This is a genomic window from Helicobacter jaachi (assembly GCF_000763135.2).
Taxonomy (GTDB): domain Bacteria; phylum Campylobacterota; class Campylobacteria; order Campylobacterales; family Helicobacteraceae; genus Helicobacter_C; species Helicobacter_C jaachi.
Genome location: NZ_JRPR02000002.1, coordinates 171,929 through 229,599 on the forward strand (window position 1 = coordinate 171,929; position 57,671 = coordinate 229,599).

Annotated in this window: 54 protein-coding genes (1 of these 54 cut by a window edge); 31 read left to right on the forward strand and 23 right to left on the reverse strand. The window is 41.8% G+C overall.

Annotated features, from left to right (window positions below):
• The 4 genes in view from fliF to dxs are tightly spaced (at most 26 nt apart) and all read left to right on the forward strand, a layout consistent with a single transcriptional unit that may run on beyond the window.
• Positions 1-1,518: the 3' portion of a flagellar basal-body MS-ring/collar protein FliF gene (fliF, locus tag LS71_RS04570; RefSeq protein WP_034352271.1), read on the forward strand. 195 nt of this gene lie to the left of the window's left edge; only the last 1,518 of its 1,713 coding nucleotides appear in the window; the start codon falls outside the window, past its left edge; the stop codon is at positions 1,516-1,518.
• Positions 1,519-1,535: 17 nt separating this feature from the next.
• Positions 1,536-2,567 carry a flagellar motor switch protein FliG gene (fliG, locus tag LS71_RS04575; protein WP_034352268.1) on the forward strand — a complete coding sequence of 344 codons (1,032 nt, stop codon included), beginning with the start codon at positions 1,536-1,538 and terminating at the stop codon, positions 2,565-2,567.
• On the forward strand, positions 2,554-3,384 hold the full coding sequence (gene fliH / locus LS71_RS04580) for a flagellar assembly protein FliH (RefSeq protein WP_034352267.1): 831 nt from the start codon (positions 2,554-2,556) through the stop codon (positions 3,382-3,384). The genes fliG and fliH overlap by 14 nt, the downstream gene beginning before the upstream one ends.
• 26 nt (positions 3,385-3,410) lie before the next feature.
• Positions 3,411-5,288, forward strand: a complete 1,878-nt coding sequence (dxs, locus tag LS71_RS04585; RefSeq protein ID WP_081946212.1) for a 1-deoxy-D-xylulose-5-phosphate synthase — start codon at positions 3,411-3,413, stop codon at positions 5,286-5,288.
• Here dxs and LS71_RS04590 read toward each other — a convergent pair.
• From LS71_RS04590 to LS71_RS04625, 8 genes are all read right to left on the reverse strand, one after another.
• The gene (locus tag LS71_RS04590; protein WP_034352265.1) at positions 5,285-6,178 is read right to left on the reverse strand and encodes an ATP-binding cassette domain-containing protein; all 894 of its coding nucleotides are present in this window, start codon (positions 6,176-6,178) and stop codon (positions 5,285-5,287) included. The genes dxs and LS71_RS04590 overlap by 4 nt on opposite strands.
• 17 nt (positions 6,179-6,195) lie before the next feature.
• Positions 6,196-6,873 (reverse strand): molybdate ABC transporter permease subunit, encoded by a 678-nt coding sequence (gene modB, locus LS71_RS04595; RefSeq protein ID WP_034352264.1) that lies wholly within the window; start codon positions 6,871-6,873, stop codon positions 6,196-6,198.
• Entirely contained in the window at positions 6,873-7,325 is a 453-nt protein-coding gene (locus LS71_RS04600; protein ID WP_034352261.1) for a hypothetical protein, read from the reverse strand. The genes modB and LS71_RS04600 overlap by 1 nt, the downstream gene beginning before the upstream one ends.
• A gap of 3 nt (positions 7,326-7,328) precedes the next feature.
• Positions 7,329-8,096, reverse strand: a complete 768-nt coding sequence (gene modA / locus LS71_RS04605; protein WP_034352259.1) for a molybdate ABC transporter substrate-binding protein — start codon at positions 8,094-8,096, stop codon at positions 7,329-7,331.
• Between the two features lie 200 nt (positions 8,097-8,296).
• Entirely contained in the window at positions 8,297-8,686 is a 390-nt protein-coding gene (locus LS71_RS04610) for a winged helix-turn-helix domain-containing protein (protein ID WP_034352257.1), read from the reverse strand.
• 24 nt (positions 8,687-8,710) lie between these two features.
• Positions 8,711-9,391 (reverse strand): LutC/YkgG family protein, encoded by a 681-nt coding sequence (locus tag LS71_RS04615; protein ID WP_034352255.1) that lies wholly within the window; start codon positions 9,389-9,391, stop codon positions 8,711-8,713.
• Entirely contained in the window at positions 9,384-10,817 is a 1,434-nt protein-coding gene (locus tag LS71_RS04620; protein WP_034352252.1) for a LutB/LldF family L-lactate oxidation iron-sulfur protein, read from the reverse strand. Before LS71_RS04620 ends, LS71_RS04615 begins: the two co-directional genes overlap by 8 nt.
• 1 nt (position 10,818) lies before the next feature.
• On the reverse strand, positions 10,819-11,550 hold the full coding sequence (locus LS71_RS04625) for a (Fe-S)-binding protein (protein WP_034352251.1): 732 nt from the start codon (positions 11,548-11,550) through the stop codon (positions 10,819-10,821).
• A 258-nt stretch (positions 11,551-11,808) separates the two neighbouring features.
• Between LS71_RS04625 and LS71_RS04630 the strand changes: the two genes are divergently transcribed.
• Positions 11,809-13,578 carry an L-lactate permease gene (locus LS71_RS04630; protein WP_420810251.1) on the forward strand — a complete coding sequence of 590 codons (1,770 nt, stop codon included), beginning with the start codon at positions 11,809-11,811 and terminating at the stop codon, positions 13,576-13,578.
• Between the two features lie 239 nt (positions 13,579-13,817).
• Here LS71_RS04630 and LS71_RS04635 read toward each other — a convergent pair whose 3' ends face one another.
• The 6 genes from LS71_RS04635 to LS71_RS04660 all read right to left on the reverse strand — a co-directional run bounded on the left by LS71_RS04635 (position 13,818) and on the right by LS71_RS04660 (position 17,934).
• Positions 13,818-14,864 (reverse strand): glycosyl transferase family 90, encoded by a 1,047-nt coding sequence (locus LS71_RS04635; protein ID WP_034356255.1) that lies wholly within the window; start codon positions 14,862-14,864, stop codon positions 13,818-13,820.
• Positions 14,861-15,799 carry a UDP-glucuronic acid decarboxylase family protein gene (locus LS71_RS04640; RefSeq protein ID WP_034356251.1) on the reverse strand — a complete coding sequence of 313 codons (939 nt, stop codon included), beginning with the start codon at positions 15,797-15,799 and terminating at the stop codon, positions 14,861-14,863. The genes LS71_RS04635 and LS71_RS04640 overlap by 4 nt, the downstream gene beginning before the upstream one ends.
• An 89-nt stretch (positions 15,800-15,888) precedes the next feature.
• The gene (locus LS71_RS04645) at positions 15,889-16,116 is read right to left on the reverse strand and encodes a class I SAM-dependent methyltransferase (RefSeq protein ID WP_034356247.1); all 228 of its coding nucleotides are present in this window, start codon (positions 16,114-16,116) and stop codon (positions 15,889-15,891) included.
• 20 nt (positions 16,117-16,136) lie between these two features.
• Positions 16,137-16,679 (reverse strand): class I SAM-dependent methyltransferase, encoded by a 543-nt coding sequence (locus LS71_RS04650; protein WP_069723520.1) that lies wholly within the window; start codon positions 16,677-16,679, stop codon positions 16,137-16,139.
• Between the two features lie 189 nt (positions 16,680-16,868).
• Positions 16,869-17,582: an alpha-1,2-fucosyltransferase gene (locus LS71_RS04655; protein WP_194145663.1), complete on the reverse strand. Its 714-nt coding sequence runs from the start codon at positions 17,580-17,582 to the stop codon at positions 16,869-16,871.
• 148 nt (positions 17,583-17,730) lie between these two features.
• Complete coding sequence (locus tag LS71_RS04660; protein ID WP_034356241.1) at positions 17,731-17,934, reverse strand: hypothetical protein; 204 nt, start codon at positions 17,932-17,934, stop codon at positions 17,731-17,733.
• Positions 17,935-18,047: 113 nt separating this feature from the next.
• Between LS71_RS04660 and LS71_RS04665 the strand changes: the two genes are divergently transcribed.
• The 3 genes from LS71_RS04665 to LS71_RS04675 are packed head-to-tail and all read left to right on the forward strand — an operon-like array spanning position 18,048 to position 20,907.
• On the forward strand, positions 18,048-19,673 hold the full coding sequence (locus LS71_RS04665; RefSeq protein ID WP_034356238.1) for an ABC-F family ATP-binding cassette domain-containing protein: 1,626 nt from the start codon (positions 18,048-18,050) through the stop codon (positions 19,671-19,673).
• An 11-nt stretch (positions 19,674-19,684) separates the two neighbouring features.
• On the forward strand, positions 19,685-19,885 hold the full coding sequence (locus LS71_RS04670; protein WP_034356237.1) for a hypothetical protein: 201 nt from the start codon (positions 19,685-19,687) through the stop codon (positions 19,883-19,885).
• A gap of 59 nt (positions 19,886-19,944) precedes the next feature.
• Positions 19,945-20,907: a glycosyltransferase gene (locus LS71_RS04675; RefSeq protein ID WP_238700331.1), complete on the forward strand. Its 963-nt coding sequence runs from the start codon at positions 19,945-19,947 to the stop codon at positions 20,905-20,907.
• On the opposite strand, the gene LS71_RS04680 is transcribed toward LS71_RS04675, so the two are convergent.
• Genes LS71_RS04680 through selA form a run of 7 tightly spaced genes read right to left on the reverse strand, consistent with a single transcriptional unit; the run spans position 20,888 to position 30,280 of the window.
• Positions 20,888-22,474: a glycosyltransferase family 2 protein gene (locus tag LS71_RS04680; protein ID WP_034356235.1), complete on the reverse strand. Its 1,587-nt coding sequence runs from the start codon at positions 22,472-22,474 to the stop codon at positions 20,888-20,890. The two genes, LS71_RS04675 and LS71_RS04680, sit on opposite strands and share 20 nt — an antisense overlap.
• A 9-nt stretch (positions 22,475-22,483) precedes the next feature.
• The gene (gene traF, locus LS71_RS04685) at positions 22,484-24,115 is read right to left on the reverse strand and encodes a conjugal transfer protein TraF (RefSeq protein ID WP_034356232.1); all 1,632 of its coding nucleotides are present in this window, start codon (positions 24,113-24,115) and stop codon (positions 22,484-22,486) included.
• Between the two features lie 33 nt (positions 24,116-24,148).
• Entirely contained in the window at positions 24,149-24,565 is a 417-nt protein-coding gene (locus tag LS71_RS04690) for a universal stress protein (RefSeq protein ID WP_034356229.1), read from the reverse strand.
• Positions 24,566-24,595: 30 nt separating this feature from the next.
• Positions 24,596-25,828, reverse strand: coding sequence for a molybdopterin molybdotransferase MoeA (locus tag LS71_RS04695; protein ID WP_034356226.1), 1,233 nt, complete (start codon positions 25,826-25,828; stop codon positions 24,596-24,598).
• Between the two features lie 9 nt (positions 25,829-25,837).
• Entirely contained in the window at positions 25,838-26,986 is a 1,149-nt protein-coding gene (locus LS71_RS04700; RefSeq protein WP_034356224.1) for a cysteine desulfurase, read from the reverse strand.
• Positions 26,987-26,997: 11 nt separating this feature from the next.
• On the reverse strand, positions 26,998-28,902 hold the full coding sequence (gene selB / locus LS71_RS04705; RefSeq protein WP_052058137.1) for a selenocysteine-specific translation elongation factor: 1,905 nt from the start codon (positions 28,900-28,902) through the stop codon (positions 26,998-27,000).
• On the reverse strand, positions 28,892-30,280 hold the full coding sequence (selA, locus tag LS71_RS04710) for an L-seryl-tRNA(Sec) selenium transferase (RefSeq protein ID WP_081946293.1): 1,389 nt from the start codon (positions 30,278-30,280) through the stop codon (positions 28,892-28,894). Before selA ends, selB begins: the two co-directional genes overlap by 11 nt.
• Positions 30,281-30,362: 82 nt before the next feature.
• Here selA and msrA point away from each other — a divergent pair, with 82 nt between their 5' ends.
• Positions 30,363-30,860 (forward strand): peptide-methionine (S)-S-oxide reductase MsrA, encoded by a 498-nt coding sequence (gene msrA / locus LS71_RS04715; RefSeq protein WP_034356219.1) that lies wholly within the window; start codon positions 30,363-30,365, stop codon positions 30,858-30,860.
• 422 nt (positions 30,861-31,282) lie between these two features.
• Here the strand turns inward: msrA and LS71_RS04720 are convergent, their stop codons facing one another.
• Positions 31,283-33,421 (reverse strand): heavy metal translocating P-type ATPase, encoded by a 2,139-nt coding sequence (locus tag LS71_RS04720; RefSeq protein ID WP_052058047.1) that lies wholly within the window; start codon positions 33,419-33,421, stop codon positions 31,283-31,285.
• A gap of 254 nt (positions 33,422-33,675) precedes the next feature.
• Between LS71_RS04720 and LS71_RS04725 the strand changes: the two genes are divergently transcribed.
• The 17 genes from LS71_RS04725 to LS71_RS04805 all read left to right on the forward strand — a co-directional run bounded on the left by LS71_RS04725 (position 33,676) and on the right by LS71_RS04805 (position 50,954).
• Positions 33,676-34,542 carry a phosphatidate cytidylyltransferase gene (locus tag LS71_RS04725; RefSeq protein ID WP_052058050.1) on the forward strand — a complete coding sequence of 289 codons (867 nt, stop codon included), beginning with the start codon at positions 33,676-33,678 and terminating at the stop codon, positions 34,540-34,542.
• Positions 34,543-34,557: 15 nt separating this feature from the next.
• A complete protein-coding gene (gene dxr, locus LS71_RS04730; protein WP_034355075.1) occupies positions 34,558-35,670 on the forward strand; it encodes a 1-deoxy-D-xylulose-5-phosphate reductoisomerase in 1,113 nt (370 codons plus the stop codon).
• Positions 35,657-36,859: a M20 metallopeptidase family protein gene (locus LS71_RS04735; protein WP_034355078.1), complete on the forward strand. Its 1,203-nt coding sequence runs from the start codon at positions 35,657-35,659 to the stop codon at positions 36,857-36,859. The genes dxr and LS71_RS04735 overlap by 14 nt, the downstream gene beginning before the upstream one ends.
• Positions 36,860-36,904: 45 nt before the next feature.
• Positions 36,905-38,425 carry a threonine synthase gene (gene thrC / locus LS71_RS04740; protein ID WP_034355081.1) on the forward strand — a complete coding sequence of 507 codons (1,521 nt, stop codon included), beginning with the start codon at positions 36,905-36,907 and terminating at the stop codon, positions 38,423-38,425.
• A 56-nt stretch (positions 38,426-38,481) separates the two neighbouring features.
• The gene (purE, locus tag LS71_RS04745; RefSeq protein WP_034355084.1) at positions 38,482-38,976 is read left to right on the forward strand and encodes a 5-(carboxyamino)imidazole ribonucleotide mutase; all 495 of its coding nucleotides are present in this window, start codon (positions 38,482-38,484) and stop codon (positions 38,974-38,976) included.
• Positions 38,977-38,985: 9 nt separating this feature from the next.
• Entirely contained in the window at positions 38,986-39,471 is a 486-nt protein-coding gene (locus LS71_RS04750) for a DUF3972 domain-containing protein (protein WP_034355087.1), read from the forward strand.
• Complete coding sequence (locus tag LS71_RS04755) at positions 39,468-40,433, forward strand: damage-control phosphatase ARMT1 family protein (protein WP_034355090.1); 966 nt, start codon at positions 39,468-39,470, stop codon at positions 40,431-40,433. The genes LS71_RS04750 and LS71_RS04755 overlap by 4 nt, the downstream gene beginning before the upstream one ends.
• A 143-nt stretch (positions 40,434-40,576) precedes the next feature.
• Positions 40,577-41,461, forward strand: coding sequence for a glycine--tRNA ligase subunit alpha (gene glyQ, locus LS71_RS04760; RefSeq protein WP_034355093.1), 885 nt, complete (start codon positions 40,577-40,579; stop codon positions 41,459-41,461).
• On the forward strand, positions 41,461-43,611 hold the full coding sequence (locus LS71_RS04765) for a M99 family carboxypeptidase catalytic domain-containing protein (protein WP_034355096.1): 2,151 nt from the start codon (positions 41,461-41,463) through the stop codon (positions 43,609-43,611). Before glyQ ends, LS71_RS04765 begins: the two co-directional genes overlap by 1 nt.
• 9 nt (positions 43,612-43,620) lie before the next feature.
• Positions 43,621-44,304: a metallophosphoesterase gene (locus tag LS71_RS04770; protein WP_034355100.1), complete on the forward strand. Its 684-nt coding sequence runs from the start codon at positions 43,621-43,623 to the stop codon at positions 44,302-44,304.
• Positions 44,305-44,313: 9 nt separating this feature from the next.
• Entirely contained in the window at positions 44,314-46,386 is a 2,073-nt protein-coding gene (locus tag LS71_RS04775; protein WP_034355103.1) for an RNB domain-containing ribonuclease, read from the forward strand.
• Positions 46,379-47,383 (forward strand): DNA polymerase III subunit delta, encoded by a 1,005-nt coding sequence (gene holA / locus LS71_RS04780; protein WP_034355106.1) that lies wholly within the window; start codon positions 46,379-46,381, stop codon positions 47,381-47,383. Before LS71_RS04775 ends, holA begins: the two co-directional genes overlap by 8 nt.
• A 146-nt stretch (positions 47,384-47,529) precedes the next feature.
• Positions 47,530-47,937, forward strand: coding sequence for a 30S ribosomal protein S6 (rpsF, locus tag LS71_RS04785; protein WP_034355109.1), 408 nt, complete (start codon positions 47,530-47,532; stop codon positions 47,935-47,937).
• Positions 47,938-47,949: 12 nt separating this feature from the next.
• Positions 47,950-48,429: a single-stranded DNA-binding protein gene (locus tag LS71_RS04790; RefSeq protein ID WP_034355111.1), complete on the forward strand. Its 480-nt coding sequence runs from the start codon at positions 47,950-47,952 to the stop codon at positions 48,427-48,429.
• Positions 48,430-48,456: 27 nt separating this feature from the next.
• A complete protein-coding gene (gene rpsR / locus LS71_RS04795) occupies positions 48,457-48,711 on the forward strand; it encodes a 30S ribosomal protein S18 (RefSeq protein WP_034355114.1) in 255 nt (84 codons plus the stop codon).
• Between the two features lie 108 nt (positions 48,712-48,819).
• On the forward strand, positions 48,820-50,259 hold the full coding sequence (gene glnA, locus LS71_RS04800) for a type I glutamate--ammonia ligase (RefSeq protein ID WP_034355117.1): 1,440 nt from the start codon (positions 48,820-48,822) through the stop codon (positions 50,257-50,259).
• An 83-nt stretch (positions 50,260-50,342) separates the two neighbouring features.
• On the forward strand, positions 50,343-50,954 hold the full coding sequence (locus LS71_RS04805; protein ID WP_034355120.1) for a hypothetical protein: 612 nt from the start codon (positions 50,343-50,345) through the stop codon (positions 50,952-50,954).
• Between the two features lie 160 nt (positions 50,955-51,114).
• Here LS71_RS04805 and trpS read toward each other — a convergent pair whose 3' ends face one another.
• A complete protein-coding gene (trpS, locus tag LS71_RS04810) occupies positions 51,115-52,173 on the reverse strand; it encodes a tryptophan--tRNA ligase (RefSeq protein ID WP_238700332.1) in 1,059 nt (352 codons plus the stop codon).
• Positions 52,174-52,418: 245 nt separating this feature from the next.
• Here trpS and LS71_RS04815 point away from each other — a divergent pair, with 245 nt between their 5' ends.
• The 5 genes from LS71_RS04815 (at position 52,419) to rpoD (ending at position 57,599) form a co-directional block, all read left to right on the forward strand.
• Positions 52,419-52,979, forward strand: coding sequence for a pyruvate flavodoxin oxidoreductase subunit gamma (locus LS71_RS04815; RefSeq protein WP_034355122.1), 561 nt, complete (start codon positions 52,419-52,421; stop codon positions 52,977-52,979).
• Between the two features lie 23 nt (positions 52,980-53,002).
• Positions 53,003-53,413 (forward strand): 4Fe-4S dicluster domain-containing protein, encoded by a 411-nt coding sequence (locus LS71_RS04820; protein WP_034355125.1) that lies wholly within the window; start codon positions 53,003-53,005, stop codon positions 53,411-53,413.
• A 12-nt stretch (positions 53,414-53,425) separates the two neighbouring features.
• Entirely contained in the window at positions 53,426-54,646 is a 1,221-nt protein-coding gene (locus tag LS71_RS04825; RefSeq protein WP_034355128.1) for a 2-oxoacid:ferredoxin oxidoreductase subunit alpha, read from the forward strand.
• A gap of 27 nt (positions 54,647-54,673) precedes the next feature.
• Entirely contained in the window at positions 54,674-55,621 is a 948-nt protein-coding gene (locus tag LS71_RS04830) for a thiamine pyrophosphate-dependent enzyme (RefSeq protein ID WP_034355130.1), read from the forward strand.
• Positions 55,622-55,730: 109 nt separating this feature from the next.
• Positions 55,731-57,599, forward strand: coding sequence for an RNA polymerase sigma factor RpoD (gene rpoD / locus LS71_RS04835; RefSeq protein ID WP_034355133.1), 1,869 nt, complete (start codon positions 55,731-55,733; stop codon positions 57,597-57,599).
• Positions 57,600-57,671 lie beyond the last annotated feature (72 nt).

The following is a 57,671-nucleotide window of genomic DNA, read 5'->3' on the forward strand; positions in this document are numbered from 1 at the left end:
GCGGCAATCTTGCAAAGGCTGCAGCAAGACAAGATTCCATATAAAATTCCTCAAGATAATATTATTCTTGTGCCAAAGGATAAGGTCTATGAGCAGCGCATCGCTCTAGGCTCACTTGGACTGCCAAAGACGAGTAAAAATGTAGGCTTTGATATTTTATTGGAAAATAATGTGGGTGAAACGCCTTTTACGCAGGATATGAAATATCTTGTAGCAAAGCAAAATGAGCTTGCAAAAACTATTGAGAGCCTAAATCCTATTGAAAAAGCTATTGTTAATATCTCTATGCCTAAAGAATCGCTTTTTGTAAAAGATGGCTATCCTCCTTCTGCGTCTGTCAAAATCACTGTGCGCGATAATATGTTTTTATCAAATGAGCAAGCCATTGGGATTAAGCACCTTGTGGCTGCGGCTGTTGAGCGGCTAACGCCTGAAAATGTAAAAATCATTAATCAAGATGGCGAGCTTGTGGGCGGTGATGATGAGGCGCTACAGCAGGGACTGCGCGCTAAACAGGCTGCTTTTCAACGAAAATTTCAGCAAAGCAATGAAAATGCGCTAGAAGCAAAAATTGTTAAACTCTTGCAACCAAGCGTTGGCGATGGCGTGAGGGCGCAGGTTACGCTAGATTATGATTTTAGTGTGCGTAAATCTATAGCAGAGACTTTTGGGCAAAATCCTGTTGTGCGCGGCACAAGAGAGTATGAAAAAGAGCGCAAGGGCTTTCGTCCCCCACAAATTGGTGGTGTGCCGGGCGTAGTGAGTAATATCGGTCCTGTGCAGGGGCTTAAAGATGATGAGATGATGGAGTGGGAGAAAGAAAGCGAGGTAGTTATCAATAATGAAATTGATAAGACGGTGAGCAATATTGATGAGCATTATGGCGTGCTAAAGCGCGTGAGTGCTTCTGTAATGATTGATGGGCTATATAAAGAAGTGGTTGATGATAATGGCGAGCCGCGCTTAGAATACACGCCTAGAAGCCAAGAGGATATGAATAAATTTTTGGAGGGTGTGAAAAAGGCTATTGGCTACAATGAGGCGCGTGGTGACCAAGTTGAGGTGATTAATATGCCCTTTAGAAGCACGCAGCTTGATTATCGCCCAAAAGATTCTTGGGAGCTTTTCTCAAACAAAGTAGAGCGGTATTTAGGACCATTTATGCCGCTATTAAAATATGTCATTGTTGCAGTGATTATTTTTATTTTCTACAAAAAGATTGTTGCGCCATTTGCAGAGCGTATGCTTGAAGTGCAAGAGGAGGAAGATGATGATATAGAATCTCTTATGCAAATTGATGATGGCGAAGATGATTTAAATAAATTTAGCGAGTTAAGAAAGCGTGTAGAAGACCAGTTAGGTATTGGCTCTGGCTTTGATGAGGATAGCATTAAGTATGAAGTGCTGCTTGAAAAAATGCGTAATGTCATTAGCGAGCGGCCTCAAGAGATTGGCGCGCTTTTCCAAACGCTTATTAAAGATGAGCTTGATATTACTGAGGGCATTAATCATAAATAAATTTAGAGGAGTAAAGTATGGCAATTACGCTTAGCCCGCGCCAAAGAGCGCAATATGATGAACTCTCAATGTCAGAAAAGATTGCTATTTTGCTTGTGCAGTTGGGTGATGATATTACCTCTGAAGTCTTTCACCACCTTGATATTGATGCCATTACAGAAGTAAGTAAGCAAATCGCGCAAATGGGCGGCACGGATAAAACCATTGGCGCAGCAGTTTTAGAGGAATTTTATGTTATTTTTCAATCAAATCAATATATTAATTCCGGCGGTATGGACTATGCGCGCGATTTATTGATTAAGGCTTTGGGACCAGAAGCAGCTAAGGCGATTTTAGATAAATTAGCAAAGACTATGCAGTCTCAAAAGAATTTTGCCTATCTTTCAAAAATCCGCCCACAGCAGCTTGCTGACTTTATTATTAACGAGCACCCTCAAACTATTGCGCTTATCCTTGCACATATGGACGCTAGCGGCGCAGCGGAAACTTTGGGGTATTTCTCTGATGATTTGCGCGCAGAAGTGGCTATTCGTATGGCAAATTTGGGGGATATATCTCCAAGCGTGGTAAAACGCGTGAGTGCTGTGCTTGAAAACAAACTTGAATCACTCACCAGTTACAAGGTTGAAGTGGGTGGCACGCGCTCTGTGGCAGAAATCTTTAATAGACTTGGGCAAAAGGCGGCAAAGGCTACCATTGCGCATATTGAGCAAATCGATGAGCAATTAGCCATTGAGATTAAAGAAATGATGTTTACATTTGAAGATATTTCTAAACTTGATAATAACGCCATTAGGGAGATTCTAAAAATTGCTGATAAAAAGGATTTAACACTAGCGCTTAAATCCGCCCCTGATGAATTAAAGCAAAAATTTATGGGCAATATGTCCCAGCGCGCTAGCGAGCAGTTTATGGAGGAGATGCAATTTTTAGGCGCGGTCAAAGTGCGCGATGTGGAAAATGCCCAAAGAAAGATTGTCGAAGTAGTGCAAACACTTTCAGAGCAGGGCTTAATCCAGCTAGGAGAGCAAGACGATGTCATTGCTTAATCAAGAAAATATCATTGGGCAAGAGAAGCTTAAAAATCATAATATTAAAAAATATGAGTTTAAAAGTATCACAAATGAGATGATAGAATCTAGCAAGGAAATTGCCGCAGCCGCGCAGAATATGGAGCTACCAGCCCCACAAACGCAAGAAGAGGAGCAAAATGCGCAAGATATAGAATCTAATGCCCAAAAAATTGCAAGCCTTGAGCAAGAATTAGTTGAGCGGCTTTTGCAAAAAACTGATGAACTCTCCGGCTCCTTAGCAAAATTGCAAATTCAATTTGAAAAGCTCCAAGTTGAAAGCGAGCAACGCGTAGTGAGTGCGCGCGAAGATGGCTATAAGGACGGATATAGGGAAGCAGAGGAAAAGGCAAAAGATGAGCTATTTGCAGAGGTGAATGCGCAGAAAAAAGCTTTGGTAGATTCTATAATTACGCTTGAGAACACTTTGAAGCAAAGCCAAAAGCATTTAGAGGATTTAGAAAAGGAACTAAGCGCTATTGCGGTGGATATTGCTAAAGAAGTGATTTTAAATGAAGTGAGTGAAAACTCTCAAAAAATTGCCCTAAGCCTCACAAAAGAATTATTAAACTCCATAATGGACGCGACTAATATTAAAATTAAAGTAAATCCTAGTGATTATTTATTTTTAAAAGAGCAGCTAAAAGATAATAGCAAAGTAGAGATTATTTCAGATAGTGCGGTGTCTTTGGGTGGAGTGGTAATTGTGAGCGATAATGGTAATATTGATGGGACTATTATGTCGCGCTATAAAAATTTAAAGCAATCTGTGCTTGAAAATATGCGCGATTCGTAAAAAGCAAATAAGGGGAAGGAGCATATATGGAGACAAGGGCAAAAAGCGCGCTAGCTCTGTGCGAGCCTAAAAATAGCAATCTTAGCGCACTTTCTTTGAGCGAGCTTGAGGAGGTTGCCACTTGTATCCGCAAGAGAATCTTAGCAGTGGTAAGCTCTAATGGTGGGCATTTAAGCTCAACGCTTGGTGCGGTGGATTTAATTGTAGGTATGCATGCTGTCTTTGATGCAAGTAAGCAGCCCTTTATCTTTGATGTCTCTCATCAGGCTTATGCGCATAAACTCCTTACAGGGCGATGGGAGGAGTTTGATACGTTGCGGCAGTTTAATGGCATAAGTGGATTTTGTAATCCTAGAGAATCTATGTATGATTATTTTGTCGCTGGGCATAGCTCTACTTCTATTTCGCTCGCAGTGGGCGCGGCTAAGGCTATGGCATTAAGGGGAGAGGAGAGTATGCCTGTGGTGATGATAGGCGATGGCTCTATGAGTGCGGGGCTTGTGTATGAGGCGCTTAATGAGCTAGGTGATAAGAAATATCCAGCTGTGATTATCCTTAATGATAATGAGATGAGCATTTCTAAGCCTATTGGCGCTATTAGCAATTATCTCTCACAAATTCTCACCACTTCTTTGTATCAAAAAGTGCGCGATAATATCAAAAAAATCCTTGCAAAAATGCCAGATTCTGCTACTTATTTGGCTAAAAGATTTGAAGAGTCGCTCAAACTCATTACGCCGGGTATTTTGTTTGAGGAATTAGGGCTTGATTATGTAGGTCCAATTGATGGGCATAATCTTGAGCTTATTGTTGCTACCTTGCAGCGCGCTAAAGAGATGAAAAAGCCTGTAATTATCCATGCTCAAACGCTTAAGGGCAAGGGATATGAGATTGCAGAGGGACGCTTTGAGCATTGGCATGGCGTGGGTCCTTTTGATGTAAGCACTGGCTCATCGCTTAAAAAATCTGCCGCTCAATCGCCCACATCGGTATTTTCAGCGCATTTGCAATCTTATCTTAGCGATGAAAAGGTAGTGGGCGTAACAGCCGCCATGCCAAGCGGCACGGGACTTGATAGGCTTATTGAGAAAGCCCCGCAGAGATTTTGGGACGTAGCCATTTGTGAAGCACATGCGGTTACCTCAATGGCGGCTATGGCAAAAGAGGGATTTAAACCCTTTGTAGCGATATATTCGACATTTTTGCAACGCGCATACGACCAAATTATCCACGATGTAGGGATTTTAGGCTTGCCTGTGCGATTTTGCATTGATAGAGCAGGCATTGTGGGTGAAGATGGTGAGACACATCAAGGATTGCTTGATGTTGCCTATTTGCGCTCTATTCCTAATATGATACTTTTCGCGCCGCGCGATAATGCCACTTTGCGAAAGGCTATAGATTTTGCCTATGCGTGTAATAGCGCACCTTGCGCATTTCGCTATCCGCGTGGGAATTTTGTGCTAGATGATAATGAAATACCAGCAAGTGATTTTACACTAGGCAAGGCAGAGCTTTTAAGGCAGGGCGAGAATTTGCTGCTTATAGGCTATGGGAATGGCGTAGGCAGGGCGTATAGAGTGTATGAGGCATTAAGCGCACAGGGGTATAAGCCAAGCTTGTTAGATTTGCGCTTTGTAAAGCCGCTTGACAAGGAGACATTGCGCACTTTGCTAAAAACTCATAGCCATATTTGCGTATTTAGCGATAGCTATGCGCTAGGTGGCGTAGGCAGCGCTATCCTTGAATTTATGGCAAGTGAGGGGATTATCAATGTTGCTCTTAAAAGTTTTGAGATAGAAGATAAGTTTATCCCGCATGGCAATACTAAAATTATAGAATCTACGCTAGGCTTAGAGACTTCACAGCTCACAGAGAAAGTAAAATCCTTTTTCAAAGACTAAATAATATTATTATCAAGTTTATACAGCATAGGGCTAAACGCCTTTGAAGTGATGATAACTTGCTCCCCCACGCGCAAAAGTGCAGCTTCAAGGGGGTCGTAAATAATTTTTAGAATCTCCCCTCCGCACAGCAAGCTAATAACGCATAGCACATCTTGCGTGTCTATATCAATGATTTCACCTGTAAGTTTAATTTTTGCACTCAAACGCTTTTGGATAAAGATATCTTGATTGCTCCCATCATGAATGATTTGCCCGCCTTTAACCACAAAAGTGCGCGTAGCAAGGGAGAAAATCTCACTCAAGTTGTGGCTTACAAGCAGGGTTGTTAGATGAAAATGTTTATGGATATTTTTCAATTCATCTTGCAGAATCTGGCGCATAGCATTATCAAGGGCTGAAAAAGGCTCATCAAGCAGCAGGATTTTAGGCTTAGCACTTAGTGCGCGACATAAGGCTACGCGCTGGGACTGCCCACCGGAGAGCTGGTGGATTCTCACTTTTTTAAGCGATTGCAAATCCATAAGGGCGATTAGCTCATCGGCAAACGCCCTATCTTGCTTATCTCTTAGCCCAAAGCAAATATTATCATATACATTAAGATGAGGGAAAAGCGCATAGTTTTGAAATACAAAGCCAATGCGCCGCTTTTGTGGAGGGAGACTAATATGCTTTTTAGAATCTAGCCAAATCTCATCGCCCACGCGGATATAGCCATCTTTTACTTCATCAAGCCCACTTAAAATGCGCAAAATACTTGTTTTCCCCGCGCCACTTTTACCAAAAAGGGCGATAAACTCACCAAAATACAGCCTTTTATCCACGCATAGTTCAAACGCCCCACCGCTGCCTAGTAACTTTTTTTTAAAACGAATATGTATATCGCTCATAGCCTGCCTTTTATCATCTACAATACGCTTTTTGGTGTGCTAAGACGCTTATTAAGATAAAAAATAGCTAAAAGCAGCACAAAGCATATAACAAAAAGTGTGAGTGCGTATTGGTGTGCTAGAGGGTAGTTTAGCGATTCTACTTCGTCATAAATGGCAATACTTGCTACGCGTGTTTGTCCGGGGAGATTACCCCCTATCATCATCACAACGCCAAATTCGCCTATAGTGTGGGCAAAACTGGTAACGCAGCCAAGCAAAATAGCTGGCTTAATATTGGGTAAAAGCACAAAAAAAAGCGTGTAGATTCTATTTTTCCCTAGCGTAAAGCTTGCTTCTTTGAGCGAGGAGGGCAGGGAGGAGAGCGCGCTTTTTATGGGATTACACATAAAGGGCAGGGAGAAAATAACACTTGCCAAAATAAGCCCTTCAAAGCTAAATACAAGCTTAAAGTGAAAATGCTCCAATAAAAATGCACCTAAAGCATTTTTGGGACTAAAGGCAATAAGCAAATAGAATCCAAGCACAGATGGAGGCAGCACGAGGGGCATCCACACAAGCACTTCCAAAATAGGGCGCAGCGGGTTATTAGAAAAAGCTAGATAATTACCAATCACAATACCAATAGGCAGGAGAATAATCGTTGTAAGCGTGGCTACAAGAAAGGTAAGCTTCATTGTTTCAATAAAATCCATTATCCTATCCTTTCAAGCACAATATGCACAGGAGGAATATGCCATAGACATTGTGAATCTACCAAAGGTTTAGATGAAGGCACAAGGGCGTAAATATTAAGATACTGGGTGCTAGATTCTATATTTTGAGACTTTGGATTGTGAGATGTTATATTTTGGATTTTAGATTCTATAATGTGGGGTTCTAGCTTAAGGCGCGTAAAAATGCCATCGCATGTTTGCGAATGGAGAGCAGCTCTAAATGTATTTATCTCACCAAATGGAAAGGGCGAATGAGCGTTCAAAATAAGCACTTCGTTTTCTTTAAAAGTAGCAAGCACGTTGTCATGAATGCTAAACTCGCCCTCATTAATCACCACGCTACAAAGCAAGCCAAGCTCGCACTCCATTTGTATCATCGCACAGGCGTTGTGCGCGATGATTTTGGTAATGCGTGCAGGGATTTTATTCATAGGCTATTTATTATCAGCCTTGTCATATCCGTATGCTTGGAAGATTTGTTGCGCTTTGGGAGAAGTAAGGATATAGTCTGCAAAATCCTTAGCCAGTTTAGAATCTTTGCCATGATTTGGAATGATTAGGGCTTGATTAATAGGCTCATATGTTTTTTCATCAATGATAGTGTAGGTAAGATTTGGCGTTTTATCATCTTTAATCACCATTGATAGCGCAGTAAAGCCAATTTCACTCGCACCCTGCAAGATATAGCTTGTAGCTTGTCCAATCGATTCGCCAATGGTGAGCTTTTTACTTAATTTCTTATCAAGCTTTTGAGATTTTAAAAACTCCTCTGCGGCTCTACCATAGGGCGCTACTTTAGGATTAGGGATAGCAATATGCTTTACTTTATCATTTTTTAGCACATCAATAGAATCTGCCTTAAAATCCGCATTTGCGCTAGCTAACACAAGCTTGCCTTTAGCGTAATTAAGGGGTTTATTGATAGCAAGCTTATCATCATAAACTTTTTGAGGATAGCTTGTATCTGCGGCTATAAAAAGATGTGTGGGAGAGCCATTTTGAATCTGCGCATAAGCCTTGCCTGAAGCGATGTAGCTTACTTCAATCTTATCTTTTTTGCGTGTTTTTAAAAACTCCGTTTTGATATCCTCAAGCACATATTTCAAACTCGCAGCAGCTAGGACATTAATTTCCTCCGCGAGCATACTTGCACTCATAAAGACGCTTATTACAAATGCGCCAAATACTTTTGAAAATCTCATATTGCACTCCTTGTGGGTAAATTTATGAAGCTTAATAGTATATAATTTTATATAACCAATCAAGATTCTATAAGTAAAAATATAAAATATATACGCTTTTGAAACATTCTTTTAATTATTGTAATGGAGCTATAGAATCTAGCCCTAGATTCTATAAGGCACGCATTTTAGCACCATGAGCGTGCATAAATTTATAGAATCTACTCTTTTTTAAAATCTTTTAGCGCAGCTTCAAGGTGGGAGAGGCGATTTGAGAGTTCTGCAAAATCTTGTGAGTTATCCAAATAATCAAAAAATATATTTTTCACACGCTCTAATTTGTGAAATACTTCAAGGGCTTCAAAGCCTAGTGGAGTAAGCTTTGTGCCTCCTCCGCCTCTGCCGCCATTACTTGAGCTAACTAATGGGCAAGGGGAGAGCTTATTCATAATATCTACGCTATCCCACGCGGCTTTGTAGCTCATGCCCATTTCTTTTGCAGCCTTTGAAATAGAGCCAGTTCTAGCAATGCGCTCAAGAAGTTCAGCGCGCCCCACGCCAATATAGCTTTTTTTGTCCTTCTCAAACCAAAACCGCGCAAACACATTCATACTATCTCCTTAATAAAATAAGATTTAGTATAAAATTATATAACTTTTTACAGAACCATGCACCCCAAAAACTGTTTTTAACTCTATATCAGCCGTGCGCGATGGACCAGCTATAAAAATCATATTGCTAGGCAGCGCGCCATTTGTGCCTTGTGCTTTAAGCACCTGCACGCCTTCAAAAAAATTACTCACAATATCATCTTTTTTAAGCAGCACCACGCAAGTGCGTGTAATGAGCGATGAGAGGCGTGGGGCATTTTTATGCGATGCGATGCCAATTACGCCTAGATTTGCCACGCCACAGCGCGCACAAACAATAGATGTATCAATCTCAAAAAGCTCTTCACGCGCTTTATCTATGCTTGTATCATATGCGATAAATGCCATAGATTCTGTATTTATAGAATCTGCATAAGCCTGCACGCCTTGTGAGAGGGTATGTATATCCACACTCTCTTGCACATCAAGATTATAGAGAATCTTGCGCGCATTGGCCTCAAATAGCACTTTTTGAATGTCTGCCAGAAGCGTTGTTTGGCTAGATTCTATCACTTGGGCTTTGTTGGCGCTTTGGAAAGTGATGTATTCTTGGATTTTATCTTGATTTGTGCTTTTTAGAGGATTTGTGTAATGGCTAGTGGCTTTCTGTAAGGCATTTGCTCGCAATGAGGCTTTGACATTATTTAAAATAGCCTGCTTACTCATAGATTACTCCTTGCATTTGGGATACTTTTTTGTGCAAATTGCCCTTTAATGCGGGGAAAGTGCGATAGGCTACCCAATTTTTTAAGCCCGGGATAAAGGCGGCAAAGGGTTTAGCTAGGGGTGCAAAAATATGGGCAAATTTCAAAGTAGTGCGCCATTTTCTGCCATTGCTCGCAGCCTTTGCAAAGGCATTCATCATAAAAATTTCTTGATTATCTTTTAGGCTGCCATCATTATTTTTAAGATTCTTGCGCCCTTGCCCGATTTTCTCACTTCTTAAATCTCTAATAAGCTCTGCAAGCGGGATTTTAACAGGGCATACTTCACTGCATCGCCCACAAAGCGAGCAGAGGCTCACCATATGCCCAAAATGCGCCATACCAAAAAGTTGAGGTGAAATCACCTCTCCAATAGGTCCGGGATATGTGCTAAGGTAGGCATGTCCGCCGATTTTATCATACACAGGGCAGTGATTAAGGCAAGTTCCGCAGCGGATACAAGAAAGCGCGCGATAAAAGTGAGAATCTTTAAGCATAGTGGAGCGATTATTATCTAGTAAAATAATATGCACTTCTTTTGGACCATCAAGCTCGCCGCTTTTGCGCGGGGAAGTGATGATGTTATTATAGCAAGTGATAGGCGCGCCTGTGGCTGATGGCACAAGCAGCGCATCAAGAATAGCTGCATCTTCAAAGCTCTCTACTATTTTTTCAATCCCACAAATAGCGATGTGAATATCACTAGCTGTGGTACTCATACGCCCATTGCCCTCATTTTCAATAAGCCAAATAGCGCCCTCATTAGCAATGGCAAAATTTACTCCACTAAGCCCCATTTTAAATGTTTGAAACTCCTTGCGCAAATGCACGCGCGCGATTTCATTAAGCCTTTCTGGTTCAGATTCTAAATGCGCGCCAAGCTTTTGCTCAAAAATTTCACCGATTTGATAGCGATTTTTATGAATAGCAGGCGCTACAATATGCACAGGCGGCTCATCTATAAGCTGGATAATAAGCTCTCCTAAATCCGTCTCAATAGGCTCTAAGCCCTTTTGTTTTAAAAAGGCATTAAGGTGTGTTTCCTCGCTTGCCATAGATTTGCCTTTAAGAATCTTAGTGATGTGTTTTTCTTGCATAAGCTTATAAATAATTTCATTAGCTTCTGTGCTATTACTTGCCCAATGCACTTGAAAGCCATTTTTGAGCGCATTTTGCTCAAATCGCTCAAGCAACACATCAAGTTGAGAGAGGCTTTTTTGTTTCACAGCCCTGCCTTGCTCGCGCAAGCCCTCCCAGTCTTTAAAACGAGAAGTGATGAGATTCTTGCGATTAGTCTTAAGCGTGGTCATTACATTTTTAAGATTTTCCCTTAGTTGCTTGTCTGCGAGCTTATTATGGACAATGCTATAATGTTCTTGACTACTCATATTACGCTCCTAAGCCAATTCTTTGCGCTAAAAAATCATAGAGATGAATAGGCTTTACATTCACTTGCTGCTTTTTCATTGCGCCACTAATATTAAGCAAGCAGCCCGCGTCCGCAGAAATCACATATTCTACATTACGTGAAAGGATATCTTGTATTTTTTGGCTCACCATAGCATTTGATACTTCAGGTTCTTTAATGCTAAATGTCCCACCAAACCCGCAGCACTCCTCCTCATGCTCTAATTCAATCAGCTGCACATTTTGCAATGAGCTAATGAGTGCCTTAGCACTATTTACCACCTTTGAAGTGCGCAATGCGTGGCAATTGCTATGCCAAGTAACTTTTGTGGGCATACCTCTATCCTCATAATTTACTTTCAAAATCTTATGCAAATATTCGCCCAAATCATACACCCTTGCGCAAAATTGCTCCACTTCTGCAAACTCACTCCGCCCCTCAAACAAAGCCAAATAATCCTCCCTCATCATACCCGCACACGAGCCAGAGGGGACAATAATAGGCTCATCACCTTGAAATAATCTCACATTATGCAGCGCGACAATGCGGCTTTGCTCATAATAGCCAGAGTTATAGCTTGGCTGCGCGCAGCAGGTTTGGTCTTTTTTAAACACCACTTCTAATCCCTCTTTTTGTAAGAGTTTAATGGCATTCACACAAGTATCTGCATAAGCTATGCCGCCAAGACAGGTTGAGAAGAAAAACACACGCATCTTAAACTCCTTAATCCTTATTCTCATAAGAGGTAAATTTATGATATAAACAAGGAGCTTTAAAAACACAAAAGGTTAAAAAATACTTGTTTTCTTTGTAAAAAATGTTTCAAAAATTCTCATTATACACATCATCATAGTTTTAAGTGGGAATATTTTACACATCATTTTATAAATCACATAAAAGCACATCTTTCCATAAGGTTAAATTTTTTATAATATTTTTGTATCAAATCACAAAAAGGAGTTGTTATGGATATGGTGAATGTGGTGTATAACCAAAATTTTGACCCCTTAGGGAGCATTTGGCTTAGTGCTTTAGTGGCGTTTGCACCCATACTTTGCTTTTTACTTTGCCTACTTGCTTTTAAGATGAAAGGCTATGTGGCGGGATTTTTAACCGTTGTGCTTGCTTCAATTCTAGCATGCGTGGTGTATAAGATGCCTTTTTCGCTTGTGGGCGCGAGCTTTGTGCAGGGTTTTGCAAATGGACTTTGGCCTATTGCGTGGATTATCATCGCAGCCATTTTTCTCTACAAACTTTCTGTAAAATCTGGCTCATTTGAGGTGATTAAGCAAAGTGTGATGAGCATTACACCAGACCATAGAATCCAAGTGATACTCATAGGCTTTTGTTTTGGTTCATTTTTGGAGGGCGCTATAGGCTTTGGCGGACCTGTAGCCATTACAGCAGCGCTTCTTGTGGGCTTAGGGCTTAAGCCACTGCAAGCCGCAGGACTTTGCCTCATTGCTAATACCGCTCCTGTGGCATTTGGCGCAGTTGGGATTCCTATTATTGCAATGACAAATCTTGTAGAAATTGAGCAATACGCCGTAGCAGGAATGGTTGGGCGAATGCTTGTGCCTTTAAGCCTTACTATTCCATTTTTTATTGTGTTTTTAATGGACGGCTTTAAGGGCGTGAAAGAGACCTTTCCTGCTATTTTAATAGCTGCGCTTAGCTTCACTTGCACGCAGTTTTTAAGTTCAAATTATCTTGGTGCAGAGCTGCCTGATATTATTTCTGCAGTAGTTTCGCTTGCTTGCACTACTATATTTTTACGCTTTTGGAGACCAAGCAGCATTTTTCGCCTTGATGATTTAAAAGATTTTTCAAATCATAAGCAACTAGCCTTTGGCGAGGTGTTTAAAGCATGGCTACCTTTTATTTTGCTCATTATCTGCATCATCATTTGGACGCAGCCTTGGTTTAAGGCTATCTTTGAATCTAAGCCATTTTTGTTTAAAGATATTGCCAATCTCACAGAAGTGCCTGCAAATTCGTTTTGGTTTGCCTTTAAGCCCATTTTAGATGAGGCTGGCACTACGATAGGGTTTGTAAAAACAGGGCTTTTGCATTATACGCAAGTAACTGTAGCCTTTGGCAGCACTATTGGTGGCATTTTTGACCCAAATGGCAAAGCTGTTGGCTTAAATCTAGGGCTTAGTTTCATCGTGCAGGCAGGCTCAGCGATTTTAGTCGCGGCATTTTTAACTATATTTTTGCTTCGTATTAAAGCCGATGACGCGGCGGATTGCTTTGGTGAGACGCTTAAAGAAATGGCTATGCCTTGTATCACCATTGGGCTTGTGGTTGCCTTTGCCTTTGTGGCAAAGAATTCCGGAATGAGCGGCACTCTAGGCACAGCATTTGCTCAAACAGGCAATGCCTTTGCATTCTTTAGCCCTATGATTGGCTGGATTGGCGTATTTTTAACAGGTAGCGATACTAGCTCAAACCTCCTCTTTGGCACATTGCAGCAAGTAAGCGCGACAAAGCTTGGTATCGGCGAGGCTTTATTTCTAGCGGCAAACTCTGTAGGCGGGGTCGTTGGTAAGATGATAAGTCCGCAAAGTATAGCCATTGCCTGCGCGGCTGTGGGGTTAGCGGGCAAGGAGTCTGATTTATTTAAATTCACTCTTAAATACTCTGTGGGCTTTATTTTGCTTATTGGCATTTGGACATGGGTTATTGCTTCGTTTTTGGGGGTTATGATACCTGATGTAGTAGCGCTAGCAAAACATTAATCCACGCTGCTAAAGCTAAAGCTCTGCGCGGCTTTGCCGAGCTTATGACAAGACCACGCGGCTTTTTTAAAAACGCAAAAGCGCGGAAAATTATAGAATCCAACCTCAAAAAACAAGTTGATAGATGCTTAAAGCAGCTATAACTTTATACTTTAGGCGCAAATGTAAGCTTTGCTTACATTTGCAAGACCACGCGGCTTTTTATAAAAAAGCAACAGCGTGGAAATTATAGAATCTAGCTAGATTCTAAGCCTATCAAGTTGCCCTGTGTAGTAGAAATACTTCTCAAGCACCAAAAGCGAGATAATCGCCTCGCGCTTTTTATCAAAAAACTGCTGCGTATATAAATGCGCGTTGTGGATAATGTCTTTGGCGTCATTTGGGTGCTTTATGAAATGCTCTAGCACGGCCTCTACATTAGATTCTGTAATCTCTGCATAATGCACATTGGGCAAGAGCGTGCCCTCCATAAACCAAGTTTCAAACTTTGGCTTTGGCATAACACAAAGCGAGTTTGAGCTCATCACCCACTTAAGATTACTCGCCACATCATTGCCCTCTAAAGAAAGCAAAAATTTATAGGGCAAATGTTTGGCAAGACTTAGCTTTGGCTTTTGCCATTGTGGGTGAATAGCCTTGCTGCCAGTATGCCCCAAATCACAAAGAGCGTGCTCAAAGTATTTCTCAAAAAAATTTATGCGATGAGGTTGGTAAATCCCGCCACGATAAAAGAGCCTATCTTGCTTAGATTCAAAGCTATAGGGGTCATTAATGAAAGTAAAATGCCGCACTTTTTCAAGGTTAAGCAAAGTGGAGTAAGCAAATGGCGGGCTAGATTCTGTAGTTGTGGTGTGAGGTATAGAATCTAGCGTGGAGCGGGATTTAGATGTTGTATTCGCCCCCCCCCCCGTTAAATTTTGTGCTAGATTTGCTTTAATTGGGCGCGATTTAGTGATAGAGGGCTTAGGGCAGATAAAATTCACATCGCCAAAGGCAAAATTTGCCCGAAAATGCTGCGGAAAATAGCGCGTAAATTCATAAGTATCAAAAAAATACACGGTTTTTTTGCGTGTGAAACGCACATAACTAAGCCTTTTCGCTGCCTCATCAAGCGGCGTTTGGCTGCTTAGTTGGCAGTAATAATCCACACGCGATTTAATGTAGTCAATATCTGCCCTATCGTGGATATTTTTTAGAATTTTCTCTCTATTTTTGGGCAAAAATACGCTTGGCACAAGCATTCGCGCAATGCCTTTAAGGTTGTAGAAAAAATAATTATTTTTCACATTATCCCCCTAAAATACCCAATCGTCTTTTCTAACCCTTCGCGAAGTTCTATTTTTGGACTCCAATTTAGCTCTTTTTTGGCGAGTGAAATGTCTGGCTGACGTTGTTTTGGGTCATCTTGCGGGAGGGGTAAATGCACTAGTTTTGACTTAGATTCTGTTAGCTCTAGCACATTTTGGGCGAGTTCAAGCATGCTAAACTCATGCGGATTGCCGATATTCACAGGTCCTGTGAAGCCATCATTTGAATCCATTAGCGCAATCATACCGCTAATCAGGTCATCGACATAGCAGAAACTGCGCGTCTGCGCGCCATCGCCATATATCGTAATGTCCGCACCACGCAGCGCCTGAATGATAAAATTACTCACCACGCGCCCATCATTTGGGTGCATGCGCGGTCCGTAAGTGTTGAAAATCCGCATCACTTTTATCCGCAGATTATGCTGCCGCTTATAGTCGAAAAACAGCGTCTCAGCGCACCTTTTGCCCTCATCATAGCACGCGCGAATGCCAATAGGATTAACGCTGCCCTTGTAACTCTCAACCTGCGGGTGCACCTCAGGGTCGCCATAGACTTCACTCGTGCTTGCCTGCAGGATTTTAGCCTTGACGCGCTTGGCTAAGCCTAGCATATTTATCGCGCCCATTACCGAAGTTTTGGTCGTTTGCACAGGGTCGAATTGATAATGCACAGGGCTAGCCGGACACGCAAGATTATAAATCTCATCGACCTCGACATACAGCGGGAAAGTCACATCATGCCGCATAAACTCAAATCGCGGGTGGGGCAGCAGATGGGCGATATTTTGCTTTGTGCCGGTAAAAAGATTATCCACGCAAAGCACCTCATCGCCCCGCTCAATCAGTCTATCGCACAAATGCGAGCCTAAAAACCCCGCCCCGCCAGTCACTAGCACTTTTTTGTTTAGCATGAATTCTCCTTTAGATAAAGCCATTTAAGAGCGCCATTATAGCCCATAATAACCATGAGTTGTGTGTTTATAGAATCTATAAAGCTCATTTACACTTTTCTAAAATAAAATCCGCGGAAGCTTGGCACGGATATATCTCTATGGAATGGGAGATAAATGCCATCAGTTGGCACTCCCCATTCATCAACAAGCTCAAATCCGCGCGAAGTAAAGAAATTCACAAACTCATCTTTATTAAAAATATATAGCGGTTGATACACGAGGTTGAGCGCGTTTTGCAGGGTTACAAATGTGGGGACTTTGCTTTGGATAGGCATGCGGGTAAGGATAATATGTGCTATCTCCCCCCCCCAGTTAAATAATCCTCTAAAAATTTGTAGGGATATTTGACATACCATAGCGCGGCGGAGGAGTGCAAAATGCTTGCCGCGCGCATAGTGGTGTCAAATGTGAGATTATTTATGCCTAGATTCTGTGTGATTGCCCTGCCGATAGTTACATTATTTTCTAGCTCGCACACGCTCCATTTGGGCGCAATATCTGTGCAGGAAGTGTATGCAAAATAATGCTCCCCATTACCCCCACCAAAGTCGCACACACTAGCGTTTGGAGTGCTAGCAAAGATTCTATCAAGCCAAAAAAACACAGGATATTCACTCTCTCTTGGCATAAGCTTTTGTGAAAAAATACGCGTAAGCTGGGCGATTTTTTCTTCTGTGGTGGGCTGCTTTTGCGTGCCATCGCCTATATGTGAGGGCTTTGCATTCATAGCTTGCTCAAAGCTATCAAACACGCCGCGATAGGCGATGTAGCCTCTAGGAAATCTCACATAATGATACACATCTTTTAAAAAGTGAAAGATTTTTTTAAACAAGCGCATAAATATCCTTTGTTTATAGAATCTAATAAAGGATTGTAGCAGCCTTGCGCTTAAGGGTTATAGAATCTGCCTTAGGAAATGAAGTCTAAACTGCAACTTTACTTTGAGGGCGCAAATTCGCGGCTTTGCTGCGAAATTATAAGAGCGCGCGGCTTTTTATCAAAGCAATAGCGCGGAAAATTATAGAATCTAAATCTCCGCCCAAGTATGGTCTAGCAAGATATAATTTTGCTTGGCAATCATTTGTGACTGCGGGATTCGCGTTATGTCATTGAAAAAATATTTTGGCATACACACTATTTTATGCGGATTGTCATTAAGATATGCCGCCCACCAGCTAAATGTTGAGTTTGCCATAATGCCATGCTTGCACGCGCGCATAAGCTCAAGCTCTTGCGCGGCGTTGCCTTCATCATTATGCTTGACAAACTCCACTTTTAAGCCGCTAAAATCAATATATTTATGCGCATTACGCTCACACCATGGGATATTATTGCTAAAGACAAATATATACGCCTTGCCCAAATGCTTTTTTAATATCTGAACAGCTTGATTATAATACGCACTGCCTAGCCTCACAAATGTGCCACCCTCCAAATAATCGCCCAAGCGAATGTGCAAAAACGCGCTTTGCGGTAGGGAGTGGATATATGCTTTTAATGCCTGATTTTGCGCAGTTAGAGGCGTTTTTAGGCAAAATTCTTTGTGCAAGATAGAATCTAGCCCTTGTAAATATGTGAGATTTTGAAAATATCCAATAGGTAGTGCGTGCGGGTGGAAGCTACCTTTAGCACTTTGTGTGAAAGCCTGCCACACTCTATCATCTTTGTGGGACAAATGCTCATCATAGCGGTATTTGTATAGTGCAAAAATATCGGGCTTAAAAGCAAAATTTCCCTTCAAAATTCCATAACGCAGGAGCGCATACATATACTTAAGCCACAGAGCCTTATCATGTGCGCACAAATAAGATTTGATATAGGCTGCATTATCGCACAAAGGAAGTGATAGATTAAAATGTGCAATTTCTAATAAGCGGATAGAATCTAGGCTAGAATCTTGTTGCGCCCCCCCCCCCGTTAAGTGTCTTAGATTCTATGCTATGAGAAGTGGCAGATTTTGTGGGGCTAGATTCTGTATGTTGCGCGTATGATGTAACATCAAGCAGCACATCATATCCGCGCGCTTCAAGCGCTTTGGCAAAGGCGTAAATAAACATTTGATTGCCTAGCCCGCCAACTATTTGCACAATCATACTTCCTCCTTAAAATACTCTAAAGCCGCGCACTATAGCATATTCTTAATAAAATACTAATTTATGCTAAAATCGCGCTTTACTTTCACATAAAGCACGCAAAGGATTCTATAATGCTACAAACCATAAACCTCTCCATGCGCTATGCTAGCAAAAAACTCTTTGAAAATGTCAATATCAAGCTTGATAAGGGCAAGCGTTATGGGCTTATTGGCGCAAATGGTGCAGGGAAAAGCACATTTTTAAAAATCCTAAGCGGGCAAAATGAAGCAAGCAGCGGCGAAGTGGTGATTGAGCAAGGGTTAAGGCTAGGCGTTTTAGGGCAAGACCAGTATGCCTTTGAAGATTTAAGCTTAAAAGATGCGGTGCTTATAGGTAATAAGCGGCTTTATGATGCGATTAAAAGAAAAGAATATCTCTATGAAAATGGTGATTTAAGCGATGAGAAGGTTAATGAGGAGTTAGGGCAGCTAGAGATGATATGTGCTGAAGAAGACCCAATGTATGAATGCGAAGTAGTGATTGAAAAGATTTTAGAGGATTTGGGCTTTGCAGCGAGTGTGCATAATGAGCCTATGCGCGCGCTTACAGGTGGGGATAAATTTAAAATATTGCTAGCACAAGTGCTATTCCCTAAGCCTGATATTTTGTTGCTTGATGAGCCTACAAATAACCTTGATTTGCACTCTATTGCATGGCTTGAGCAAAATTTGAAGCAAAGCGAGGGGACTTTGGTAGTTATTTCGCACGATAGGCATTTTTTAAATAGCGTTTGCACGCATATTTTGGATATGGATTTTGGCGGCGTGCGCGAATTTAGTGGGAATTATGATGATTGGTATATCGCTAGCACGCTAATTGCCAAGCAGCAAGAAATGGAGCGCAATAAAAAATTAAAAGAAAAAGAGGAGCTAGAATCTTTCATCGCACGCTTTTCTGCTAATGCCAGCAAGGCGCGGCAAGCTACAAGCCGACAAAAGCAGCTTGAAAAACTAGATATTAGCGCACTGCAGGTAAGCTCAAGGCGTGAGCCTAGCATTGTTTTTAAACCTAATCGCGCTATTGGCAATGAAGCCTTAGAATGCGAGCATATAAGCAAATCTTTTCACACACAAGATGGGCAAAAGCAAGTAGTGCTAAATGATGTGAGCCTTAAAATCCTGCCCGGGGATAAAATTGCCATTATCGGTGCAAATGGTGTGGGCAAAAGCACGCTATGCAAGATTTTAGTAGAAGAGCTAGTGCCAGATAGTGGGGCAGTCAAATGGGGCGCTACGACGCAAAAGGGCTATTTCCCCCAAAATGTAAGCGAGGAGATAAGTGGGGAGGAGAGTTTGTATGAGTGGCTAAGGGGATTTGATAAGAAAAAAGAGAGCGGTGAAATCCGCAATGCGCTTGGGCGAATGCTTTTTAGCGGTGAGGAGCAAGAAAAGCCCATAAACGCGCTAAGTGGGGGAGAAAAGCATAGAATGGTGTTAAGCAAGCTTATGCTTGAGGGCGGTAATTTTTTAGTGCTAGATGAGCCCACAAATCATCTTGATTTAGAATCTATTATCGCACTTGGCGAGGCGCTGTATAAATTTAGTGGGAATGTGATTTGTGTAAGCCATGATAGGGAGTTAATTGATGCTTTTGCTAATCGCATTATTGAACTTAAAATAGATTCTATAAATGGCGCGCAGCTTATTGATTTTCGTGGGAGTTATGAGGAGTATTTGGAGCAGTATAATTTAAAATAAAGGGAGGTGTAATGAAAATTTTAATTTGTAATCTAGGCATTGGTGGAGGCGGTGCGGAACGCGTGCTGGTGGATTTTATCACTTATTGGGCAAACGCTACAGAATCTGCAGCGGGCGTTAATAGCGCTGATACCAAAGGCACTAAGATGACTGCCAATACTGCCATAGCAGCAGCGGGGGGGGGGGGGGTATTAACCCTAAAAGCGATATAGATTTATTTCTTATCGAGCAGAAAGAGAAAGATTATTATCTACCATTTTGCCGCGAGCATTTGCGCAAGGTCTTTAGCTTCCCACATATTTTTGGCAAAGTGCGATTTTTAAATAAATTTTTTAAACGTCGCGTGCTTAATAATCCTAGCCTTATAAATTACTTCATTAAAGAGCGCTATGATGTGAATATCGGCTTTTTGGAGGGCATTAGCACGATATATATTTCGCAAAAAAATGGCGGGGCAAAGATTGGCTATATCCATATTGCTTTGAAAGATATGCGCGATAATAAGCCTGATAAACAAGAGCTAGAGGCGTATATGCGCTGCGATAGGCTTATTTGCGTCTCTCACTATGCTAAAACCTCCCTGCTAGAGCTCTATCCGCAGCTAGATGCTAAGCGTGTGGAGGTGATTTATAATCCCATAAATAAAGAGCAGATTCTATACAAGGCAAATATAGAATCTATCCCTAAGCACACTTTTAGCTTTTTGCAAGTGGGCAGGCTCACTTATCAAAAGGGCTTAATAACGCTGCTAGAGGCAAATAAAATATTGCAAGATAAGGGCTTAGTGTATGAGATTTGGCTAGTGGGTGAGGGCGCGCGCTATAAAAAGGAGCTAGATTCTATAATCGCTGCGCAGGGCGTGCAAAATGTGCGATTTTTTGGCTTTTGCGCTAATCCCTATCCATATATCAAGGCATGCGATGTGATGCTGCTGAGCTCGTATTTTGAGGGCTATGGGCTAGTTTTAGCAGAATCTTGCGTGCTAGAAAAAGCCATTATTTCAAGCGATATTCCTAGTAGCAGGGAGGTTTTAACGCATGAGACATTAGGCGAGTGCGGAGCGTTCTTTACTTCTAAAAATGCGCAAAGTTTAGCCCAGCAGATGGAGGAGCTATACTGTAATGCCACAAGGCGCGAGGAGCTAGCGCATAAAGCCAAAGTGCGCGCGCAAGATTTTGATATAGCTAAAAGTGCTAAGCAGTTTGAAAGCCTGCTTACTCACCTTGTGAAGTAGTGTGCTTTAGCCCTTGTGCGCAAAAATGTGATTTATGCTTAATGGTATCAAGGTAAATGGCGTGATTAGATGCTAGCATATCGCGCGTATTTTCTTTGTGATAGAGATGATAGGCAATAGCGGCAAATTTAAGCCGCTTAAGCTGCCCACCATGGAATAAAAATCGTGCGACAAACTCGCTATCCTCGCGCCCCCAGCCCACAAAGGCTTCATTAAAGCCATTAATATCCACACAATCAGCCTTAAAAAAGCTCATATTGCAGCCGCGAATGCCTTTAATAAAATCTTTTTTAGCAAAAAAGCGCGCATTTATCTTTGAAGTCTTAAATATAAGCGCTGATAAAAGTGCGCAGCGCGTGGCTTTAAAATCTTTTTTAGCAAAGGCTTTGCGAAAATTGTGTGAATCCATAATGTGTTGGGTAGTCTTAGCATCTAAAATCACGCGTGAGGCTTGTATAAATACTCCTCTTTGAGCTGCGCGCAAATGGTCTTTGATGAAGTGAGATTCTAAAATCATATCGCCATCGATGATAATAATATACTTGCCTTGAGCGGCTTTTATAGCAAGATTGCGGATAGCGCTTAGGCGAAAGCCTCTATCCTCCTGCCATATGTGCTTAAGCGCGCAGGGGAAATGCGGCATGTAAGATTCTATCAATTCACGCGTATCTTGCGCGCTGCCATCATCAGCAATTAATACTTCTTTAGGCAAGGGATTGAGCGCTTTTATAGAATCTAGCACGAGCGCTAGACGTTCTTTTTGATTATAGGTGGTTACAATAAGCGTGCAGTCGCTAGGAGAGGGTTTATTTGCCTCATAGAGTTTCATATATTTAAAAAATGAGCCAAGTGCGTTGCATAGGCTAATAACAAAGCCTTTGTATCCATAGCAAAAGCCCTTTTTAAAAAAATAATTTCTCACAAAGCTCCAAAGCCCGCGTATAGTGGCTTTAAGCGGGCTAGCAGATTTATGAGTGTGCTGCGTGGCGTAAAGCGTGGTGTAGCGCTGCAATTTATCAAGGAGCTGCGCGATATTTTCATACGCGTAGTGCGTTAAACCATAGGGGAGTTTGATAGTTTTGGCATTAGGGGGGATTATCACGCTTTCATGCACGATATTATCATTAAAGCGCGTAAATTGCTTATTAAAAATGCGCCATACATAATCAGGATACCACCCGCACGCCTTTATCCACTCTCCGCGATAGAGATTTTTGCGCGGCAGGGCGTAGATGTGGTTAGGCTGCATAGAATCTAGATGCGATTGTATCCACTCTAGCGCGCTAGATTCTAAGATTTCATCTGCATCAATGCTTAAGATAATATCATGCTTAGCGTAGCTTATAGCGAGATTTTTAAGCGCGCCAAAGCCTATAAACTCGCTTTGATAAATGCGCAGATTCTTAAATGTTTGATTAAAATCTTGCGCGATTTTTAGCGTATCGTCGCTACTTTGGTTATCAAGGAGGATAATTTCATCAAAGGCTTGAAGTGATTGTAAGCACTGCGCAAGGGTATCTTGCGCATTTTTAACTAAAAGAGTTACACTTATTGGAATATTGCTCAAGTTGCGCGCCTAGAAGCTAAAACTTCCACCCACGCGGAGATTTACATATTGAGGTATGCGCGTGCCTTGCACATCTGTAGTTTTTGTGCTAGCTTGCAGGGCAATGTCAAGGAAGCCTAGCAGATTAAGCCCGCCTGTGAGGATAAGCCCTGTATCTTGCTTTAAGTCTTTCATCGCGCCTATGCGTATATCAATAAGCTTTAAATCAAAGCCCACACCTCCGCCAATCATTTGGCTCTGCTGCTTAGTGTTACTAAAGGCAAGCAAATCATTAGGCGTTAAATCCGCATCAAATGCGACATTTAAGAATTTTGAATTATAGCCTATACCCATACGATATTGAGGTTTTATGACAATATCTGTAAGCGTTGATTTAAAAGTAGGGGAGTTAAGATTTTTGCCCACAACACCTAGTGTGAGATAGCGAAAATCAGGTAAATCAAGCTCATAGAGCATACCCACATCTACGCCGATTTGATTTGATGAAATGGTATTTTCAAATGAGGCGAGATTATTTAACTCCTTTTCAAAATCGGTATTTTTGTTAATATTAATTTGACTTTGCGTGCTAATGGCATTCATAAGCTTGCCTGCTACGCCGATATTAAGATTGCCATGCTTAAAATAAAAGGTGCGTGCGTAGCCCACAGGGATTTCTGAAAGCACAAAGCCTGTCGCCACAAGCTTATGCGCATCACTATTCCCCTCTAATGACGCAAGCAGCGAGTATTTTTCATAATCATCTTGTGATGAGACTTTATAGCTAAAGCTATCGCCATTATCCACTAGCTCATAATATCCATTGCCACCATTGAGAATAAGCCGCATACGCGAAGCATCAGCTTTAATAGACATACTTGAATACACAGAGGCAAAATACGCTACGCCCAAAGAGCCTAGCTTTTCATTCATTGTTTTGCTTGAGATTTGCAAAATCACGCCATTTTGGCTTAACACATTAATATTATTGCTTTTTAAAATATCCTGCACGGCGCTAATATCACTCACCGCTTTATCAAGCCCCGCGTCACTGCCTTTTTTAATCGTAATATTTTGGAGCAGACCTGCTACATTGCCCGCATTGTTACCGGAAAACTCAAGATTACCATAGTCGATATTGCCAGCATTATCAAGCAAATCCTTTTGCTCTGGGGTGAGTGCGTTGCTATTTTGGATAGCGCCTAGCATGGCTTGAATGATGTCGGTGTAGTTTTTATCTTGCTTGTTATTAAGATAAGATTCTAAGTCTTGCTGCACATTGCCGCTTGGCGTTTGCCCATTTGCTTGCAATACAGAATTTAGCGCATCTTTCACAATATCTGTAACTGCGCCTGCATTCACTCCGCTAGTATCGGTAAAAGTCGCCACAAGCCGCTCTGCTGTGCTTGACATATTATCAATATCAATCTTTGCTAAGCGTGCTAGATTTTGCTCCTTAAAGCCAAGTCCTAGTGAATAGCCCATTTTTACGCGTGGGTCGGAGCTAAGTAAGGCAGGATTATAGTAAAGTCCCCAAGCAGAGTGCTTGAGCGCTACGCCAGCACCGCCCATAGCTGCGGAGGTATTGCCCATTGAGCCAAATTCTAATGCGAAAAGAGAGTTGCATAATATTAAGCTAAATATATATATATTTTTTAACATCATATATCCTTTATGTTGGACTAGATTCTATAGTTATTTTGCCACCAGAACAGGGATAGGAGATGAGTTAATAAAGCTATTTTGATGAGAGTTAAAGATTCTATGCAAAAGCGAAGATTCGCTTGCGCCAATGACTAGCAAATCATAATTTTCAACGATTTCAAGCACTACATCAATAGGATTTCCAGTCTTTAGAATTTTTTGGCAAGAAATGCCCTCTTTGACAAACTCTGCTTCAAATTCGTTTAAAATATCATTTGATTTTTGCTGCTCAATATTCTCAATCGTGCCGTAATCCACAATCCCACTTTCTGCATACACAATAACTTCAGGCGTTACATGCAAAAGTGTAAGCTCAATCTCATTTCTATGCCCAAAAAATTTAATAATGGTTTGTATCGCTCTGCGGCATTCTTGAGTGTTGCTCACTCCAAATAAAAGCTTTGTCATGTTTGCTCCTTTGTTTGAGATAAAAGAATGCTAAAGATTAATAAAATCCATTATATCACAAAAATCGGTATTATATAAAATAACCTTAATCCCACTGCCTGCACTTATAGAATCTAGATTCTCAAAGAGGGCTATGGCGTTATTTTGCCACATATTTACTAGCGAGCTAGAGCCGATTTTGCCATCATTAAAGAGTTTAAATGTGTCATTATGGATAGTGCCAAGAATAGCACAAGTGGTGTTTGGCTTGAGTTTAAGGGGTTTATCAAGCTTAAAGGTAAGGCTTTTAGGATAGTATGCATACGCGCCTTGCATAGATTCTAAAATAGGCAAAATAAGCGTGTGCAGGTGCAAAAGCAGTGCCAAAGGATTACCCGGCAAAAGTATAATGAGCGTTTTATTAAGCGTAGCAAGCGCTAAGTGCCGCCCAGGCTTTGTATTTACGCCATCAAAGATAAATTGCGCTCCTTGCGCTTTTAGCACATCTTTAATCAAATCCGCATCGCCCACACTCGCCCCACCGCTAGTAATGACTACATCATATTTGCCAAAAGTGCTTATGCTAGCATTTAGCGCTTGTTTATCATCTGCTAGAATGCCCTTATACTCGCAGTTATAGCCATAGGAGTGCAAAAGCGTGTAGAGGCTTGTGGCATTTGTGTTATAAATTTGATGTGGCTTTGCCTGCATGGAGGGCTCAATGACTTCATCGCCGCTTGAGAATATCGCTATTTTTAGCGGGATAAAGCTTGTTATTTGACTTATGCCTTGTGAAGCTAGAATGCTTAAATCAAGGTGATTAAGCCTTTTGCCTTTGCGTAAAAGTAGAGAATCTGCAGCGATTTCTTCGCCTTTAAAGCGAATATTTTGCCCTTGAGCAATGGTGTGTTTAGAATCTAGCGCGGGAATGCGCACTTTGTTGTCCCCTAAAGCCTCCACCCATTCATGCTGCACTACTGCTTGCGTATTTTGCGGAAGTTGTGAGCCAGTCATCACTTTATAAGTATGCCCTTTTTTAAGGCTTAAAGACGCAGCGCTTTCACCCGCTAGGATAGTGCCTTCACACGCGCAAAGGGAGTGATAATCTGCTAGCATTATGGCATAGCCGTCCATTGCGGAATTATCAAAAGGCGGCAGCGCGCGCGTGGCATGCACATCATGAGCCAAAATAGCATTAAGGCCCTCAAAAAGTGGCAGTGTGTGTGTTTGATTAGTGCGAGGCAGGGAAGTACCAAGCTTTAGAGCTTCTTTGAAACTTAGCATAAAACTCCTTTAGATGTGAAATTGCCTTAATTGCTCATAAGCATTACTTAGCGTGTGTGCGGTAGATTCTATAGAATCTAAATGCGTGTAGCTAAGGCTAATAAGCTCGCGCGTGCTAGCGTCATCATAGCCCATAGCACGCAGCACAAATGAGGGCTTAGCGTTGCCAAAAAGACAATCTTGCCCATTAATCGTAGCATATCCCTCTACACTTAAAGCCTGCACTAAAAGCCTTGCTTTGATACCCTTAAAACGCAGTGCTAGGGCATTTGGCGCGGTAATCTCAAGGGGGACAAATAGCGAGATATTATCTTTTAGCCTTTTTTTGAGCGCATCAAAAAACTCCGCTTTAGAATCTGGCTGGTTTTGGGTGGCAAATCTATCCTGCAAGGCTTTGTGCGCAGCCTTAAATAGGCGTGGGCGCAAAAGGCGCGTGTCAAAAAAAGCTTGCAAAGCCTGCTTGTGCGTCTCTAGGAGTGCATTAAAATCACTCACGATAAAGCCACTTGGGCGCATTAAGCCGATGTATTCAGCATTGCAGAGAAAAAGCACTTGCGCATGGGAGAAATCTTTAAGCAGCGTTACATCATCAAATGCGCTTAAGAAAAGTGATATATCAATAAAAATAAGCGCGTGTGGATAGGCGTTTAAAATATGAGCCACAAGCTCTTTAATGGGATTAATGGAGAGGATATCTTGATTAATAATAGGCAGAAAAAAGGCTAGCTTTGTGGGATTGTCCATGGTTTTTGCAAGATTTTTGGGCGTGTCTGCGGATTTTGGCGCATTTGCTGCAATGATAGAATCTACAGATTCTATAATGCCCTCTTTGGTGATAGATAGGCTTGAAATGCCTTTAGGGAAAAGCGTGCTAAATAGCTCACCTGCGTAAAAACTCTGCTGGTGAAGGCTTGGGGCTAGGCAAATATGATAATTATGCGCATACAGCACGCTAAAGAGTGCGAGGAAATCCCCACTACTATAATCAAAGCTCTGCGTGTGCGTTTTATAAAAAAGCTGCGCTAATGCTTTAGAATCTTGCATAAACATTTCATTAAAGGCGCTATTAAGTGTGTTTGGATTTTGATAAGTCTCATAGAGCAGGGCATTAGCATCTGCATTAAGGGGGACATTTGCGAGATAATCAAGATGAATCATATTTGCTCCTTTTATGCGCGTGGCGCGTATTTAAAAAATCGCTTATTTTCATGGCAGGCTATATCATCAAACCTATCTAAATATTCTAAATAGCCAATAAGATATTTGCGGCTTAAATGCGTATGTTCGCGCAGCAAATTCACATCTACATAGCTATGCTTTTGTATAAGCTCGCGCATAAGCTGCACGATAGCATTAAGCGCAGGTGTAGCGATAAACAGATTATGCGCTATGCGCACTACTTTTTGGGCTTGCGAGAGGGCTTTTAGCGCATTATCGCCTATGTGTCTATCAATATCAAGTAAATCATAAATATTATAAGGCGCCATAGGCGCGTAATGCTGTGTAGTGAGCATTTGCAAGATATTTTCTTGCACATAGGTATGAATGTCTTTAATTTGCGCCCATTTGGAGAGATATAGCCCATTTTTATGCTCAATCTGCCCTTCATTTAAAAGCTCATCTAGCGCCCTTTGGCATAGCGCAATGCTCGCCCATCGAATTTTAAGCGTGAGGCTTTGGGCTGAAAGCAAAGCGTATTTATTACGCGAAAAAATATCTAGGATATGGAGTTTTAAGACTTCAATTTGCGCCAAAGGATAGAGCGTAAGAGAATGCTCATCTACAAAGGTATTTTTAAGGCTAGAGGCAATTTGCAGGCTTTGAGTGTGGCTTAGGGTAAATCGCTGCGTTGAGCTTACAAGCCCAAAGCCCTTTTTATGCACCGCACTTAGTATTTCAAAGCTTGTTAGAAAGTCCTTATTTGCTAGCGCTTCAAGGAGCAAAAGACGCGTGTGCTTTTTAATAGGGTCGATGATGGGATTTAGGATAATGCCTCCTAGTATATCTCCCTCATCATTGCGCAAAATAAAACGCTGTGAGAATATGCCAAAGACTATCTCATCGCACTTAAGCGTGGCTAGTTTTAAGGGCTTTGTGCCAAAAGCATGCGTGTGCAGCGCTTCATCGCTTAAAAGGCGCACTTTGGCATTAAGCTTTGCGCTGCCAAGATAAAACTGATAGGTGGCATTATGCTTAACCTCCCCAAATATGCCCACATCAATGCTATCAAATCCGCGCAAATAGCCCTTTTGTGATATAAGAAATCCACGCTGCAGTGCGTTATGACTAATTTGGCTAAGATTTAGCGCTACTCTGTGCGATGTGGCGGCTCTCTGTGCGGGCTTATCGTGGATTTGAATGCCGCGCACGCTCACTTCTTTGTTAAGATTATAGATAAAGAGCTTATCATCTATTTTGCATTCTCCGCTAATCACACTGCCTGTAACCACGCAGCCCGCACCTTTAATGGCAAAACTCCTATCGATGTAGTATAAAAATAAGCCAAAATCACTTCCAAAATCACTTCTAGGTGGCTTTGGTATAGAATCTAGCACATCTTTTAGCTGCATAAGTGCTTTAGCATTGTGCGCTTGGGGGTGGAGGCTTAGGGCGATAGTGTGAGTGAGCGCGATATTACAAGTCTCAAAAAGCGCGCGCAAGTTAGATTCTATAATAGGCAGCTGCTTTGCGCTATTTTCAAGCTTATCGATTTTAGTAATCACGCAAATGCAAGATTTTATCCCTAGCATATCAGCGATTTTAAGATGCTCGATGCTTTGGGGCATAATGCCTTCATTTGCCGCCACCACAAGCAGCAAAATATCAATACCAAATGCGCCCGCAATCATATTTTTAACAAGCTTATTATGTCCTGGCACATCAATAAAAGCTACATTTCTTGAGGGCAAAGCAAGGTGAGAAAAGCTTAAATCTAGCGTAATGCCTCTTTGTTTTTCTTCTTCTAAGCTATCGCCATCAAAGCCATTAAGCGCTTTAATAAGTGTGGTTTTCCCATGGTCTATATGCCCCGCTAGCCCTACGATAATATCATTATTCATAGCATTATCGCTCATCATTTGCCCTTTGAGCTAATACCGATTCTAGAATCTGTATAATCCTCTCTTCATCGCCTGATAATAAAGTGCGCATATCAAGCAGTAAATAATCTCCTTTCACGCACGCAATAAGCCCCAAATGCCGCACGGCGCATTCAAAATCTGCTATTGGCATAGCCTTAGCCTTTAAACTCACGCCAAATGAAGCAAAGCTAAGATGTGGCACGCTGCCCCCGCCAGCTAGAGATTCTAAAGGCAGCACTTCTATATCTAAAAGCGAGCCAAATGTGGCTTTAAGCAGACTTTCTTTAAACGCAATGGCTCTAGATTCTAAACTTTGAGGTGTAAGGGAGAGGAGGTGGAGGGTTGGGATTTTCTCATACGCTTTATCTTTATAGGCTTTAAGCGTGGCTTGCAAGGCAAGGATACTAAATTTATCCACTCTTAGCGCGCGCAGGAGTTGATTAGATTTGAGTTTAGCAATAAGGTGGGATTTTCCTAAAATGATGCCCACTTGAGGACCGCCTAAGAGTTTATCACCGCTAAAGCTTAGCAAACTTGGCTTATGTGTGCAAATGGCTTTCACACTTGGCTCATCTTTTAGCTCTAGCACACCTAAATGCCCACTTCCTAAATCAAAATAATCAATTAAATTATGCTCGCGCGCCAAATGGATAAGTGCTTTTATATCACAAGACTCCACAAAGCCCACTTGCCTAAAGTTGCTTTGATGAGCTTTCATAATCATCGCGCTTTGCTCATTTATCGCTGCTTTGTAATCTGCGAGATGCGTTTTATTAGTCGTGCCTACCTCATGCAAAATACTTGAAGCACTTTTCATCACTTCTGGGATTCTAAAGCTGCCGCCAATTTCTACTAGCTCTCCGCGCGAGATAATCACCTCCTTTTGCGCCGCAAAGGTATTAAGGATAAGCAGCACAGCAGCGGCGTTGTTATTTACTAAAAGCGCATCTTCGCAGCCAAATAGCTCACATAGAATCTGCGTGCTATGCATATAGCGCTCCGCGCGCCTGCCTGTGTGCAAATCATACTCTAATGTATGATAGGAGCGCAAAAATGGCATAATTTCATCAAGGATTGCTTGAGAAAACACACTGCGCCCTAAGTTTGTTTGTATCACCACACCTGTAGCGTTAATAACGCGATTTAATGTGGGCTGTGCGGCTTTTTGGGCTTGTATTTTAAGCGTGGGGATAAGATTTTGTAAAGTAGAAGCTAGGGCTTTTGGTGTTAGCTCATCATGGCGCAGGCGCTGGCGTATAGAATCTAGATGAGTGTGGATAAGGGGCAAAAGGATAGATTTATCAATAGATTTTAAATCTTTGTGATTAAGCAGCGTATGCACTTGCGGGAGGGATTTAAATAGCTCTTGCACCTGTTTCTCCTTTGTATAAACAGCAAAAGTAAAATGCACTTATAGCGTATGCAAAATAATAAAAATAATACAAGGGCTAAAAATGGCAAAAATTTATCTTGCAGGCGGTTGCTTTTGGGGAGTGCAAGCGTATTTTGATAGAGTAGAGGGCATTATACAATCACAAGTGGGCTATGCTAATAGTCATATTATAAATCCTAGCTATGAAGTGGTGTGCAGCGGTTTAAGCGGCGCGGCTGAAGCGGTGGAGCTAGTATATAGCCATATCACTTTGGAGGAAATTATTGAGCGATTTTTATCTATCATCGACCCTTGCGCGCTTAACTATCAGGGCAATGACATTGGCACGCAATACCGCAGTGGCATATATTTCTTGCACGATAAAGAGCGCGAGATAATAGAGAAAGTTCTGTGCAAGTGGGAGCAGGCTCACGGACTTAAGGTCGTTACAGAGGTGCTGCCCTTAATAAACTTCTACCCCGCAGAAACTTATCACCAACAATATTTAGCCAAAAATCCGCGCGGGTATTGTCATATCGATATAGAATCTGCCCTGCATAATTTTAAAACGCGCCATTAAGAGCTGGGCTTATAGAATCTAACCTTAAAAACTAAGTTGATAGATGCTTTAAGCAGCTATAACTTTATACTTTAGGCGCAATGAGCGGCTCTGCCGTGAAATTGTAAGACCGCACAGCGCGTAAGCGCAACAAGTGCGGACATGATAGAATCTAACCTTAAAAACTAAGTTGATAGATGCTTTAAGCAGCTATAACTTTATACTTTAGGCGCAATGAGCGGCTCTGCCGTGAAATTGTAAGACCGCACAGCGCGTAAGCGCAACAAGTGCGGACATGATAGAATCTAACCTTAAAAACTAAGTTGATAGATGCTTTAAGCAGCTATAACTTTATACTTTGAGGGCGCAAATGTGAGCTTTGCTTATATTTGCAAGATGCGCGCGGCTTTTTACAAAAAGCAACAGCGCGGAAATGATACAATCTAGGCGCGCGAAGAATCTAAAGCAGAATTTGAAATAGCATTTAAAGTCAGCTTTAGCGTAGGGCGCATAGCATTACATAGCGCTAAAAGTGCCACACCCACATCGCCAAAAACTGCTAGCCACATATCTGCTATGCCCATTATGCCTAAAATAATGAGCGCTATTTTGCTTAAAAGTGCAAAGCTAATATTTTGCCAAGTGATAGCGCGCGTGTGTTTAGCAATGCGCAAGGCTTTGACCAGTGAGCTAAGCGAAGTATGCTGCAAAATAATATCCGCGCTTTCTTTGCTAATATCATTGCCATGCTCGCCTGTGTTTATGCTAATGCCCACATCACTGCGCCTAAGCACCACTGCATCATTAATCCCATCGCCTACAAATGCACTCTTACCCTGCCACTGCTGCATAAGTTTAGCTAGCTCTTGCTCCTTTTGCGCGGGGAGGAGATTGCCATAGGCAGATTCTATATTGAGTTCTTTAGCGAGTGCTTTTACATTATTTTCATTATCCCCACTTAAGATAGCAAAATGCTTTATCCCGCAGTTTTTAAGTGCGCGCAAATCTTCTTTAATATGATTTTTTAGTTTATCGCCGATGATGATATAGCCCGCATAAATGCCATTATGTGCGATATACACGATAGTATGCGTGCTTTGAATAGGCGCAAAAGTAATATGAAAAGATTGCATAAGCGCGGCATTACCGCATAGAATCTGCCCTTTATCGCATTGTAAAACTATGCCTTGCCCGCTTATTTCTTTGTAAGATTCTATCTTGCAGGCAGGTTGAAAGCGTTTTTTGATGCAAGTGGCAATGGGGTGATTTGAGTTCTGCTCTGCACACGCGGCTAGCTCAAGTAGGCTTTGCTCTGTGAAATTATCGCTAGGCTGCAAGGATAGAATCTCAAATGTCCCCTCTGTGAGCGTGCCTGTTTTATCAAAAATGATGTTTTTTACTAATGCTAGGCTTTCAAGGTAGATTGAGCCTTTAAATAAAATGCCTTGCGCACTTGCACGCCCAATGGAGGCAAAATACCCCAAAGGCACAGCGATTACAAGCGCACAAGGGCAGCTTATCATCATCACCACTAGTCCGCGATAAATCCACTCATGCCATTGTCCATTAAAAAGCGGCGGCACAATGGCAATGGCAAGTGAGAGCGCAAAGATAATAGGCGTGTAAATGCGCGCAAAACGCGTGATGAGCTTTTGCGTTGTGGCTTTGTTTGCGCTAGCTTCTTGCGTGAGTTTAGCAATTTTAGCAATGTGAGAATCTGCAAAAGGTTTCTCTACACGCACTTCAAGCAGTGCTGTGGTATTAATCGCGCCAGCTATTACGGATTCGCCCACATTTACGCCTACAGGGACGCTTTCACCATTGATTGAGCGTGTATCAAGGTAGCTTTTGCCTTTTAGCACTACGCCATCTGTTGGGATTTTTTCACCTACTTTTACCACAATCACATCGCCTATATGCAGTGCTTGTGGGTGTAAATCAATGAGAGTGTCATTATGCTTTTTATGAGCGATATTTGGCATAACTTGTAATAGGCTTTGAATGGAGTTTTTAGACTTTTGTATGGCTAGAGATTCTAAAAACTCACCCACACGGAAAAAGAGCATAACTGCTACTGCCTCACTTATCTCCCCTATGCACAACGCCGCAAGCGTAGCAAATAGCATAAGTGAGTTTTCATCAAAAAATATTTTATTTTTAAGATTTCTCCAAGTGGCGACAAAAATAGGCTTGCCCGCAACTCCATAAATACACATAAGCAAAGCCATATGCACTATAGCTGGAATATGCGCAAATATGGGCATATATTTTAGCGCCATAGAAACGCCAAAGAGTGCTAGCAGCGCGCCGATATAGGCTAATTCTGCATAAATGTGTGGGCTATTTGTGCTATCTTGTTTCTCATCTTGCGCATTTTCAAGGCTCGCTTGTGGTTCGATATTTAAAATAGTTTGCTTAGCTGCTGCAATATCGCAAGTGTCGATATAAAGCGTGTTGGTATTAAAATCAAGATTAGCCCTACTTGTGCTAGATAGGGCATTGAGCGCCTCCTCTATACGCGCGGCGCAGTTTGGGCAATCAACGCCACTTATGTTAAACATATATGATTGTGCTTGTTTCATAGCAGTTCCTTGAAAATTTAAAAGATATAATCATTATGGCAAATATGAGTAAATATACATATAGGGGGTATATGTATTTATCCATAAATACAATTTGTAAATATAGTAGCGCTAGATTCTATAAAATCCACACTTGCAGCTTATCAACTTGTTTTTTGAGGTTAGATTCTACAAATCATTGAATCTAAAAAACTTTAATGCTACAATGCGCATTTTCAAGGCACGATTTAGACTTTAAGCAAGGATTGTAAGTTATGAATACACAAGAGCCGCAAACACCACAACCAAAAACACCGCAAGAGCCTTCATTAGGGGATATTCTAAAATCTAAGTTTGTAGCTGATAAGGCGCGTTTCATTACAGCCTTTGTGCTTATTGGCGTGCTGGTGTTGGTGCTTGCCATTGATTCACCGCTTTTTACTTGCATTATTCTTAGTATTTTATGCCTTATTGGCGTGCAGGAGGCGCTAAAACTCTATGGCTTGCCATCAGCGTGGCACTACTATATCGCTACGGCACTAGCGTGGGTGCTGGCATATTTTAATGAGCGAGCTATAGAATCTGCGCTTTTTGTCCTTGTGTGCTATGGGGCATATTTGGCATATAGTAAGAAAATCACGCCCAAAACGCTTTTGCCCTTCATCTATCCGCTTATACCATTTTTATGTATTTATGCGCTGTATAAGGACGCTGGGGGTGCTGGTGTGTGGGTTTTAGTGTGGCTTATTGTCATTGTAGCCTTTGTCGATACAGGCGCGTATTTTGGTGGAAAGGCTTTTGGGAAAACGCCCTTTTGCCCCACTTCACCTAAAAAAACGCTTGAAGGTGCCATTTGTGGCGTAGTGTGTGGCGTTATCTTTGGCTCTTTGGTGGGGATTGGCACTTGTGGGAATTTTTTATATTCGCTTGGCATTACTTGTGTGGTGGCAGTTGCTTCTATTTTTGGCGATTTATTTGAGAGTTATTTAAAGCGAGAAGTAGGGCTTAAAGATAGCGGCAATTTGCTTCCCGGGCATGGCGGCGTGCTAGATAGGCTAGATGCGATACTCTTTGGCGCGGTGGTTATGCACTTTTTATTATTTTTCTTGCCCGGCTATAAAGATTTGATTTTGGCTCTGTAAAAGTTTGTATTTACAATGATTTTATTGGGTAGCACAGGGAGTATTGGCACAAACGCGCTTGCAATCGCCCAACAATTTGGCATAGATATAGAATCTGTATGCGCGGGCAAAAATATCGCTTTGCTCAATGAACAAATTAAGGTTTTTAAGCCTAAAAATGTCTGTATCGCGCATAAAGAAGATAGTCATAAGCTTATAAGCGGCGATTATAGGCTTTTTTATGGCGAGCGTGGCATACTAGATATGATAGAATCTTCGCACTCGCATCTTGTTGTAAATGCGCTTGTTGGATTTATGGGGCTAGCTCCTAGTTTTAAGGCTTTAAAGTGCGCTAAAAGGCTAGCTTTGGCTAATAAAGAATCGCTAGTTAATGCCGGCTGGCTGCTCTCTCAAGCTGATATTATACCCATTGATAGCGAGCATTTTGGCTTATGGTATCTTAAATCGCGCCCTTTTAAAAAGCTCTATATTACCGCAAGCGGCGGGGCATTCCGCGATATGCCTCTAAAACTTATGGCTAAAGCCACACCACAAGATGCGCTCAAGCACCCCAACTGGCAAATGGGACAGAAAATCACTATAGATTCTGCCACTATGGTAAATAAGCTTTTTGAAATCCTAGAGGCACGCTGGCTGTTTGACAGCAAGGATATTGACGCATTTATAGAATCTAGCTCGCAAATGCACGCGCTTATTGAGTTTTTTGATGGGAGCATTACTGCGCATATAAGCACGCCTGATATGAAGCTGCCTATCGCGTATGCCCTAGATGCAAGCAAAGCAAGTATGCAATCTTACATTAAGCCATTTGATATAAGCGCGCTTAGCGTGTGCTTAAAGCCTATTTCGTCGGAGCGTTATCCGCTGTGGATTCTCAAAAATGAGCTACTTGCATGCCCTCAAAAAGGCATAGTGCTAAATGCAAGCAATGAAGTAGCAGTAGAGGCGTTTTTAGCTCATAAAATACCCTTTATGGACATAAGCGCGCTTGTGCTAGATATGATAGAGCATTTTGCGCATATTAAGCTTGCACATTTAAATGATATAGAATCTATACAAGATTGCGATGCGCAGGTGCGTGCGCTATCAAAGCAGTGGATAGAAAGGAGAGCAAATGCAAGGCTTTAATATTCACCCATCATTGCTAGCTTTGCAAACTTTGGGCATAGGCTTTAGGCACGCTTTGCACAAGATTCCAGAATCTTCAGGGCAGGAGTTTAAAACAGCAGCATTTTGCAAAGATATATTAGAAAAATGTGGCTTTATTATCACTCCATTTGCAGGCTGCACAGGATTTGTAGCAGATATGGAGGCAGATTCTATAAATGCGCCCAGAGTAGCTATTCGTGCAGATATGGACGCGCTTGAAATGGAGGATTTAACCACAGATGAGCATTGCTCCACGCATAAAGGGCTAGCGCACAATTGTGGGCATGATTTGCATATGGCTATTGCGCTTTTAAGCGCGCATTTTATAGCAGAGCATAGGGATAAACTCCCTTGCAATGTGCGCTTTATTTTCCAAATGGCAGAGGAGAAGTCAAGCATTCCGGGTGCGGATAAAATGGTGGAGCTTGGCTGTATGCAGGGTGTAGATGAGGTGTATGCGCTGCATAATGATGGCTCGCTAGAATATGGTAGCGTGCATATTAATAAGGGGGTTATGAGTTCTTTTGGCACGATTTGGCGATTAGATATTGAGGGTAAAGCCGCGCATGGCTCTACGCCGCACAAAGGCTTAGACGCGGTGCGTGAAGGTGGGAGAATCTTAGCTGATATGGATTATGTTGTAGCAAAGCAGATTAATCCCTTTTCTCATGCGGTATTTTCTTGCGGTATGTTTCATGGTGGCTCTATCCCTAATGGCGTGGCAGAATCTGCTACATTACAAGGCACTATTCGCGCAATGGATAAGCATACTGATGAGATATTAAAAAATGCCCTAAAAGATATACAGGCTCAAAGCCGTGCGCGTGGCTTTAATGTGCAATTGCATTATGATGGCTATCCAGCTATGATAAATCACCCCCTATGCGCACAAAAAATCATTGATGCTGCTAAAAAATGCCTTAAAAATCATACTATGCTTATAGAATCTTGCGAGCCTATGAGCGCTAGCGAGGACTTTAGCTATATGATAAATGCCGCGCCAGAGCATAAGGGCGCGATGTATTTTCTAGGGAGTGGGAATGTGCAAAAAGGGATTTGCAATTATCTGCACGCTAATCCCTACTATGTGGAGGATAGGGCTGTGATTGTTGGCGCGCAAATATGGATAAACCTTATCTTTGGTGATGTGTTGGATAATAAGTTATAGACTAATATGCTACAATCCGCACTTTGTGTAAAAGGAGTGAATAAAATGAGTAATGTGTCCCCTTTAGTTTCAACAAGAGATGAGCAAAGTAGCACTAGCTTTATTGAGGCTATGCTTAATCCCAGTGCCGCGCGAGGCGGGCTTTATACCTTTAAGAGTTTGCCTACTTTTACGCTTAAAGATATAGAATCTTTTACCAAATTAAGCTATGCCAAGCTTTGTGAGGATATTTTTACGCGCTTAAATCTTAATCTTAGCGCACCTGTTTTAGAAGCGGCTTTGCGCACTTATGAGCATTTTGATAATCCGCTTAATCCCGCACCATTCCTGCCTTTTAGTGAAAATCTCTTTATGCTTAATTTATTTTCAGGTCCTACGCGCGCGTTTAAAGATATGGCTTTGCAGCCCTTTGGCGTGCTTTTATCGCATTTTGCAAAAGAGCGCAAAAAACCTTACTTAGTGCTTGCTGCCACCAGTGGCGATACAGGTCCAGCGACTTTGGAGAGCTTGGCAAATAAGGATTACATTAAGGTGGTGTGCCTCTATCCACATGGCGGCACAAGCGATGTGCAGCGGCTGCAGATGACCACACAAAGCGCGCATAATTGCAAAGTGTTTGGTATAGAGGGGAATTTTGATGACGCACAAAGCACACTTAAACATTTACTTGCCAGTAAGTCATTTTTACAGAATCTAGACGCACAAGGTATGGCGCTTTCAGCGGCAAATTCTGTCAATATCGGGCGCATTGTGTTTCAAATTGTCTATCACATTTGGGCGTATGTGAGTTTGGTTAAATCGCAACATATTCAATGTGGTGAGAAGCTCTCTATTGTCGTGCCAAGTGGGAATTTTGGCAATATTTTAGGCGCGTTTTTTGCTAAAAAAATGGGTTTGCCACTAGCGCGCCTTGTGGTGGCTGCAAATGTGAATAATGTCTTAAGCGAGTTTATTAATACAGGTATGTATGACATTACCTCGCGCCAGCTTATTAAATCTAAATCGCCCGCTATGGATATTTTAAAAAGTTCAAATGTGGAGCGCGTGCTGTATGCGCTCTTTGGCGATAAACGCACATATGAATTATTAAGCGCGTTTGCTAAAGAGGGCAAATATACTTTGACAAGCGCGGAGCTAGCGTTATTGCAAGAGGATTTTTGCGCGCTAGATTGCAGTGATGAGCAGTGTTTGCAAAGTATTGTGGAGGCTTTTAGAGCGGGCTTTGTGCTAGATTCTCATAGTGCGATTGGCTACTATGTGGCAAAGACGCTGCAAGCAAAGGGTAGTATAGATAAAAGCATATTTTTAGCCACAGCAGAGTGGAGTAAATTTGCCCCAAGTGTGCAAGAAGCGCTCATAAAAGCGCATATATTGCCCAATATGCGTGCTATGGAGAGTAAAGAAGTCGATAAAGCAGCCATTGAAGCCATTTGTAATATGGCACATATTGAACTGCCAAAGCGTATTTATGGACTTTTTTCTAAGCCTGAAGTGCAAAAAGAAGTCCTGCCCATAGCGCAGGTAGAGCCGCGCATAATAGAGTGGCTTACAGAATCTAAAAGGTAAAAGATTAAAAAAATATGATAGAATCTGCCCCTAAAGCCTATGCAAAAGGAGTGTGAATGGATTTTGTGAGCATTATTATGGGGAGTAAGAGCGATTATAGCATTATGAGCGAGTGCATAGCTGTGCTTAAAAAATTTGATGTGGCTTATGAAGTGATTATTAGCTCCGCTCATCGCTCACCAGAGCGCACAAAATCATACATTCAAGACGCACAATCTCGTGGTGCGCAGGTTTTTATTGGTGCGGCGGGTATGGCGGCGCATTTAGCAGGCGCAATTGCTGCGCAAACTTGCAAGCCAGTGATTGGCGTGCCTTTGTGCGGTGGCGCGCTTGATGGGCTTGATGCGCTTTTATCCACAGTGCAAATGCCAAGCTCCATGCCTGTGGCGACAGTGAGCATTGGCAAGGCAGGTGCGATTAATGCGGCATATTTGGCTATGCAGATTTTAAGCCTAAAAAATGATGAATTAGCGGGCAAACTTATCGAAGACCGCGTGATGAAGGCAAAAAAGGTAGAATTAGATTCAGCAGAAATCGAAGTGAGAATCTAGGGGGACATTATGGATAATACAACCACTTGGCTAGGACTAGAGGAGTTTATTAAACTTTCAGGCTTAGATGAAACTAAGATTATGGAGCTTGTGAATGAGGGCAGCATAAAGAGCAAGCAAGAGGATAATAAAATCTTTATTGACGCAAGCTCTGGCACTTCTGCGTTAGTGAAAAAAGTAGAATCTGGGCTTGTCTCTGCGGATATGAGCGGTAAGGAGCTAGACCCTGTATTTGTGGAAAAGACCATTTCAACGATTTTAGGCTTGCATGATAAAGTCATCGCGGCAAAAGATGAGACTATTAGTGCGTTTAAAAATGAAAATACATTCTTAAAAGACGCACTTATTTCTATGCAAGAAGTGTATGATGATGATAAAAAGACTATGGAGACCCTGCGCATGGAATTAGAGCGCTCAAGAGAGGAAATTGAATTTATGAAGCGTAAATATCGCCTTATGTGGGGTAAAGTCTCTAATATGACAGAGCCAAAATGAGAGCAAGGCAGGCGTGTTTAGTATGCTTGCAAAATCAGGCAGAAAATGTCTGCAAAATGCTGCATACAAGCCATGCTAAAGATATTGCACAAGCTATAAATAAAAAGCTTTCACACTTTAAAGACGCCAAAGACACAGCGCAAAATCCCAATTCTCCCATCACACAGCCGCTTTATCCGCCACAAATTGCCATTAGCATTTATGCGTATTTAGCCGCTGCTTTGGGCGTGGAAGACCCATTTTTACACATTAAGCAAGAAAGCATGGTGCGTGCAAATGCAATTATTAATAATTTGCTCGCGCGATATAGCCCGCCAGAACTTAAATATATAGAATCTAGCACAGAATCTCAAGCGCAATATAGCCTAGATTCTATCACACAGCGACTAGATTGGGCTGTGCGTATGGCGATTTTGGGCAATGTGATTGATTATGGCTCACAAAGTGCCTTTAGCTTTGAGCATGCAGACTTTGGCTTTGAATCTATGCAATTTGGTATTTTTGACATACAAGCCTTTGCAAAAGCGCTAGATTCTGCACAGAGCTTATTATATTTAGCCGATAATGCGGGAGAGAATATATTTGATAAAGTGTTAATCCACACGCTTAAAATTATTTATCCCAATCTTAGAATCTACTACGCACTGCGCGGGCGGGCGATTATTAATGATTTAACGCTTGCTGATATGGCACACCCTTTAGCGCAAGATATGCAAAAATTCTGCACTTTGCTAGATTCTGGCGTGAGAAGTCCGGGCTTTGTGTATGATGATGCTAATGCTAAAACACGCGCTATTTACGATAGTGCAAGCGTGATACTAGCTAAAGGTATGGGGAATTTTGAATGTTTAGAATCTAGCAAAGATAAAAGGCTGTTTTTGCTTTTTAAGGTTAAATGCGATGTTGTGGCGCACTTTTGCGGAGTGCAAAAGGGTATGATGATGTTTAAGCACAATGTATAGGCGCTGCGCGTGCATTACAGGGCAGGGCTTTTGGGCGTAATTTAAAGTGCGCATAACCGCTTTTTTAATAAATATACATTACAATACGCCTTTATTTATGCCAAAGAAGCCTCAAATGGCGTAGCATAGGCGCAAGGAGTAATATGCTAAGTTTTTCAAATATTTTATTAACATTGCAGGATTTTTGGGTAAAACAAGGTTGCCTCATCATGCAGCCTTATGACATACCCGCAGGAGCAGGGACATTCCACCCCGCTACTTTGCTAAGAAGCTTAGATTCTAAACCTTGGAGTGTTGCTTATGTCGCACCTTCTCGCCGCCCAACAGATGGGCGCTATGGGGAAAATCCAAACCGCTTAGGGAGCTATTATCAATTTCAAGTGCTTATTAAACCAAGCCCTAATAATATTCAAGAGCTGTATTTGCGTAGTCTGGAGGCTTTGGGCTTAGATTTAAAATCTCACGATGTGCGCTTTGTGGAGGATAATTGGGAGAGTCCAACGCTTGGCGCGTGGGGTTTAGGCTGGGAAGTGTGGCTTGATGGTATGGAGGTAACGCAATTTACATATTTTCAGCAAGTAGGTGGCATAGCCTGCTCGCCTGTGCCTGTAGAGATTACCTATGGCGTGGAGCGGCTAGCTATGTATATTCAAGGTGTGGAAAATATTTTTGATATTGTGTGGAATGATAGTCAAATGCGCTATGCCGATGTGCATTTGGAGGGCGAATATGAATTTTCTAAATATCATTTTGAGATAGCTGATACACAAATGCTTGTGTTGTTGTTTAATCAATATGCGCAAGAGGCAAAGCGTTGCTTAGATGCGCGCATTCCGCTTGTGGCGTATGATTATGCGATGTTTGCAAGCCATTTTTTTAATATCCTTGATGCGCGTAAAGCCATTTCTGTAGCGCAAAGGCAAAATTATATCTTACAAATCCGCGAGCTTGCCAAATCTTGCGCGATACTTTATAAAGATATGGAAGATGAGAGACATACTAGAATAGAGCGGGCAAAGGGCTTGTAATGCGCTTTATCTTGTTATGCACTATGATTGCTAGCCTGTGTTTTGGGGGCAATTTGGTGCGTGATTTTGAGCTTTATAAACTTAATGCAGGTGATAAGCGCGCGCCTACTTTGCTTTTAATGGGCGGCATTCATGGTGATGAGCCAGGGGCGTATTATTCTACAGATTTATTTGTGCGCCACTATAAAATCGTGCGAGGTAGCGTGTGGGTCGTGCCTGTGGTAAATCCGCATGGTATGTTTGCCAATATGCGCGGTATGTATGGGGATATGAATCGCAAATTTGCCGCCCTTGCGCCTGATGACCCAGATTATCAAAGTATCCAAAAGATTAAAGCCCTGCTTGCGGATAAAGATGTGGATATTTCCATGCATTTGCACGATGGTAGCGGGTATTGGCGTCCTACTTATGAAAATAGTTTATTTAATCCCCACAAATGGGGAAATTGCTCCGTGATAGACCAGCCAGAGCTAAGTGGGGCAAAATATGGCAATATAGAATCTTTTGTAACCCAAATGGTAGCAGATATTAACGCACACATCACTAATCCCGCACATCGCTACCATGTGCATAATACCCACACAAAAGCTAAAAATGACATTGAACAGCTTAAAGCGCTTACATTTTTTTCGCTCTCACTTGGCAAACCTGCTTTGACTAATGAAGCTAGCAAGGAGCTTGATGTCCCTACACGCGTGTATTATCATTTGCTTGCTATAGAATCTCTGCTTGGGCAGCTAGGCATTGCCTTTGAGCGGGATTTTACACTAAGTGTAGATTCTATAAAAAGGCTGCTTGCTACGACTTATTTGCAAGCGCGCATTGAAGAGCATATCGCGCTGCCTTTAGATTCTCTGCGCGCTCATATCAGCTATTTTCCACTGCCGCGCGGGGTGAATTTAGCCGATATTAAAATTACCTCACAGAGCCATTTGCTAGGCTTAGTGAGTAATAAAAAAGGGCAAGTTGAGCTAAAATATGGCTATCGCACGCTAAGCACATTTACGCCCCAATGGAGTGAGTTTGATAATTCGCTAAAAACGCTCCAAGTAAAAATTGATGATAATATAGAATCTATCCCCATAGGCTCAATCATTTATGCAAAGCAAAGCATAGAGTTTGAGCCTTTAAGCGAGTATCGCATAAATGTGATTGGCTATGTTAAGCCTAATGACAGCTCGCCCCTGCCTAATGAAAGCGGCATTAAAATTTATAAAAAAGATTTTATCCCTAAATACAGCCTTGATACCAAAGCTCAAATATATCGCGCCGAAATTTATCATAATGATACTTTTAGCGGTATGATAACTATTTCCTTTGCCCCGCCAGTGCTAGAGCCTACGCCTATTTATCAAGCGGTGGTGTATAAGCCAGCAATGAATGCCTCTTTAGCGCAAAATAAGCCCTCCACATCATCGCCTTTGCCTCCTGCTTCATCGCCCGCACAGGTAGCAACTGCAGAGGATTTGAAAAAAGTCCCACAAAGTGTAGATTCTAAAAAAATAGATAAAGATATAGAATCTAGCGCCCTTAGCGCCAAAAATGCTGCAAATTTGGGCAATTTAGCCGATGCCATGTATATGGTGAAATCTCAAATGGGCGTGAATGTGCGCGCAAATCCTAGCACTTCAAGTGCGATTGTGGCGAAATTACCACAAGGTGCGCAAGTAAAGCTACTAGCAAGAGAGGGTATGTGGAGCAAGGTTACTTATGCGCACATGGCGCAAGGCTATATTATCTCACGCGCGCTTACAGATTCTATAACGCCCTCCATTGTAACGCCGCCCACAGCCACCACAACGCCTAAAATCTCCCAATCCACAAACGCGCAAACTTCCGCACAGAATCTAAAAGCGCTAGATTCTATCATTACAGAATCTACGCCCATTGCGCCCACACAAACACCTCCAAAAGATACATTAAAGCCACAATATGCAAAAGTCATCGTGCCAGCGGCATTTGTGCGTTTAGCACCATCGATACAATCTGCTATCGTGGCTAAAGCTCCTTTGGGCAGAGAAATGCAGATTTTTGCGCTAGATTCTATAGAATCTAAGGAGTGGGTGCGGGTGTATTATGTGTTTGAGGGCAAGTCGGGCAAAAAGATAATTAATGGCTATGTGGCAAAAAGATTGCTCAAAATCCTGTGAGGGCGCGCTATGGACTTTGTAATCACTGAAGAGACATTTTTAATTTCTGATAGTCACTTTGGGCATAAAGCCGTGCTAGAGCGTGAGCCATCGCGCCTGCAAAGTGCTAGAGCGTGTGGGTATAGCGACTTTTATGCGTTTCATAGGGATTTATGGAATGAGGCTGTGGGGAAAAAAGATAGGCTTTTGCATTTGGGGGATTTATTTTATAAGGGTGGATTTGGCTATGTTAAAGCGCTTCATGGCATAAATGAGCTTATTATTGGCAATAATGACATAAAGCGTTTTGTAAAACTTAAAAAGCTCAAAAATTGGCATGTGCAGAAAGGCTTAAAACTAAATATCCCGCATGCGGAGAGTATTTTAAAAAAGCTCTATATGCAATTTGGCAAGACCATAATCAAGGAGGATATTTACCTTAATGCCATTGTGCAGGACATTGGCGGGGAGCGGATAATGTTCTCGCATTTTCCAGTGTTTCATCGCAAGGCGCATGATAGATTTGAAAAAAGCCGCGATACGCTCGATAAGCTTTTTGCTCTAGCGGATTGCTCGCTTAATATACATGGGCATATCCATTCGCGTCAGACTAATTATTCGTTTTGTGTTAATGTGTGCTGCGAGCATTTAGGATTTACGCCTAGGCGCTTAAGTGAAATTCTCGCACTATGGCGCAAAAGAGTGCTTATTTAGGTTGAAGAGATGATATATTTTTACGCGCTTATTGCTAATGGTGCAAATAAAAAGCAGATTCCAAAATCCTTTATAAACGCGCTAAATATGCTTTTAGAATTAAATATGCTTGATGATTTTGGCACGAGCTATAAACTAAAGCCCACTTTTGTCATTGGCAGCATTGATGTGTCTCAAAAAGGGCTATTTTTTGTAAAAAGTTTTAATAATGCCCACCAAAATGATTTCCGCCTTATGGATATAAGCAAGCATTCGCGCTTAAAAAAGGGCGATATTGTGCTAGCTAAGATTAAAAAATTAAAAGGCAAGGGTAAGGGAGTGCTGCATTTAGCAAAGGTGCTATATGCTACAAAGCCTTATGCCTTAGGCGTGCTGGTGGAAAAAAAGGGCGCAATCAAGGCTTTGGAACTAGATTCTAAAGCGCAAAAGGAGCATTATATTACGCTTAAAGCCTCGCAAAAATCGCTTAGAGCCATGCCAAAGCATTGCGTGCTAAAAATTGATATGAATAATGGCGAGATTGTCGAAGTGCTAGGCGTGCTAGCAGATGCGCATATTGATGAAAAAATCGCTCTAAGCCCCTATAATCGCCCGCTAAACTTTAGTCAAAAGGCTAGGGATTTTGCCTTTGGTGATGAGGTGTGCAAGCAGATGTATCCGCATAGGGAGGATTTAACACATTTGCCTTTTTGTGTAATTGACCCCCAAGATGCGCGCGACCATGATGATGGCATTTATTTTGATAGCAAAAATAGGATTCTATATGTGGCAATTGCCGATGTGAGCGAGTATGTGAACGCAAAAAGTGAGCTTGATAAAGAAGCAAGAGCGCGTGGCTTTAGCCTGTATTTTCCGCATAAGGTGCTGCCTATGCTGCCCTTTGAGCTAAGTAGTGGGATATGCTCATTAAAAGCGCATAAAGTGCGTTTAGCTATGGTGTGGGCAATTAGCCTAGATAAACACGCGCAAGTGCTGCACAGCAAGCTTTTTGAAGCGCTCATTTGCTCGCATGCAAATGTGAGTTATGAGCAAGTGGAGGCGTTTTTAAACAAAACAGAGCCAAAAACAAGTCCTATTCCGCTAGTAGTGAAAAAATGGCTTAAATCCTATGTGCCTTATGTCAAAAAGTGCAAAGCCGCGCGATTAAAAAATGGCTATGAATTTAGCAGCCAAGAGATACATTTGGAGCTAGATTCTAAAGGCGAGATTGCCTCATGGAAAAAGATAGAACAGAATCTAGCCCATAGCATTATTGAAGAATCTATGCTTTTAGCCAATGTGCAAAGCGCTCATATGCTAAATGAGCATATTCAAAAAGGTATTTTTAGAATCCACCCTCCGCCCAAAGAAGAGCGCATAAAGGAATTGATGTGCGAGCTTAGAAGAATGGGTTTTACTATTCCTAAGAGTGCTAAATTGCATAAGATAATTGCAAGTATCCAGCACAGCGCGCACAAGAGCGATATGAAAGAAGTCATTGATAGCCTTATTATTAAATCCTTTGCAAAGGCTACTTATAGTGTGAAAAATATGGGGCATTTTGGGTTGGGCTTTGAGTGTTATACGCATTTTACATCGCCTATTCGTCGATATAGTGATTTAGTCGTGCATAGAATCTTAAAAGCCTTTTTGCATAAAAGTAATACGCTTAATTTTTTGCTTGAAGGCTTGTATGCGATTGCTCAAGAAATTAATGTGAAAGAAAAGCAAATAAGCTTTATTGAACAGGATTTTTATCAGCGCAAAATGATACGCCACACGCAAAAGCTTTTAGAATCTAGCACGCCTCTTATATGCCAAGCGCTTGTGATTAATGAAGTATCCCACGCGCTTGCTTTAGATTCTATCCCGCATGTGAGGATTTTACTCCCTTGCGAATTTGCCCGATTTGAGCTTATAGAGGTGGTTATTACGCAAGTGGATTTGCTGCGCGGGATTGTGTATGGCAAGCCGCTGCATTATGAGGAATATAAAGCCAAAGATAAGCCAGCTAAAAAGACGCATAAAAAATCATCTAAGCGAGATAAAAAAACAAAGCCACTTACAGAATCTAGGCGCAAAAAAAGGGCAAAAGATGTATAAATCCCAGCTTGATACATTGCTTAAACACTCTATTCCGCGCGCAAGCCTGCTCTATGGCGATAGTTTTTTAATTGAGCATTATGCAAAAAAAATTGCCCTTTTATTAAAAAGTGAGGAGAAGCATACTTTTTATTTTGATGAGTACAATTTAGCTAGCATAAACGCGCTACTATCGCAAAGCTCGCTATTTGGCACAAGCTCTTTGGTGGTGCTCAAGATTAATCATAAATTAAATAAGGCAGATGTGGAGATATTTTTATCTTCATTGTGCGCTAATACGCATAATGCGCTTATTATTGAGTATTATCAGGCGCCAAACAAGAGCGATGCGGATTATGCGCGCGATTGCAAGGCGTTTGCGGGGTATTTTAAAATGCCCAAAATGCCAAAAGATAGCGTGATTGAAGTGCGCTTTTTTGAGCTAAACATAAGTGAGCGCATGGAGCTTATGCGCCAAAAGGCAAAATATTTAGGGCTTAATGCGAGTGATAAGATTTTAAACTATATTTTAAGCTTGCAAAATAATGACATCGCGCTAGCGCTCAATGAGCTAGATAAGTTTGTTGTATTTAGCGGCTCTAAGCCCATTGAGCCAAATGATGTAAGCCTGCTTTGTGATGGAATGGCGAGCTTTAGCGTAGAGGAGCTGTGCTGCACTTTAATGGAGAAAAAATCTTTTATAGAAATGCTGCATAGTATTTATGAAGAGGGTATTAATGAAATAGCGATGATTAGCGAGATACAGCGATTTTTTTATCAATTATTTTTATTTTTTGCTTTTATTAAGATAAATGGACGCCCAAATGCCAAAGAGATTTTGGGATTTAGCCCTCCAGCACACATTGTGGAGCGGCTTTCGCGCTACTGCATTCGCTTTAGGGAAGCAGAATATATTGCCATTTTTGAGCTACTCTCTCAATGGCGCTATGAAGTGAGCAAGGGCAAAGTAAAGCAATCAATGAGTGCTTTAATCAAAATTCAAGAAATGATAAGATAAAATCTGCGCCTTTATTTTAGCCTTGCTCTTTTGCATAATGCTTTTTAATTTTATAGAATCTACTCTAGCTGCCTTAAGCTAGGGATTAGATTCTATAATTTATAGAATCTAGCGCGCAAAAGGGCGATACACCAAAAGGAGTAAGAATGAAATTTTATGAGACGATGTTTATCCTTAAGCCCACGCTTGTGGAAGAAGAAATCAAGTCTCGCATTGATTTTTTTAAGGATATAATTACCAAAAACGGCGGCACAATCGAAACTTGTCTTGATATGGGTATGCGTAATTTAGCTTATGAGATTAAGAAAAATAAGCGTGGGTATTATTTTGTCATCTATTTTAAGGCAGAGCCTAGCTTTATTTTGGAGCTTGAGCGCAATTATCGCATAAATGAGGAGATTTTGCGCTTTATTGTGATTAAATATGAGAGCAAAAAAGAGCAAAAAGCATGGCAATCGCTCGTAAATAAGGCAAATAATAAGCCAGAACCTAAACCTCAAAAGCCCAAAAAGACAGAGATTGAGGAGAAAGAGCCTGCAAAAGAGGCAGAATAAAGGTAACTCATCATGTATAACAAAGTCATTATCATAGGAAATCTCACACGAGATGTAGAGCTTAGGTATTTGCCTAGCGGAAGCGCACTAGCCACTATTGGGCTTGCAAGTAATAGGCGATTTAAAAAGCAAGATGGCTCGCCGGGCGAAGAAGTGTGCTTTGTCGATGTGAAGCTCTTTGGTCGGAGTGCGGAAGTGGCAAATCAATATTTGCGTAAAGGCAGCAAGATACTTATTGAAGGGCGATTGACCTTTGAGACTTGGAATGATCAAAGCGGAGCAAAACGCAGTAAGCATACTATTACAGCTGAAAGTATGCAAATGCTAGATTCTAAACCTGCGCAAGGTGATGATGGCTATAATGCCAGCTATGCTGCCCAGCCCTCATATAGCCAGCCACACAATGCGCACAATAATAGCGCAGAGAGGACAGGTGGCTATTCTCAAAATATCCCAGAAATCGATGTAAATAACGAGGACATACCTTTCTAATACTACTTAAAACACAAAGGAGACACTATGGAGAAGAAAAAATATTCAAAGCGATACTGCCGCTACACAGAGGCAAAGTTAGAGTTTATCGACTACAAAGATGTGGAAATGCTTAAATTTTCACTTTCAGAGCGATATAAGATTATGCCAAGACGACTTACGGGCAATACAAAGCGTTGGCAGGAGCGCGTGGAGGTTGCCATTAAGCGCGCAAGACATATGGCACTTATTCCTTATATCGTGGATAGAAAAAGGGTGGTTGAAAATCCTTTTAAAATCTAGCCCAACTTTGCGGCGTTGCTTAAGCGCACTTGTGTTATAATCGCTCGTTTTTAGGTGCAAGCAAACGAGGGGCAAGTGGCAGGAAATGGAAATAAGTAAGGAGCAGATATGAGCAGAGTAGCGATAGATAAGCAGGCGGTAGCAGAGTTTTTTAGATTCTGTGATGATAATGATGTGGAGTTTATCGATTTTAGATTTACCGACATTAAGGGCGTGTGGCATCATGTGAGCTTCTCACGCAGCGCTATTAGCGAGGAGAGCTTTGAGGGCATACCCTTTGATGGTAGCTCAATCCCCGCGTGGCAGCCTGTTGATAAATCTGATATGGTGCTTATCCCCGAGCCGGTGCGCTATTTTATCGACCCATTTACTGCTGATACCACTGTTGTGGTGTTTTGTGATATTTGGGATATTTATAAAAATGAGCCTTATGAGAAATGTCCGCGCAGCATTGTAAAACGCGCAACCAAGTATTTGCAAGAAAGTGGCATAGGCGATGTGGCGTATTATGGACCTGAAAATGAGTTTTTCATCTTTGATTCTATAAAGATTAAGGATTCTGTAAATTGCCAGTATTATGAGATAGATTCTGAAGAGGGCGAGTGGAATCGCGATAGAGAGTTTGAAGGCGGCGTGAATATGGGACATCGCCCCGGCACTAAGGGCGGATATTTCCCTGTGCCGCCCGTAGATTCTATGATGGATTTGCGCGCGGAGATTGTTAAAGTGCTTAATCAAGTCGGCTTAGAAACTTTTGTGTTACATCATGAAGTGGCGCAAGGGCAATGCGAAATTGGTGTGAAGTTTGGCAATATGCTCGAAGCGGCGGACAATGTGCAGAAATTTAAGTATGTCGTACGCATGGTGGCACATCTCAATGGTAAGACTGCCACATTTATGCCAAAGCCGCTCTATGGCGACAATGGCAGCGGTATGCATGTGCATATTAGCATTTGGAAAGAGAGTAAAAATCTATTTGCAGGCGAGGCATATCAGGGCTTAAGCCAAATGGCATTGCATTTCTTGGGCGGTGTGCTAAAGCATGCGCGCGCGTTAGCAGCCTTTACAAATCCTAGCACGAATTCTTACAAGCGGCTTATTCCGGGCTTTGAAGCTCCTAGCATTCTTACTTATTCTGCGCAAAACCGCTCTGCTAGCATTAGAATCCCATACAACAGCGGTGAAAAGGCAAAGCGCATGGAGTTTAGATTTCCAGACAGCTCGAGCAATCCCTATCTTGCATTTGCTGCTATGCTTATGGCGGGACTTGATGGCATTATTCATAAAATTGAGCCAGGTGAGCCAATGGAGGTTAATCTCTTTGAGTTAACATTAGATGAAATTCGAGAAAAAGGCATTAAGCAGCTGCCTCATACTTTGCGCCACGCCATTGAGGAAATGCTCCTTGATAAAGCCTATCTTAAAGAAGGCGGTGTATTTAGTGAGGAGTTTATCCAAACTTATAAAGCGTATAAATTTGAAACAGAGATTTGGCCATGGGAAGCCCGCCCGCACCCCTTTGAGTTTCTTACTACTTATAGTTGCTAGATTCTATAAAATAGAATCTAGCGCCGCTACTTAGTTTTTAAAGTATTTTTGTGCTAGCGGGTATTTATCACAAAAGGCATTTAATGAAGTATGTGTGGATTTTAGTGGTAGTGTTTTTGAGTGCTTGCACAAGCATTAGCCAGCCTAGTGCAAATAAGTCTGCCTTGCCTAGCTTTAATCCCCATATCAATCCCTATCAAGACAGCGGCGAAGAATATATGCGGCATTTTGCTTATAGTGCAAATGAGTTTGTGGAGTTTTATCGTGCGCACTATTTGGTAACCTCATGGCAGGAGTGCTATAAAAATATGCCTCAATTGTTCTTAGATGAGGGCGAGCAGCCCATACTCATCGAGCTTGCAGATGGGAAAATCCCCACATCATTTCAAAAAAGATTTTATACGATATTTATCGGTGGTTCGGCATTTTCGCAAAACACTTATCCAAAGCCCGCTAATGCCATAGAAGTAGCAAAAGCGCTCAAAGCCAAATATGTGTTTTATGAGGCAAAATTGCTTGATACATATGGCACGATGAAAGGAAAACAGGTGCAGAGAAAGAAAGTTACAGCATTTTTTGGTGTGGCTGTGGCAAATGAGCAGCGCGCGCACCGAGTATTTGCGCAAAAATGCCCAATGCTATTAGAAGAAATACAAGCAGAGCGTGATGCCAAGCACAAAGTAGAAGTAAAGTAATAAATAACGCGCCTTATAACTTAAAGGCTTGACCGCGTGGCTTTTTGTTAAAAAAGCAATAGCGCGGAATTATAGAATCTGCAACCTTGATGGCTATTAAAGTTAGTTATTATAAGCATGCAATATAGAATCTAGATTCTATACGCGCTATATTTAATGGTCAAATAAGCCCTACAAGCTCCTTAGCCCTCTCGTAAGTGGCTTTAGCGATAGGGCGGATAGCATCTGCGCTTTTATCTAGCACAGATTTGATATAGCCCTGCTCATTTTGTAGTTTTTGATATGTCGCTTGAATGGGGCGCAAAGATTCTATGACCACTTCAGCAAGTGCAGTCTTTAAATGCCCATAGCCCTTGCCTACAAATTCATTTTCAATTTCAGCGCGGCTTTTATGCGTAAAAATCTCATAAATGCACAGCAGATTATACAGCCCCTCGCGCTTTTCGTCAAAAACAATGCCACTTTGAGAATCTGTAACAGCTTTTTTAAATTTGCGCGTAATCACATCGGGGTTATCAAGCAGGAAAATGGCGTGATTTTCGCCTTTGGCGGATTTGCTCATTTTGCTTTGCGGATTATCTAGTCCCATAACACGCGCACCGACTTTGGCAATCATAGGTTCAGGGATAATAAAGCATTGCCCATATTCGCGATTAAATCGCTCCGCCACATCGCGCGTTAATTCCAAATGCTGCTTTTGGTCCTCGCCCACAGGCACGCTATGGGTTTGATAGAGTAAGATATCTGCTGCCATAAGCGCGGGATAATTAAAAAGTCCAACATTAATATTTTTTGGATTTTTGCTTGATTTATCCTTAAACTGCGTCATACGACTCATATCGCCCATAGGGATATTACAATCTAGAATCCACGCAAGCGCGGCATGCTCATCGATTTGACTTTGGATAAAAAGATGAGATTTCTGCACATCAATGCCACATGCTAGCAAAATGCCCGCTAGCTCGTAAGTTTTCTGCTGCAGTTCTTTGGGATTTTGGCGCGTGGTGATGGCGTGAGAATTGACCACACAAAAGATATTTTCAAACTCATCTTGAGAATCTACCCAATGCCGCACAGCACCTAAATAATTACCAAGATGAATATTGCCTGTGGGTTGAATACCTGAAAACACACGCTTTTTATGCGCTAGATTCTGTGTTTTATGGCTTTCTTTGGGGGATTTAGTGGGAGATGGGTGGGGAGTTAGCATCGATTGCATGTAAAGCCTTTTTGTAAAATGTTTCTAATGATTTAAAAAGTGGTATTATATACTATTTCCACTTGTATTTGCGTATGTAAAGTGCTTTGAAAATGATACAAATGGTAAAATTTTTCTTTACAAATTGTGTAGAATCTGCCTCTTTTTTGTGAGGGCATTATTAAAATTGTTTCAAAATGACACGCATATAAGAATAGCTATGATAAAATTTAGCACAAATCCAAAACAAGGGAAGGAGATAACAAATGCTTGAGATACGATGGCACTCTCGCGCTGGGCAAGGTGCTGTAACTGGCGCAAAGGGCTTGGCTGATGTGATTGCGGGGACTGGCAAAGAAGTGCAGGCTTTTGCATTCTATGGCTCGGCAAAGCGAGGTGCTTCTATGACAGCTTATAATAGGATAGATTCTGAACCTATTTTAAATCATGAAAAATTTATGAATCCCGATTATATCTTGGTGATTGACCCGGGGCTTGTGTTTATTACAAATATTTGTCTTTATGATAAGCCCTCGACAAAATACATCATCACAACGCGTTTAAGCAAAGAGGAGCTTATCGCTAAAAAGCCCGAGCTAGCTGGTAAAGAGATTTATACGCTTGATTGTATTCAAATTTCAATTGACGCGCTGGGCAAGTCTATCCCTAATGCTCCAATGCTTGGGGCATTGATGAAAGTTTCTGGCATGCTTGAAATTGATTTCTTTTTAGAATCTTTCTCAAAAGTGCTTGGTAAAAAACTTCCTCAAAAAGTCATTGACGCCAATAAAGTGGCTATTAAGCGCGCTTATGATGAAGTTAAATAACTCAAAGTGTAAGGAGAGATGCGATGGATAAGTTAAAAGATTGGGACGAATTTGAAATTGGCTCTGTGCTTTTCCCCTTTAAAAAAGGCGTAGATGGCGCAATGGAGCTTTATAAATATGAGCGCACTTATAGCGGCGATAGCTCATTTACTGATAGCGTCGCACACTGGCGTGTGGAAAAGCCTGTGCATAATAGCGATATTTGCATTAATTGCTTTAACTGCTGGGTGTATTGCCCTGATACGGCAATTCTTACCGCAAACGATAAGCTAGCGGGCGTAGATTATGTCCATTGTAAGGGCTGTGGCGTATGCGTAGATGTGTGCCCCACTAATCCTAAGTCATTGCTTATGTTTGATGACTATAAGCCTAATGAGGAAGCGCTTAAAGAATGGCCTGCAAAGCAGCCTAAAAAGCCAAAAGATGAAGCATAGGAGGAGTGGTGAATGGCTAAGCAAATGGAATTAAGAGATATTGAAGTATGGGATGGGAATATGGCAGCCTCTCAAGCTTTGCGTCAAGCGCAAATTGATGTTGTAGCAGCCTATCCTATCACGCCCTCAACGCCTATTGTGCAGAATTATGGGAGTTTTGTGAGCAATGGCTACATTGATGGCGAATTTGTTATGGTAGAATCTGAGCATGCCGCTATGAGCGCGTGTGTGGGTGCCGCAGCAGCAGGCGGCAGAGTGGCTACTGCTACTAGCTCTCAAGGTTTTGCGCTTATGGTGGAGGTGCTTTATCAAGCCTCTGGTATGCGTTTGCCTATTGTGCTAAATCTTGTAAATCGCGCTCTAGCAGCCCCGCTTAATGTAAATGGCGACCATTCAGATATGTATCTTAGTCGCGATACAGGCTGGGTAAATCTCTGCACTTATAATCCACAGGAGGCGTATGATTTTAATCTTATGGCGTTTAAGATTGCTGAAGATATGCGCGTGAGGGTGCCTGTAATTGTCAATCAAGATGGCTTTATTTGCTCACACACAGCGCAATCTGTCCGCCCATTTAGCGATGAGGAGGCTTATAAATTCATAGGCGATTATATTCCGCACAATCCTATGCTTAATTTTTCTAATCCTATCACCTATGGTGCGCAAACAGAGGAGGATTGGCACTTTGAGCATAAAGCACAGCTGCATAAGGGCATTATGGATTCTCATTTGGTGATTGAGGAGGTTTTTTTGGCATTTGAGAATCTAACTGGGCGCAAATATAATCTTGTAGAGACTTATATGCTTGATGACGCAGAGGTGGCTATTGTGGCACTTGGCACAAGTGTAGAATCTGCTCGCGTAGCCGCACAAAAAATACGCAAGGAGAAAGGCATTAAAGCAGGTGTATTATCTATCCGCTCACTGCGTCCTTTTCCATTTAAACAAGTGGGCGAGGCTATGCTAGGGCTTAAAGCGGTGGCTTGCCTTGATAGGAGTTTGCCCGCTGGCACGCTTGGTATGCTTTTTAATGAATTTTCAGCAGCGGCACTATCTGCAGGCGCACACCCTATTATGTCAAATTATATTTATGGGCTTGGTGGGCGCGATTTGACACAGGCACATTTAGAAAATATCTTTATCGAATTAGATGCTAATGCTAAGGCTGGCAAGCTCACACACCCGCTCCAACAAATGCTGGGACTTCGCGGACCCAAAATGAGTTTTTTATAACATAAAGTTTTTATAAGGAGGATTGCGATGGTAAAAGAAGTTAAAAATCTTAAAGAATTTCAAAAATCAGCAAAAAAATTTGAGGGTGCGCATTTGCTTTGTCCGGGCTGCGCGCATGGTATGATTGTGCGTGAGGTGCTTAATGCAGTTGATGGACCCATCATTTTGGGGAATTCTACAGGTTGCCTTGAGGTTTCAAGTGCTGTGTATCCACATACAAGCTGGGACGTGCCGTGGATTCACATAGGGTTTGAGAATGGTTCTACCGCAGTGGCTGGAGCAGAGGCGATGTATAAGGCTTTGGCGCGTAAGGGCAAATATACAGGAGAGAAGCCCAAATTTGTAGCCTTTGGCGGTGATGGCGCAACTTATGATATAGGCTTTCAATGGATTAGCGGCTGCTTTGAGCGCGGACATGATATGACTTATATTTGTCTTGATAATGAGGTATATGCTAATACTGGAGGGCAGAGAAGTGGCTCTACACCGCTAGGCTCAAGCACTTCTACAACACCCGCTGGAAGCGTGAGCTTTGGAAAAAAGGAGCGCAAAAAGGATTTGCTTTTCATTATGGCAGCACATGGCGCGCCTTATGTTGCGCAAGTAGCGCCAAATAAATGGAAAGATATGAATAAAAAAATTAAGCGTGCCATTGATACAGAGGGTCCTACATTTATTAATGCCATGAGTGCTTGCACGACGGAGTGGCGCTTTGAATCTAATAAAACCGTTGAAATAAGCGATTTGGCTGTAGATTCTCTAGTGTTTCCATTATTTGAAATTATTGATGGCGTGGAGATTCATATCACTTATCGTCCGCGTAATGTTATCCCTGTGCGTGATTATTTGGGCGCACAAGGGCGATTTAAGCATCTTTTTAAACCCGAAAATGAGCATATTATTGAGCAGTTTCAAAAAGATGTAGATAAGCGTTGGGAGTATTTACAACGCAGAGAAGAAGCCAATCCACAATAAGCCTCAATCCGCTTGAAATGCGGATTGATAGCCATTAATCAAAAGTTTATCCAATTTTCAATACAATAGCCGATTTATTTTCCACACATTTTACACGAGGACTGAAACAATGCCAGAAAAATCCGAAAAAACAAGCAAAAAATCAAAAGAAGTCAATGCCGAGCTAGAGAGCCTTTTTAAAGAAGAATATAGCGATTATGTAACCTATGAAAAAATAGCCCAAACTATGCTCAAAGCCCCCACTGCAGCGCAGGTAAAAAAAATTAGAGAATTAGCTAAAAAATATAAAAAGCAGCTGCTTAGTTCATCTGAAGTGGCAAAAATGCTTAATACCCAAGAGCAAATCAAGCGTCAAGCGGATAAGAAAAAAATGCTCAACGAAGAGCTAGAAGATGAATTTGACTTTATGAAGGATAAAGAGCTGCTTGAATGGAGCAGGAGTGATAGCCCTGTGCGTATGTATTTGCGCGAGATGGGGCAGATTCCGCTTTTGACTAAAGATGAGGAGATTACGCTTAGTAAAAAAATTGAATTAGGGGAGAATACTATCCTTGATGCGATTTGTTCTGTGCCGTATTTGATTGATTTTATTTATGATTATAAAGATGCGCTTATTAATCGTGAGCGCCGCGTGAAAGAGCTTTTTAAAAGCTTTGATGATGAGGAAGATGCCGAGGAGGAGGAAGAGGACTTTGATATCCTTGAAGATGAGGAGGGCGCGCAAAAACAAAATTCTAAAAAAGACCAAAAGCGCGTAGAGAAAGTCATAGAAAGCTTTAAAGCACTTGATAAGGCTAAAAAAGAATGGCTCAAAGTGCTTGAAAGTCCATTGCCAGAGGGGGAAGATGAGCTCACTCACATCTTATTGCTTTCACACAAAAAGCATACCTTAAAAATGCGGCTATTAGATTTAGGACCCACGAGCAAGCTTATTAGCGAGCTTGTGAAAGCTATGGAAAATACCCTAAAAAGTGGCGATGGCTTTGAGCGTGAATTAAAGCGCTTAGAGTATAAGTTGCCACTTTTTAATGATGCTTTGGTTGAAAATCATCAAAAGATTTTAGCCAATATCACGCAAATGAGTCGCGATGAAATTGCTGCTATGGTACCAGAAACGACGATGGTAAGCGTGTATGTGGAGCTTAAGAAACTCTTTCAGACCAAAGAGGCAAGCGAGGGGGGATTTAACCTCGAGCCTGAAAAGCTAAAGGAGATTTTAGAGCAGATTAAGCGTGGTAAGTCTATTTCTGATAAGGCAAAGGCAAAAATGGCAAAGTCAAATTTGCGCCTTGTGGTGAGCATTGCCAAGCGTTATACAAATCGTGGTTTGCCATTTTTAGACCTTATTCAAGAGGGCAACATCGGGCTTATGAAAGCAGTGGATAAGTTTGAGTATAAAAAAGGCTTTAAATTTTCTACTTACGCAACTTGGTGGATTAGGCAGGCTATTTCTCGTGCCATTGCCGACCAAGCACGCACCATACGCATTCCTATCCATATGATTGAAACGATTAATAGAATCCACAAAATTATGCGCAAACATGTGCAAGAAACGGGCAAAGAGCCTGATATTGACTATATTGCCAAAGAAGTGGGGCTGCCTATTGATAAAGTCAAAAATGTCATTAAAATCACAAAAGAGCCAGTGAGCCTTGATGCGCCTATTGGAAGTGATGATGATGGGAAGTTTGGCGATTTTGTGGAGGATAAAAGCTCTGTGGGTCCTATGGATTATATTCTTAAAGAGGATTTAAAAGTGCAAATTGATGAAGTGCTAGAGCAGCTTAATGATAGGGAAAAGGCTGTTATTCGTATGCGTTTTGGTTTGCTTGATGATGAGAGTGATAGGACATTAGAAGAGATTGGCAAGGAGCTTAATGTAACGCGTGAGCGCGTGCGACAGATAGAATCTAGCGCGATTAAAAAGCTTAAACACCCAAAAGTAGGACGTAAGCTTAAAAACTATATCGAGGAATAGCCCCTAATTTATCGCGCCTAGAATCTTGGCGCAAATCCTTATTCAAATCTTGGATTTAGACCCATGAGCCTA

Bases quoted from the DNA above. Each gene is read 5' to 3' on its own strand.
- msrA (WP_034356219.1), top strand. From the start codon at position 30,363: ATGGCAAAAATTTATCTTGCAGGCGGTTGCTTTTGGGGAGTGCAAGCG.
- LS71_RS04665 (WP_034356238.1), top strand. From the start codon at position 18,048: ATGCTACAAACCATAAACCTCTCCATGCGCTATGCTAGCAAAAAACTC.
- thrC (WP_034355081.1), top strand. From the start codon at position 36,905: ATGAGTAATGTGTCCCCTTTAGTTTCAACAAGAGATGAGCAAAGTAGC.
- LS71_RS04805 (WP_034355120.1), top strand. From the start codon at position 50,343: ATGAAGTATGTGTGGATTTTAGTGGTAGTGTTTTTGAGTGCTTGCACA.
- LS71_RS04725 (WP_052058050.1), top strand. From the start codon at position 33,676: ATGAATACACAAGAGCCGCAAACACCACAACCAAAAACACCGCAAGAG.
- LS71_RS04640 (WP_034356251.1), bottom strand. From the start codon at position 15,799: ATGCTAAACAAAAAAGTGCTAGTGACTGGCGGGGCGGGGTTTTTAGGC.
- modA (WP_034352259.1), bottom strand. From the start codon at position 8,096: ATGAGATTTTCAAAAGTATTTGGCGCATTTGTAATAAGCGTCTTTATG.
- modB (WP_034352264.1), bottom strand. From the start codon at position 6,873: ATGGATTTTATTGAAACAATGAAGCTTACCTTTCTTGTAGCCACGCTT.
- LS71_RS04825 (WP_034355128.1), top strand. From the start codon at position 53,426: ATGGCTAAGCAAATGGAATTAAGAGATATTGAAGTATGGGATGGGAAT.
- purE (WP_034355084.1), top strand. From the start codon at position 38,482: ATGGATTTTGTGAGCATTATTATGGGGAGTAAGAGCGATTATAGCATT.
- LS71_RS04775 (WP_034355103.1), top strand. From the start codon at position 44,314: ATGATATATTTTTACGCGCTTATTGCTAATGGTGCAAATAAAAAGCAG.
- LS71_RS04830 (WP_034355130.1), top strand. From the start codon at position 54,674: ATGGTAAAAGAAGTTAAAAATCTTAAAGAATTTCAAAAATCAGCAAAA.
- rpsF (WP_034355109.1), top strand. From the start codon at position 47,530: ATGAAATTTTATGAGACGATGTTTATCCTTAAGCCCACGCTTGTGGAA.
- LS71_RS04750 (WP_034355087.1), top strand. From the start codon at position 38,986: ATGGATAATACAACCACTTGGCTAGGACTAGAGGAGTTTATTAAACTT.
- rpsR (WP_034355114.1), top strand. From the start codon at position 48,457: ATGGAGAAGAAAAAATATTCAAAGCGATACTGCCGCTACACAGAGGCA.
- LS71_RS04645 (WP_034356247.1), bottom strand. From the start codon at position 16,116: ATGCCTATCCAAAGCAAAGTCCCCACATTTGTAACCCTGCAAAACGCG.
- LS71_RS04700 (WP_034356224.1), bottom strand. From the start codon at position 26,986: ATGATTCATCTTGATTATCTCGCAAATGTCCCCCTTAATGCAGATGCT.
- LS71_RS04690 (WP_034356229.1), bottom strand. From the start codon at position 24,565: ATGACAAAGCTTTTATTTGGAGTGAGCAACACTCAAGAATGCCGCAGA.
- dxr (WP_034355075.1), top strand. From the start codon at position 34,558: ATGATTTTATTGGGTAGCACAGGGAGTATTGGCACAAACGCGCTTGCA.
- holA (WP_034355106.1), top strand. From the start codon at position 46,379: ATGTATAAATCCCAGCTTGATACATTGCTTAAACACTCTATTCCGCGC.
- fliG (WP_034352268.1), top strand. From the start codon at position 1,536: ATGGCAATTACGCTTAGCCCGCGCCAAAGAGCGCAATATGATGAACTC.
- LS71_RS04660 (WP_034356241.1), bottom strand. From the start codon at position 17,934: ATGATTGTGCAAATAGTTGGCGGGCTAGGCAATCAAATGTTTATTTAC.
- fliH (WP_034352267.1), top strand. From the start codon at position 2,554: ATGTCATTGCTTAATCAAGAAAATATCATTGGGCAAGAGAAGCTTAAA.
- LS71_RS04695 (WP_034356226.1), bottom strand. From the start codon at position 25,828: ATGCTAAGTTTCAAAGAAGCTCTAAAGCTTGGTACTTCCCTGCCTCGC.
- LS71_RS04590 (WP_034352265.1), bottom strand. From the start codon at position 6,178: ATGAGCGATATACATATTCGTTTTAAAAAAAAGTTACTAGGCAGCGGT.
- dxs (WP_081946212.1), top strand. From the start codon at position 3,411: ATGGAGACAAGGGCAAAAAGCGCGCTAGCTCTGTGCGAGCCTAAAAAT.
- rpoD (WP_034355133.1), top strand. From the start codon at position 55,731: ATGCCAGAAAAATCCGAAAAAACAAGCAAAAAATCAAAAGAAGTCAAT.
- glnA (WP_034355117.1), top strand. From the start codon at position 48,820: ATGAGCAGAGTAGCGATAGATAAGCAGGCGGTAGCAGAGTTTTTTAGA.
- LS71_RS04820 (WP_034355125.1), top strand. From the start codon at position 53,003: ATGGATAAGTTAAAAGATTGGGACGAATTTGAAATTGGCTCTGTGCTT.
- selB (WP_052058137.1), bottom strand. From the start codon at position 28,902: ATGAGCGATAATGCTATGAATAATGATATTATCGTAGGGCTAGCGGGG.
- LS71_RS04625 (WP_034352251.1), bottom strand. From the start codon at position 11,550: ATGCGTGTGTTTTTCTTCTCAACCTGTCTTGGCGGCATAGCTTATGCA.
- trpS (WP_238700332.1), bottom strand. From the start codon at position 52,173: ATGCAATCGATGCTAACTCCCCACCCATCTCCCACTAAATCCCCCAAA.
- glyQ (WP_034355093.1), top strand. From the start codon at position 40,577: ATGCTAAGTTTTTCAAATATTTTATTAACATTGCAGGATTTTTGGGTA.
- LS71_RS04755 (WP_034355090.1), top strand. From the start codon at position 39,468: ATGAGAGCAAGGCAGGCGTGTTTAGTATGCTTGCAAAATCAGGCAGAA.
- LS71_RS04720 (WP_052058047.1), bottom strand. From the start codon at position 33,421: ATGAAACAAGCACAATCATATATGTTTAACATAAGTGGCGTTGATTGC.
- LS71_RS04615 (WP_034352255.1), bottom strand. From the start codon at position 9,391: ATGAGTAAGCAGGCTATTTTAAATAATGTCAAAGCCTCATTGCGAGCA.
- LS71_RS04670 (WP_034356237.1), top strand. From the start codon at position 19,685: ATGAAAATTTTAATTTGTAATCTAGGCATTGGTGGAGGCGGTGCGGAA.
- LS71_RS04790 (WP_034355111.1), top strand. From the start codon at position 47,950: ATGTATAACAAAGTCATTATCATAGGAAATCTCACACGAGATGTAGAG.
- LS71_RS04610 (WP_034352257.1), bottom strand. From the start codon at position 8,686: ATGAATGTGTTTGCGCGGTTTTGGTTTGAGAAGGACAAAAAAAGCTAT.
- traF (WP_034356232.1), bottom strand. From the start codon at position 24,115: ATGTTAAAAAATATATATATATTTAGCTTAATATTATGCAACTCTCTT.
- LS71_RS04620 (WP_034352252.1), bottom strand. From the start codon at position 10,817: ATGAGTAGTCAAGAACATTATAGCATTGTCCATAATAAGCTCGCAGAC.
- LS71_RS04765 (WP_034355096.1), top strand. From the start codon at position 41,461: ATGCGCTTTATCTTGTTATGCACTATGATTGCTAGCCTGTGTTTTGGG.
- LS71_RS04600 (WP_034352261.1), bottom strand. From the start codon at position 7,325: ATGAATAAAATCCCTGCACGCATTACCAAAATCATCGCGCACAACGCC.
- LS71_RS04630 (WP_420810251.1), top strand. From the start codon at position 11,809: ATGGTGAATGTGGTGTATAACCAAAATTTTGACCCCTTAGGGAGCATT.
- LS71_RS04815 (WP_034355122.1), top strand. From the start codon at position 52,419: ATGCTTGAGATACGATGGCACTCTCGCGCTGGGCAAGGTGCTGTAACT.
- LS71_RS04735 (WP_034355078.1), top strand. From the start codon at position 35,657: ATGCAAGGCTTTAATATTCACCCATCATTGCTAGCTTTGCAAACTTTG.
- LS71_RS04770 (WP_034355100.1), top strand. From the start codon at position 43,621: ATGGACTTTGTAATCACTGAAGAGACATTTTTAATTTCTGATAGTCAC.
- LS71_RS04650 (WP_069723520.1), bottom strand. From the start codon at position 16,679: ATGCGCTTGTTTAAAAAAATCTTTCACTTTTTAAAAGATGTGTATCAT.